This window comes from Pseudomonas sp. KB_15 (assembly GCF_052114525.1).
Lineage (GTDB): Bacteria > Pseudomonadota > Gammaproteobacteria > Pseudomonadales > Pseudomonadaceae > Aquipseudomonas.
Window position 1 is genome coordinate 1 of sequence record NZ_JBFREX010000032.1, and the last position, 51131, is coordinate 51131.

45 protein-coding genes are annotated in these 51131 nt (G+C 59.8%); 12 read left to right on the forward strand and 33 right to left on the reverse strand.

Annotated elements, in window-relative coordinates:
- Nucleotides 1-70: 70 nt before the first annotated feature.
- The 10 genes from ihfB to mtnA form a co-directional block, all read right to left on the reverse strand.
- Nucleotides 71-394 carry an integration host factor subunit beta gene (gene ihfB / locus AB4Z35_RS21445; protein ID WP_007999939.1) on the reverse strand — a complete coding sequence of 108 codons (324 nt, stop codon included), beginning with the start codon at nucleotides 392-394 and terminating at the stop codon, nucleotides 71-73.
- A gap of 151 nt (nucleotides 395-545) precedes the next feature.
- On the reverse strand, nucleotides 546-827 hold the full coding sequence (locus tag AB4Z35_RS21450) for a hypothetical protein (RefSeq protein WP_007999937.1): 282 nt from the start codon (nucleotides 825-827) through the stop codon (nucleotides 546-548).
- A 209-nt stretch (nucleotides 828-1036) separates the two neighbouring features.
- On the reverse strand, nucleotides 1037-2728 hold the full coding sequence (gene rpsA, locus AB4Z35_RS21455; protein WP_007973639.1) for a 30S ribosomal protein S1: 1692 nt from the start codon (nucleotides 2726-2728) through the stop codon (nucleotides 1037-1039).
- Between the two features lie 120 nt (nucleotides 2729-2848).
- Nucleotides 2849-3538: a (d)CMP kinase gene (gene cmk / locus AB4Z35_RS21460; protein ID WP_007973641.1), complete on the reverse strand. Its 690-nt coding sequence runs from the start codon at nucleotides 3536-3538 to the stop codon at nucleotides 2849-2851.
- Complete coding sequence (locus AB4Z35_RS21465) at nucleotides 3535-5742, reverse strand: bifunctional prephenate dehydrogenase/3-phosphoshikimate 1-carboxyvinyltransferase (protein WP_007999934.1); 2208 nt, start codon at nucleotides 5740-5742, stop codon at nucleotides 3535-3537. The genes cmk and AB4Z35_RS21465 overlap by 4 nt, the downstream gene beginning before the upstream one ends.
- Nucleotides 5743-5770: 28 nt before the next feature.
- Entirely contained in the window at nucleotides 5771-6883 is a 1113-nt protein-coding gene (hisC, locus tag AB4Z35_RS21470; RefSeq protein ID WP_007999933.1) for a histidinol-phosphate transaminase, read from the reverse strand.
- Nucleotides 6884-6896: 13 nt separating this feature from the next.
- The gene (gene pheA / locus AB4Z35_RS21475; protein ID WP_007999931.1) at nucleotides 6897-7991 is read right to left on the reverse strand and encodes a prephenate dehydratase; all 1095 of its coding nucleotides are present in this window, start codon (nucleotides 7989-7991) and stop codon (nucleotides 6897-6899) included.
- Nucleotides 7991-9076, reverse strand: a complete 1086-nt coding sequence (gene serC, locus AB4Z35_RS21480) for a 3-phosphoserine/phosphohydroxythreonine transaminase (protein ID WP_442099284.1) — start codon at nucleotides 9074-9076, stop codon at nucleotides 7991-7993. Before serC ends, pheA begins: the two co-directional genes overlap by 1 nt.
- 230 nt (nucleotides 9077-9306) lie before the next feature.
- The gene (gene gyrA, locus AB4Z35_RS21485; RefSeq protein ID WP_007999927.1) at nucleotides 9307-11961 is read right to left on the reverse strand and encodes a DNA gyrase subunit A; all 2655 of its coding nucleotides are present in this window, start codon (nucleotides 11959-11961) and stop codon (nucleotides 9307-9309) included.
- 416 nt (nucleotides 11962-12377) lie between these two features.
- Nucleotides 12378-13454 (reverse strand): S-methyl-5-thioribose-1-phosphate isomerase, encoded by a 1077-nt coding sequence (gene mtnA / locus AB4Z35_RS21490; RefSeq protein WP_277530691.1) that lies wholly within the window; start codon nucleotides 13452-13454, stop codon nucleotides 12378-12380.
- A 108-nt stretch (nucleotides 13455-13562) separates the two neighbouring features.
- Here mtnA and AB4Z35_RS21495 point away from each other — a divergent pair, with 108 nt between their 5' ends.
- The 5 genes from AB4Z35_RS21495 (at nucleotide 13563) to AB4Z35_RS21515 (ending at nucleotide 18548) form a co-directional block, all read left to right on the forward strand.
- Nucleotides 13563-14897 (forward strand): TRZ/ATZ family hydrolase, encoded by a 1335-nt coding sequence (locus AB4Z35_RS21495; protein ID WP_442099285.1) that lies wholly within the window; start codon nucleotides 13563-13565, stop codon nucleotides 14895-14897.
- A gap of 58 nt (nucleotides 14898-14955) precedes the next feature.
- Nucleotides 14956-15654, forward strand: a complete 699-nt coding sequence (gene ubiG, locus AB4Z35_RS21500; protein ID WP_007985381.1) for a bifunctional 2-polyprenyl-6-hydroxyphenol methylase/3-demethylubiquinol 3-O-methyltransferase UbiG — start codon at nucleotides 14956-14958, stop codon at nucleotides 15652-15654.
- 4 nt (nucleotides 15655-15658) lie between these two features.
- Complete coding sequence (mupP, locus tag AB4Z35_RS21505; protein WP_007999922.1) at nucleotides 15659-16330, forward strand: N-acetylmuramic acid 6-phosphate phosphatase MupP; 672 nt, start codon at nucleotides 15659-15661, stop codon at nucleotides 16328-16330.
- A gap of 174 nt (nucleotides 16331-16504) precedes the next feature.
- On the forward strand, nucleotides 16505-17245 hold the full coding sequence (locus tag AB4Z35_RS21510; RefSeq protein WP_442099287.1) for a YciK family oxidoreductase: 741 nt from the start codon (nucleotides 16505-16507) through the stop codon (nucleotides 17243-17245).
- Between the two features lie 376 nt (nucleotides 17246-17621).
- Nucleotides 17622-18548: a GGDEF domain-containing protein gene (locus AB4Z35_RS21515; protein WP_442099288.1), complete on the forward strand. Its 927-nt coding sequence runs from the start codon at nucleotides 17622-17624 to the stop codon at nucleotides 18546-18548.
- Nucleotides 18549-18683: 135 nt separating this feature from the next.
- Here AB4Z35_RS21515 and AB4Z35_RS21520 read toward each other — a convergent pair whose 3' ends face one another.
- The 7 genes from AB4Z35_RS21520 to AB4Z35_RS21550 all read right to left on the reverse strand — a co-directional run bounded on the left by AB4Z35_RS21520 (nucleotide 18684) and on the right by AB4Z35_RS21550 (nucleotide 26499).
- Nucleotides 18684-19445 (reverse strand): TenA family transcriptional regulator, encoded by a 762-nt coding sequence (locus AB4Z35_RS21520; RefSeq protein ID WP_442099289.1) that lies wholly within the window; start codon nucleotides 19443-19445, stop codon nucleotides 18684-18686.
- 76 nt (nucleotides 19446-19521) lie between these two features.
- The gene (locus AB4Z35_RS21525; protein ID WP_442099290.1) at nucleotides 19522-21981 is read right to left on the reverse strand and encodes an EAL domain-containing protein; all 2460 of its coding nucleotides are present in this window, start codon (nucleotides 21979-21981) and stop codon (nucleotides 19522-19524) included.
- 188 nt (nucleotides 21982-22169) lie between these two features.
- Nucleotides 22170-23987 carry an ABC transporter ATP-binding protein gene (locus tag AB4Z35_RS21530; RefSeq protein ID WP_442099291.1) on the reverse strand — a complete coding sequence of 606 codons (1818 nt, stop codon included), beginning with the start codon at nucleotides 23985-23987 and terminating at the stop codon, nucleotides 22170-22172.
- Nucleotides 23980-24615, reverse strand: a complete 636-nt coding sequence (locus AB4Z35_RS21535) for a DsbA family protein (protein ID WP_442099292.1) — start codon at nucleotides 24613-24615, stop codon at nucleotides 23980-23982. The genes AB4Z35_RS21530 and AB4Z35_RS21535 overlap by 8 nt, the downstream gene beginning before the upstream one ends.
- 3 nt (nucleotides 24616-24618) lie before the next feature.
- A complete protein-coding gene (gene trhO / locus AB4Z35_RS21540; protein WP_442099293.1) occupies nucleotides 24619-25560 on the reverse strand; it encodes an oxygen-dependent tRNA uridine(34) hydroxylase TrhO in 942 nt (313 codons plus the stop codon).
- A gap of 102 nt (nucleotides 25561-25662) precedes the next feature.
- Nucleotides 25663-25962: a BolA family protein gene (locus AB4Z35_RS21545; RefSeq protein ID WP_007973667.1), complete on the reverse strand. Its 300-nt coding sequence runs from the start codon at nucleotides 25960-25962 to the stop codon at nucleotides 25663-25665.
- A gap of 12 nt (nucleotides 25963-25974) precedes the next feature.
- A complete protein-coding gene (locus AB4Z35_RS21550; RefSeq protein ID WP_007997268.1) occupies nucleotides 25975-26499 on the reverse strand; it encodes a DUF2059 domain-containing protein in 525 nt (174 codons plus the stop codon).
- Between the two features lie 191 nt (nucleotides 26500-26690).
- Between AB4Z35_RS21550 and AB4Z35_RS21555 the strand changes: the two genes are divergently transcribed.
- On the forward strand, nucleotides 26691-28085 hold the full coding sequence (locus AB4Z35_RS21555) for a class II fumarate hydratase (protein WP_007997270.1): 1395 nt from the start codon (nucleotides 26691-26693) through the stop codon (nucleotides 28083-28085).
- Nucleotides 28086-28202: 117 nt separating this feature from the next.
- On the opposite strand, the gene AB4Z35_RS21560 is transcribed toward AB4Z35_RS21555, so the two are convergent.
- The 3 genes from AB4Z35_RS21560 to pap all read right to left on the reverse strand — a co-directional run bounded on the left by AB4Z35_RS21560 (nucleotide 28203) and on the right by pap (nucleotide 32220).
- Nucleotides 28203-29162 carry a DMT family transporter gene (locus tag AB4Z35_RS21560; RefSeq protein WP_442099294.1) on the reverse strand — a complete coding sequence of 320 codons (960 nt, stop codon included), beginning with the start codon at nucleotides 29160-29162 and terminating at the stop codon, nucleotides 28203-28205.
- A 247-nt stretch (nucleotides 29163-29409) separates the two neighbouring features.
- Nucleotides 29410-30594 carry a thiolase family protein gene (locus tag AB4Z35_RS21565; protein WP_007997274.1) on the reverse strand — a complete coding sequence of 395 codons (1185 nt, stop codon included), beginning with the start codon at nucleotides 30592-30594 and terminating at the stop codon, nucleotides 29410-29412.
- Nucleotides 30595-30696: 102 nt separating this feature from the next.
- Nucleotides 30697-32220, reverse strand: coding sequence for a polyphosphate:AMP phosphotransferase (gene pap / locus AB4Z35_RS21570; protein ID WP_442099296.1), 1524 nt, complete (start codon nucleotides 32218-32220; stop codon nucleotides 30697-30699).
- Between the two features lie 134 nt (nucleotides 32221-32354).
- Here pap and mnmC point away from each other — a divergent pair, with 134 nt between their 5' ends.
- The 5 genes from mnmC to AB4Z35_RS21595 all read left to right on the forward strand — a co-directional run bounded on the left by mnmC (nucleotide 32355) and on the right by AB4Z35_RS21595 (nucleotide 39754).
- Nucleotides 32355-34334 (forward strand): bifunctional tRNA (5-methylaminomethyl-2-thiouridine)(34)-methyltransferase MnmD/FAD-dependent 5-carboxymethylaminomethyl-2-thiouridine(34) oxidoreductase MnmC, encoded by a 1980-nt coding sequence (mnmC, locus tag AB4Z35_RS21575; RefSeq protein WP_442099297.1) that lies wholly within the window; start codon nucleotides 32355-32357, stop codon nucleotides 34332-34334.
- A 168-nt stretch (nucleotides 34335-34502) separates the two neighbouring features.
- Nucleotides 34503-36275 (forward strand): N-acetylglutaminylglutamine amidotransferase, encoded by a 1773-nt coding sequence (locus AB4Z35_RS21580; protein WP_442099298.1) that lies wholly within the window; start codon nucleotides 34503-34505, stop codon nucleotides 36273-36275.
- Nucleotides 36276-36278: 3 nt separating this feature from the next.
- Nucleotides 36279-38027 carry an N-acetylglutaminylglutamine synthetase gene (ngg, locus tag AB4Z35_RS21585; RefSeq protein WP_442099300.1) on the forward strand — a complete coding sequence of 583 codons (1749 nt, stop codon included), beginning with the start codon at nucleotides 36279-36281 and terminating at the stop codon, nucleotides 38025-38027.
- A gap of 125 nt (nucleotides 38028-38152) precedes the next feature.
- Nucleotides 38153-39343, forward strand: coding sequence for an osmoprotectant NAGGN system M42 family peptidase (locus AB4Z35_RS21590; protein ID WP_442099301.1), 1191 nt, complete (start codon nucleotides 38153-38155; stop codon nucleotides 39341-39343).
- A 183-nt stretch (nucleotides 39344-39526) separates the two neighbouring features.
- Complete coding sequence (locus tag AB4Z35_RS21595; protein ID WP_003199186.1) at nucleotides 39527-39754, forward strand: YheU family protein; 228 nt, start codon at nucleotides 39527-39529, stop codon at nucleotides 39752-39754.
- Nucleotides 39755-39759: 5 nt separating this feature from the next.
- Here the strand turns inward: AB4Z35_RS21595 and csrA are convergent, their stop codons facing one another.
- From csrA to AB4Z35_RS21610, 3 genes are all read right to left on the reverse strand, one after another.
- Complete coding sequence (csrA, locus tag AB4Z35_RS21600; RefSeq protein ID WP_008004347.1) at nucleotides 39760-39945, reverse strand: carbon storage regulator CsrA; 186 nt, start codon at nucleotides 39943-39945, stop codon at nucleotides 39760-39762.
- A 154-nt stretch (nucleotides 39946-40099) separates the two neighbouring features.
- Nucleotides 40100-40432, reverse strand: coding sequence for a YnfA family protein (locus AB4Z35_RS21605; RefSeq protein WP_008004345.1), 333 nt, complete (start codon nucleotides 40430-40432; stop codon nucleotides 40100-40102).
- Between the two features lie 64 nt (nucleotides 40433-40496).
- Nucleotides 40497-41312, reverse strand: a complete 816-nt coding sequence (locus AB4Z35_RS21610; protein ID WP_442099304.1) for an SDR family oxidoreductase — start codon at nucleotides 41310-41312, stop codon at nucleotides 40497-40499.
- 279 nt (nucleotides 41313-41591) lie between these two features.
- Between AB4Z35_RS21610 and AB4Z35_RS21615 the strand changes: the two genes are divergently transcribed.
- Nucleotides 41592-41750, forward strand: coding sequence for a DUF3309 family protein (locus tag AB4Z35_RS21615; RefSeq protein ID WP_442099317.1), 159 nt, complete (start codon nucleotides 41592-41594; stop codon nucleotides 41748-41750).
- A gap of 58 nt (nucleotides 41751-41808) precedes the next feature.
- On the opposite strand, the gene AB4Z35_RS21620 is transcribed toward AB4Z35_RS21615, so the two are convergent.
- From AB4Z35_RS21620 to AB4Z35_RS21665, 10 genes are all read right to left on the reverse strand, one after another.
- Nucleotides 41809-43902, reverse strand: a complete 2094-nt coding sequence (locus tag AB4Z35_RS21620) for an LTA synthase family protein (protein WP_442099306.1) — start codon at nucleotides 43900-43902, stop codon at nucleotides 41809-41811.
- A gap of 503 nt (nucleotides 43903-44405) precedes the next feature.
- Nucleotides 44406-45011, reverse strand: a complete 606-nt coding sequence (locus AB4Z35_RS21625; protein WP_277530731.1) for an START domain-containing protein — start codon at nucleotides 45009-45011, stop codon at nucleotides 44406-44408.
- Nucleotides 45012-45107: 96 nt separating this feature from the next.
- A complete protein-coding gene (locus tag AB4Z35_RS21630; protein ID WP_008004333.1) occupies nucleotides 45108-45362 on the reverse strand; it encodes a YkgJ family cysteine cluster protein in 255 nt (84 codons plus the stop codon).
- Between the two features lie 166 nt (nucleotides 45363-45528).
- On the reverse strand, nucleotides 45529-46008 hold the full coding sequence (locus tag AB4Z35_RS21635; protein WP_442099308.1) for a translation initiation factor 2: 480 nt from the start codon (nucleotides 46006-46008) through the stop codon (nucleotides 45529-45531).
- A gap of 80 nt (nucleotides 46009-46088) precedes the next feature.
- Nucleotides 46089-47528 (reverse strand): aminotransferase-like domain-containing protein, encoded by a 1440-nt coding sequence (locus AB4Z35_RS21640; protein ID WP_007973699.1) that lies wholly within the window; start codon nucleotides 47526-47528, stop codon nucleotides 46089-46091.
- A gap of 201 nt (nucleotides 47529-47729) precedes the next feature.
- Complete coding sequence (locus tag AB4Z35_RS21645) at nucleotides 47730-48542, reverse strand: OmpA family protein (RefSeq protein WP_008004329.1); 813 nt, start codon at nucleotides 48540-48542, stop codon at nucleotides 47730-47732.
- A complete protein-coding gene (locus AB4Z35_RS21650) occupies nucleotides 48539-48895 on the reverse strand; it encodes a DUF4398 domain-containing protein (protein ID WP_442099310.1) in 357 nt (118 codons plus the stop codon). Before AB4Z35_RS21650 ends, AB4Z35_RS21645 begins: the two co-directional genes overlap by 4 nt.
- 9 nt (nucleotides 48896-48904) lie before the next feature.
- Complete coding sequence (locus tag AB4Z35_RS21655) at nucleotides 48905-49741, reverse strand: substrate-binding periplasmic protein (RefSeq protein WP_442099311.1); 837 nt, start codon at nucleotides 49739-49741, stop codon at nucleotides 48905-48907.
- 119 nt (nucleotides 49742-49860) lie between these two features.
- Entirely contained in the window at nucleotides 49861-50790 is a 930-nt protein-coding gene (locus tag AB4Z35_RS21660) for an electron transfer flavoprotein subunit alpha/FixB family protein (RefSeq protein ID WP_442099313.1), read from the reverse strand.
- 2 nt (nucleotides 50791-50792) lie between these two features.
- The coding region (locus tag AB4Z35_RS21665; RefSeq protein WP_442099315.1) for an electron transfer flavoprotein subunit beta/FixA family protein at nucleotides 50793-51131 on the reverse strand (339 nt) is incomplete at its 5' end.

Consider the following 51131-nt stretch of genomic DNA (forward strand, 5'->3'; position numbering starts at 1 on the left):
TTCCAGAGTGAACAGAAGGATGAAGGCCAACAACGCCAACAGCAGCAGAACCCGCAACAGGCGACTGAATCTACGCACGCCCGTCACCCCGATGTTCGCTGTCAAACTCATCCTCTTCCTCATTCACCCGATCCCGCAGTTCTTTACCCGGCTTGAAATGCGGAACGAACTTGCCGTCGAGACTGACAGACTGACCGGTTTTCGGGTTACGGCCGACCCGTGGCGCGCGGTAGTGCAGAGAGAAGCTGCCAAACCCCCGGATCTCGATACGATCCCCGGTAGCCAGACATTGGGACATTTGCTCAAGCATGGTCTTGATAGCCAGCTCCACATCCTTGGATGAGAGCAGCCCTTGATGGGTGACAATTCGTTCGATCAACTCCGACTTCGTCATATTTTTCCCTTCTTTTTCAAGCAGCTAGGTAAGCGCTTCAAAGGTTTTAGCATGCCCGCACGATTTTGAACAGTCCGAGTTTTGCCATCTATCCCACCACCTCAAAATGCTCGATTCCTGGAAAGTGGAAGACCTCTGAGCAATCACGGCCTCATCGGCAGATCACCAACAGGGTGCGCGTCAGGAAGCCTGCCGGGTTGAATCCAAAGGGGAAGCCCTCCTCCTCTTCCTTGAGATCATCAGACCTCGTCAAAACTTTGTAACCAGCCCCCTTACACTCCTTAGCCGCGCGCTTGTAACACTTTTCCCATTTCGAACCGAGCCCGGAACAATCGACCTCAATACCGCTAACCCCATGCACTACGTGAGTTTTGGCGCTGGTGGTACAACCCGCTAGCGCCAGAACTGCTACTGCGACAATGAGCTTGTTCATTCACTTCCTTTCGCCAGAAAGCCTACCGGGCGATCATTTGTCTCAGGCTAAAGACTAGCTGTTAATAAGCGTTTGATCCGGCTAAACAATCAGACAATTTTTCAGCATTTTTGGTTCACGATTCAAGCGGGTAAAGCCGGCGCGACTCACCAAATTCCAGGTACAAAAAAGGGCGACCGAAGTCGCCCTTTTTTACAGAAAATCAGAACTTAGTTCTGTTTTTCCATTTGTGCACGCAGCAGGTCACCCAGAGTGGTGGCCACAGGAGCATCAGTAGCTACTGGCTTGTCGCGCAGGCTCTGGATTGCTTCTTTCTCGTCTTCAACGTCTTTCGACTTGATCGAGAGCTGAATTACACGGCTCTTGCGGTCAACGCTGATGATCTTGGCTTCTACTTCTTCGCCTTCTTTCAGAACGTTGCGCGCGTCTTCAACGCGGTCACGGCTGATTTCGGAGGCTTTCAGAGTCGCTTCGATATCGTCGGCCAGAGTGATGATGGCGCCTTTAGCGTCAACTTCCTTCACGATGCCTTTAACGATGGCGCCTTTGTCGTTCTCTTGAACGTACTCGGAGAACGGATCGCTTTCCAGTTGCTTGATACCCAGGGAGATGCGCTCGCGCTCTGGGTCAACCGACAGGATAACGGTGTCCAGCTCGTCGCCCTTCTTGAAGCGGCGAACGGCTTCTTCGCCCACTTCGTTCCAGGAGATGTCGGACAGGTGAACCAGACCGTCGATGCCGCCGTCCAGACCAATGAAGATACCGAAATCGGTGATCGACTTGATGGTGCCGGAGATTTTATCGCCCTTGTTGAACTGGCCAGAGAAATCTTCCCATGGGTTAGATTTGCACTGCTTGATGCCCAGGGAGATACGACGACGCTCTTCGTCGATGTCCAGAACCATAACTTCCACTTCGTCGCCGACTTGTACGACTTTCGAAGGGTGGATGTTCTTGTTGGTCCAGTCCATTTCGGAAACGTGTACCAGACCTTCAACGCCTTCTTCCAGCTCAGCGAAGCAGCCGTAGTCGGTCAGGTTGGTTACACGAGCGGTAACGCGAGTGCTTTCCGGGTAACGGGCTTTGATAGCAACCCATGGATCTTCGCCCAGTTGCTTCAGGCCCAGGGAAACACGATTGCGCTCGCGATCGTACTTCAGAACCTTGACATCGATCTCGTCGCCAACGTTGACGATTTCGGAAGGATGCTTGATACGCTTCCAAGCCATGTCGGTAATGTGCAGCAGGCCATCGACGCCACCCAGATCGACGAATGCGCCGTAATCGGTGAGGTTCTTGACGATACCTTTGACTTGTTGGCCTTCCTGCAGGGATTCCAGCAGAGCTTCGCGCTCGGCGGAGTTCTCGGCTTCCAGGACGCTGCGACGGGAAACGACAACGTTGTTGCGCTTCTGGTCCAGCTTGATGACCTTGAATTCCAGCTCTTTGCCTTCCAGGTGCGTGGTGTCGCGCACTGGACGGACGTCAACCAGAGAACCTGGCAGGAACGCACGGATGCCGTTAACGTCGACAGTGAAGCCGCCTTTAACCTTACCGTTGATAACGCCCTTGACCACTTCTTCGGCTGCGAAGGCTGCTTCCAGAACAATCCAGCATTCAGCGCGCTTGGCTTTTTCACGGGACAGCTTGGTTTCACCAAAGCCATCTTCAACCGAGTCCAGAGCAACGTGAACTTCGTCACCGACGTTGATGTTCAGTTCGCCAGCGTCGTTGTAGAACTGCTCAAGCGGGATGAGTGCTTCAGACTTCAGGCCAGCGTGAACGGTTACCCAGCGAGCCTGGTAATCGATATCAACGATAACACCGGTGATGATGGAGCCTGCCTGAAGGTTCAGGGTTTTTAGGCTTTCTTCAAAGAGTTCCGCAAAGCTTTCGCTCATTTTAATTCCTGTTGATGAGGGCGAAGAATACGCCCATCTCCACACCCCAGACGGTGTGGGTTAGTTTCATTTAAAAGAAGCCACCGCAGGACTATGACTGGTCCCCTGCGGCCTTCTTGGTCACCCGGCGATATCGCGAATGGCGATCTCGCTCATGATGCGTTCCAGCACCTGGTCGATGGATAATTCCGTGGAATCCAGCTGTATGGCGTCAGCCGCCGGTTTGAGCGGGGCTACCGCTCGCTGGGTATCACGCTCATCGCGCGCACGTATCTCATCTAGCAGACTCGACAGACTAACACCCTCGACCTTGCCCTTCAACTGCAAATATCGACGGCGTGCCCGCTCCTCGGCACTGGCGGTCAGAAAAATCTTCAGCGGCGCGTCAGGAAAAACCACGGTGCCCATGTCGCGACCATCCGCCACAAGGCCCGGCGCTTCCTGAAAAGCACGTTGGCGCTGCAACAGCGCCTCGCGTACAGCTGGCAGCGCAGCCACCTGGGAAGCGCCGGAACCGACGCTTTCGGTGCGAATGACATCGCTGACTTCGTCACCTTCCAGAATGATGCGTTGCAACTGACCGTCCGTCGCCGCGATGAATTGCACATCCAGATGAGCGGCAAGTTTCTTCAGCAGCTCTTCATTGGTCAGGTCGACACCATGGTTATGCGCAGCGAAGGCCAGCAATCGGTACAACGCACCGGAATCGAGCAGGTTCCAGCCCAGGCGCTTGGCCAGGATCCCGGCTACCGTGCCCTTGCCCGAGCCGCTTGGTCCATCGATGGTGATGACCGGTGCAATGTTGTTCACGACTGCGCCTCTTGTGCCACGCGAATACCGACCTGTGCGCACAGCGCCAGGAAGTTCGGGAACGACGTCGCGACGTTGGCGCAATCATGAATGCGGATCGGCGCACTGGCGCGCAGCGAAGCAACGCTGAACGCCATGGCGATACGGTGATCGCCGTGACCGTGCACTTCACCGCCGCCGATCTGGCCGCCGTCGATGATGATGCCATCCGGAGTTGGCTCGCACTTGACGCCCAGCGCCAGCAAACCATCAGCCATGACCTGGATACGGTCCGACTCCTTGACCCGCAGCTCTTCGGCACCCCGCAATACGGTGCGCCCTTCGGCACACGCGGCAGCCACGAACAGCACCGGGAACTCGTCGATCGCCAGTGGAACCAGCGCCTCGGGAATCTCGATACCTTTGAGTTTAGCTGCACGTACGCGCAGGTCTGCTACCGGTTCGCCACCCACTTCACGCTGGTTCTCCAGGGTGATGTCGGCGCCCATCAGGCGCAGGATGTCGATCACACCGGTACGGGTCGGGTTGATGCCGACGTGCTCCAGCACCAGTTCCGAACCTTCGGCGATCGACGCCGCCACCAGGAAGAACGCCGAGGACGAAATATCACCCGGGACTTCAATGTGGGTCGCGGTCAGCTTGTTACCGGACTCGACCGATGCGGTCGCACCGTTGACCGTTACCGGGTAGCCGAAGCCACGGAGCATACGCTCGGTATGGTCACGGGTCGGAGCAGGCTCGGTAACCGTGGTCTTGCCTTCGGCATACAGACCGGCCAACAGCAGGCAGGACTTAACCTGGGCACTGGCCATCGGCATGGTGTAGGTCAGCCCCTTGAGCTTGTGGCCACCACGAATGGTCATCGGCGGACGACCTTCAGCGGCGGTTTCGATCACCGCGCCCATTTCACGCAGCGGATTGGCCACGCGATTCATCGGGCGCTTGGACAGCGAAGCGTCGCCGGTCAGGGTGCTGTCAAAGTTCTGCGCAGCCAGCAAACCGGACAACAGACGCATCGAAGTACCGGAGTTGCCCAGATAGATCGGGCCCGGCGCCGGCTTCAGGCCATGCAGGCCGACACCGTGAATGGTCACGCGACCGTGGTGCGGGCCTTCGATCACGACGCCCATGTCACGGAATGCCTGCAAGGTCGCCAGGGCATCTTCGCCCTCGAGGAAGCCTTCGACTTCGGTGACACCTTCAGCCAGGGAACCGAGCATGATCGAACGGTGGGAAATCGATTTGTCACCCGGTACGCGAATCCGACCGGACAGGCGGCCACCAGGTTGAGCCAGGAAAATCAGATCGTTGGAATTCATAGCGTCCACATAGGCCCTGCGGGCCAGGATTTTACTGAAATGCTCGCGGGCAACCCGGGCGCGAGTGAAAACGCCCAACAATTGGTGCCCATCCCCTGCATCGACCGCGTCGCGCAAGGCGTCGAGGTCGCTGCGAAATGTATCGAGTGTGCGCAGGACAGCCTCACGGTTGGCGAGGAAGATGTCGTGCCACATGACCGGGTCGCTTCCGGCGATTCTTGTGAAATCGCGGAAACCGCCCGCAGCGTAACGGAAGATCTCAAGATTTTCATTGCGCTTGGCCAGTGAGTCGACCAAACCGAACGCCAGCAAGTGCGGCAGATGACTGGTCGCGGCCAGCACTTCGTCGTGACGTTCGACCTGCATGTGCTCGACATCGGCGCCCAGCTCGCGCCACAAACGGTCGACTACTGCCAAGGCTGCCGGATCAGTCTGATCCAGCGGAGTCAGGATCACTTTGTGGCGACGGAACAGCTCGGCGTTGGAGGCTTCCACCCCGCTTTGCTCGGAACCGGCAATGGGGTGCCCCGGCACGAAGCACGACGGCATACTGCCAAATGCCTCGGTGGCCGCACGCACCACATTACCCTTGGCACTGCCGACATCGGTCAGGATCGCTTGCCCCAGATCCATGCCGGCCAGGCGTGCGAGCACTTTCTCCATGGCCAGGATCGGCACCGCGAGCTGGATGACGTCGGCGCCCTGACAAGCGACGCCCAGGTCTTCCTCGCAGCGATCCACCACACCCAACTCGACCGCGAGTTTGCGCGATTGCGGATCGAGATCGACCCCGACCACTTCGCGGCACAGACCGCTTTCACGCAAACCCTTGGCAAACGAACCGCCGATCAACCCAAGACCGACCACCACCAGGCGACCGATCATAGGTTCAGCAGATTGCAGCGCAGTGACATCAACCACGAGCCAGAACCTTGGTCAGCGCTTCAAGGAAGCGGCTGTTCTCTGCCGGCAGGCCAATGGTGATGCGCAGGTGATTCGGCATGCCGTAATTGGCCACCGGACGCACGATCACGCCCTCACGAAGCAAGCCCTGGAACACCGGGGCCGCGACTTGACCGAGATCGACGCAGATGAAATTGCCTTTGGACGCAATCCAGCTCAGCCCCAGTTCACGGAAACCGGCTTCCAGTTGCTGCATGCCGGACTCGTTCAACTGGCGACTTTGCGCCAGATATTCTTCGTCCTTCAACGCCGCACAAGCAGCGGCCAGGGCCAGACTGTTGACGTTGAACGGCTGGCGTACACGGTTCAGCACGTCTGCGACCACCGCCGTGGACAAGCCATAACCCACGCGCAGCGCCGCCAGGCCGTAGGCCTTGGAGAAGGTGCGGGAAACCAGCAGGTTCGGATAAGCCGCCAGGAAGTCCAGGCCATCCGGCAGATCGCTGCCTTCGGCGTACTCGATGTAGGCCTCGTCCAGTACGACCAGCACATGCTCCGGAACATCCTGCAGGAATTCGTCCAGCGCCTCGGCGTCGAACCAGGTCCCGGTCGGGTTGTTCGGGTTGGCGATGAACACCACGCGGGTATTGGCATCGATCGCCGCCAGCATGGCAGGCAGGTCATGCCCCCAGTCTTTGGCCGGGATGACCTTGGCCTGTGCGCCGACTGCCTGAGTGGCAATCGGGTAGACCGCGAACGCATGCTCGCTGAACACGGCGTTCAGGCCCGGTGCCAGATAGGCACGTGCGACCAATTCAAGAATGTCGTTGGAGCCATTACCCAGCGTCACTTGATTCAGTTCGACACGGCACTGCTCGGCCAGCAGGGTCTTGAGCGCAAAACCGTTGCCGTCCGGATAGCGGGTCAGCTCGGCCAGCGCCTCGCGGATGGCCGCCAGCGCCTTGGGGCCAGGGCCCAGCGGGTTTTCGTTGCTCGCCAGTTTGACGATGCTGGCTGGATCGAGGTCCAGCTCACGCGCCAGTTCGTCCACGGGCTTGCCCGGAACGTAAGGCGAAAGTTGTTGCACGCCCGGCTGTGCCAGAGCGAGGAAATTGCCACTCATTTGCTACCGCCCCTTAGAGAACTGCTTTCGGGTAGGAGCCCAGCACTTTGAGTGCCACTGCTTCCTGACTGATCTTTTCCAGCACACCTTTGACCAGCGGGTCGCGATGATGGCCGACAAAATCGATGAAGAACACGTAGGTCCATTTACCGCTGCGCGACGGACGAGTCTCGATTCGCGTCAGGTCGATGCCATTGTCGTGGAACGGCACCAGCAACTCATGCAGCGCACCTGGCTTGTTGCTCATAGAGACGATGATAGAAGTCTTGTCGTCGCCGGTCGGCGGCACTTCCTGATTACCGATCATCAGGAAGCGCGTGGAGTTGTCCGGGCGATCCTCGATCTTCTCGGCCAAACGGGTCAAGCCGTACAGGCCGGCCGCCATGTCGCCGGCAATCGCCGCCGAGTTCCACTCGCCCTTGACCCGCTTGGCGGCTTCGGCGTTGCTGGACACCGCCACACGCTCGACATTCGGGTAGTGGGAGTCCAGCCACTTGCGGCACTGGGCCAGGGACTGGGCATGGGAGTAGATGCGGCTGATGCTGTCGGTCTTGGTGTTTTCACCGACCAACAGATGATGGTGGATACGCAGCTCGACTTCGCCGCAGATCACCATGTCATGTTCGAGGAAGCTGTCGAGGGTGTGGTTGACCGCACCTTCGGTAGAGTTTTCCACCGGCACCACGCCAAAATTCACCGCACCGGCCGCCACCTCACGGAACACTTCGTCGATCGCCGCCATCGGCTTGCTGATCACCGCGTGACCAAAGTGCTTCATGGCCGCTGCTTGAGTAAAGGTGCCTTCAGGGCCGAGATAAGCCACTTTCAGCGGCTGCTCGAGCGCCAGGCACGAAGACATGATTTCACGGAACAACCGCGCCATCTCTTCGTTGCCCAGCGGCCCCTGATTACGCTCCATGACACGCTTGAGCACTTGAGCTTCGCGCTCAGGACGATAGAACACCGGCACTTCGCCTTCGGCCAGCGAGGCCATCTTTACTCGCGCGACTTCCTGGGCGCAGCGCGCACGCTCACTGATCAGCTCCAGGACCTTTTCGTCCAGGGCATCAATGCGCAGACGCAGTGCCTTGAGTTCTTGCTCAGACATTAGCCGTGTTCCTTCTCGAACTCTGCCATGTACGAAACCAGCGCGTTGACGGCGTTGATGTCGACGGCGTTATAGATGGAGGCGCGCATACCGCCCACGGAACGGTGACCCTTGAGGTTCAACAGACCACGCTCGTCGGCACCGGCCAGGAACGGCTTGTCCAGACGATCGTCTGCCAGGCGGAATGGTACGTTCATCCACGAGCGGTCCGACTTGTTGATCGGGTTGCTGTACAGGCCGCTGGCATCGATGAAGCCATACAACGTGCGCTGCTTGACTTCATTGAGCTTGCCGATGGCTTCGACACCGCCCTGCTCTTTCAGCCACTCGAACACCAGGCCGGACAAGTACCAGGCCAGTGTCGGCGGGGTGTTGTACATCGAACCGTTATCGGCCGCGACCTTGTAGTTGAGCATGGTCGGGCAAATGGAGCGGGCGTTGCCCAACAGGTCTTCGCGAACGATGTTGACCACGATGCCGCTCGGACCGATGTTTTTCTGCGCGCCGGCGTAGATCATGCCGAAGCGCGAAACATCCACCGGACGCGACAGGATGTCGGAGGACATGTCAGCCACCAGCGGAACATCACCGGTTTCCGGAATCCATTGGAACTCCAGGCCGCCAATGGTTTCGTTCGGCGCATAATGAACGTAGGCCGCGTCTTTCGACAGCGTCCATTCGTTCTGGCCGGGAATGGCGAAATAGTCGTAGGGCTTGGCGGTGCCGGCAACGTTGACGTGGCCGTAGCGCGACGCTTCTTCGATGGCTTTCTGCGACCAGATACCGGTGTCGATATAGTCGGCCGAGCCGTTTTCCGGCAACAGGTTCAGCGGAATCTGAGCGAATTGCTGGCTGGCGCCACCTTGCAGGAACAGCACTTTATAGTTCGAGGGGATATTCAGCAGATCACGCAGATCCTGCTCGGCCTTGGTGGCAATGGACACGAACTCATCACTGCGATGGCTCATTTCCATGACCGACAGACCCTTGCCGTGCCAATCGAGGAGTTCACCCTGGGCGCGCTGCAGGACAGCTTCGGGAAGCGCCGCAGGACCGGCACAGAAGTTATAGGCTCTCTTGCTCACATCCAATCTCGCTCTGATTTGGTGGTATCACGCAGTAAATCGCAACATCAATCGACACTCTGTAGGAGCGAGCTTACTCGCGAAAAACCTGAGAACGCCGCGGGATGCCTGGCTTCCCGCGTCATCGTTAACGTCCATCGCGAGCAAGCTCGCTCCTACATGGGTGTTCTTAATTTCCAAAGGGACAAACAACGAGGGGGCGAATTCTCATCCGCCCCCTGCTTACCCGCTTATTCCTGTGGTTCTTCGTCAGCAGCGGCGTCGAGTTGCTGGTCTTCGGCAACGTCGTCAATTACGACCTCACCGACAAACCCGTCACCCTCTTCACCTTCGAGCTCTTCACCCTCGACTTCCGACGGCTCCTGAACCCGCTCCAGCCCAACCAGCGTTTCATCGTTGGCCAGTTTGATCAGGGTCACCCCCTGGGTGTTACGGCCCAGGCTGGAGACTTCGTCGACACGGGTACGGACCAGGGTGCCCTGGTCGGAAATCAACATGATTTCCTCGCCGTCGAGCACCTGTACCGCACCGACCAGACGGCCGTTACGCTCGTTGCTGACCATGGCGATAACGCCCTGACCGCCACGCTTGTACTCAGGGAACTCGGTGATCGCCGTGCGCTTGCCGAAACCACGCTCGGAAGCGGTGAGGATCTGGCTGCCTTCTTCCGGGATCAGCATGGAAATCAGCTTCTGGCCTTCCGGCAGACGCATGCCGCGCACGCCGCGGGCGGTACGGCCCATGGCGCGAACGTCGGACTCCTTGAAGCGGGTAACCTTACCGCCGTCGGAGAACAGCATGACTTCACGCTCGCCATCGGTGATGGCCGCGGAAATCAGCACGTCGCCTTCGTCCAGTTCCAGCGCGATCAGGCCGACGCTGCGTTGACGGCTGAAGGATTCCAGCGGGGTCTTCTTCACGGTGCCGTTGGCGGTGGCCATGAAGATGTAGTGACCTTCGGTGTACTCCTCGACCGGCAGCATGGTGGTGATGTACTCACCGTCGTCCAGCGGCAGCAGGTTGACCAGCGGACGACCACGGGCAGCGCGGGACGCCTCAGGGATTTCGTAGGTTTTCAGCCAGTACACCTTGCCCTTGCTGGAGAACAGCAGCAGCGTGGTGTGGCTGTTGGCAACCAGCAGGTGAGCAATGTAGTCCTCATCCTTGACGCCGGTTGCCGACTTGCCTTTACCGCCACGACGCTGGGCCTGGTACGCAGCCAGCGGCTGGGTCTTGGCATAGCCACCGTGGGAAATGGTCACGACGCGCTCTTCTTCCGGGATCATGTCACCCAGGGTCAGGTCGAGACGGGCATCGAGAATTTCAGTACGACGCACGTCGCCGTATTCGGCGCGAATCACTTCCAGCTCTTCGCGGATCACTTCCATCAGGCGCGTGGCGCTGTTGAGGATGCGGATCAGCTCGCCGATCTGGTTGAGAATCTCCTGATACTCGGCCAGCAGTTTTTCGTGTTCCAGACCGGTCAGGCGGTGCAGACGCAATTCCAGAATGGCTTGCGCCTGTTCCGGCGACAGGAAGTACTTGCCGTCGCGCAGACCGTATTGCGGATCGAGGTTTTCCGGACGGCACGAATCGGCGCCGGCACGTTCCACCATCGCCACCACAGCCGAGGACTCCCAAGGGGTGCTGACCAGCGCTTCCTTGGCTTCCGACGGCGTTGGCGAGGCCTTGATCAGGGCGATGACCGGATCGATGTTCGACAGGGCAACCGCTTGACCTTCAAGGATGTGACCACGCTCGCGCGCCTTGCGCAGTTCGAACACGGTACGACGGGTCACCACTTCGCGGCGGTGACGGACGAAGGCTTCCAGCAGGTCCTTGAGGTTCAGGATCCGCGGACGGCCATCGATCAGCGCAACGATGTTGATACCGAACACTGCTTGCAGCTGGGTCTGGGCGTAGAGGTTGTTGAGGATGACCTCAGGCACTTCGCCGCGACGCAGCTCGATCACCACGCGCATACCGTCCTTGTCGGACTCGTCGCGCAGTTCGGTGATGCCTTCGAGCTTCTTCTCTTTGACCAGCTCGGCGATCTTCTCGATCAGACGCGCCTTGTTCAGCTGGTAAGGGAGTTCGGTGATGACGATCTGCTGGCGGCCACCGACCTTGTCGATGTCTTCGATCATCGAGCGGGCACGCATGTAAATGCGGCCGCGGCCGGTGCGGTAGGCTTCGATGATACCGGCGCGACCATTGATGATCGCGGCGGTCGGGAAGTCCGGACCGGGGATGTATTGCATCAGTTCATCGACAGTCAGCTCGGGGTTGTCGATGAGCGCCAGGCAACCGTCGATGACTTCACCGAGGTTGTGCGGCGGAATGTTGGTCGCCATGCCCACGGCGATACCGCTGGAGCCGTTGACCAGCAGGTTGGGAATACGGGTCGGCATGACCGCCGGGATCATTTCGGTGCCGTCGTAGTTCGGCACCCAGTCCACGGTTTCTTTATGCAGGTCAGCCAGCAGCTCGTGCGCCAGCTTGGTCATGCGCACTTCGGTGTATCGCATGGCCGCGGCATTGTCGCCGTCCACCGAACCGAAGTTGCCCTGGCCGTCTACCAGCAGGTAGCGCAGGGAGAATGGCTGCGCCATCCGGACGATGGTGTCGTACACCGCAGTATCACCGTGCGGGTGATACTTACCGATCACGTCACCGACAACACGGGCAGATTTCTTGTACGGCTTGTTGAAGTCGTTGCCCAGCTCGCTCATCGCGAACAGCACACGCCGGTGCACGGGCTTCAAGCCATCGCGCGCATCCGGCAGTGCCCGCCCGACAATTACGCTCATCGCATAGTCGAGGTAGGACTGCTTCAGCTCGTCTTCGATATTGACCGGGAGGATTTCTTTGGCCAGTTCGCCCATGAGAAGCCTGATTCCTTTTTCTGGTGAAACTTCGTCAGGACCAACGAAGCTCGCCGATACAGGCTGAGTGCCATGTACCGACTTACGACAAATCAACGAGTTATGCCATGGATCTGCGCAGTAAAGGTCACCCCGCGGGGCAACCATGGAAACCGCCGAATGTTATCACAAGAGCCKCCACGCACCTATCCCCCAGATGCGCATGGAGAGTAGTTAGTTGACCGGTGACAGGCCTGAAGGGGACGAGAGAGGCTTAGAGCCGCTGCGAATGCTGAATTCGGGGCCGAATTACGGATGTTTATTGACTTTCAGACCTTAATCGCCAGCAGGCTGGCTCCCACATTGATCTGTGTCGATCACAAAACCTGTGGGAGCCAGCCTGCTGGCGATGGCGTCCTTTCGAACGCCACGGCCAATCAATGCAGACGCTTACGGCACATCAACTGCGCCATCTTCGCCGTATCCGGGCGTTCGACGATGCCTTTTTCGGTGACGATCGCATCGATCAGGTCCGCCGGCGTCACGTCGAACACAGGGTTGAAGGCATTGACGTCGGCCCCGACGCGCTTGCCACCGACCTCCAGCAACTCGCGACCATCACGCTCTTCAATCGGAATGTCATCACCGCTGGCCAGGTTCATGTCGATGGTCGAACTCGGCGCCACCACCATGAAGCGCACGCCGTGGTGCATGGCGTTGACGGCCAGTTGATAGGTGCCGATCTTGTTGGCCACATCGCCATTGGCGGTAATCCGGTCAGCACCGACGATGACCCAGGTAGGGCCTTTGGTCTTCATGATATGCGCCGCGGCGGAATCGACATTGAGGGTCACGGGAATGCCTTCATTGGCCAGTTCCCATGCGGTCAGTCGCGAGCCCTGCAGCCATGGGCGGGTTTCGTCGACATAGACCTGCTCGACCATCCCCTCGATGAATGCACCACGAATCACCCCCAGCGCCGTGCCAAAGCCGCCCGTGGCCAGCGCGCCGGTGTTGCAGTGGGTCAGGATCGCCTGAGCGTTGCCCTGATGCTTGCGGATCAGGTCGACACCCAGTTGCGCCATGGTCAGGTTGGCTTCGCGATCACTTTCGTGAATGGCGATGGCCTCGGCCTCCAGCACCTCCAGCGGATCGGCATTGTCTTTCAGGCGATCAAGCCGATCGTGCATGCGACCCAGCGCCCAGAACAGGTTGACCGCAGTAGGACGGGAATCGGCCAGGAGCATGAAATCCTCTTCCAGCGCAGCGTACCAGTCGCCACCTTCGGCAATCCGGGCGCGGGCCGCCAGTACGATGCCATAAGCGGCACTGATACCAATTGCCGGCGCACCGCGCACCACCATCGAGCGAATGGCCTCGGCCACGCCAGCGGCGCTGGTGTAGGCGATCCAGTTTTCCTCGAACGGCAAAATACGCTGATCCAGCAGATGGAGAGCGCCATCACGCCAATCGATGGCCTTTACCTTTTCCGCAGCCAACAGTCGATCGCGCATCCCTCACCCCGCACTCATGAACAAAAGCCGCCGATTATAGCGATCCCCCCGCGAAGACGCTCGGGTATACTTCGCCATCCTTTACAAAAGCACTGGAACCGACCCTCGATGCCGAACACTGCCGCTGCGCTCGACCTGTTATTGCTGCCGACCTGGCTGGTACCCGTCGAACCCGCTGGTGTTGTCCTCAAGGAACATGGCGTGGGYATCCGTGATGGACGCATCGTGTTTATCGGCCCACGTTCCGCCGCGCTGAAGCTTAACGCAACCGAAATCCGCGAATTGCCCGACATGTTGCTCAGCCCCGGGCTGATCAATGCCCACGGGCACGCAGCGATGACGCTGTTCCGTGGCCTGGCCGATGACCTGCCATTGATGACCTGGCTGGAAAACCACATCTGGCCCGCCGAAGCCAAGTGGGTCGACGAGGACTTCGTGCGCGACGGCACCGACCTTGCCATCGCCGAGCAAATCAAAGGCGGCATCACCTGTTTCTCTGACATGTACTTCTTCCCGAAGGTTGCCAGCGAGCGCGTGCACAACAGCGGTATTCGCGCGCAGATCGCGATTCCGATCCTCGATTTCCCTATTCCGGGCGCTGCTACGGCGGACGAAGCCATCCGTCAGGGCGTCGAATTGTTTGGCGATCTCAAGCACCACGAGCGCATCAAAATCACCTTCGGCCCCCATGCACCCTACACCGTAGGCGACGAAAACCTGGAAAAAATCCGGGTGATTGCCGAAGAACTGGACGCCTCGATCCACATGCACGTGCATGAAACGGCGTTCGAGGTGCAGCAATCGGTCGAGCAACGCGCAGAACGGCCACTGGCCCGCCTGGCTCGCCTGGGCTTGCTGGGACCGCGCTTCCAGGCGGTTCACATGACCCAGATCAGCGATGAAGACCTGGCACTGCTGGTAGAAAGCAACAGCAATGTGATTCATTGCCCGGAGTCGAACCTGAAGCTGGCCAGCGGMTTCTGCCCGGTCGAGCGYTTGTGGSAGGCYGGGGTCAATGTCGCGGTCGGCACCGATGGCGCGGCGAGCAACAATGACCTGGACCTGCTCGGCGAAACCCGCACCGCAGCCTTGCTGGCCAAGGCTGTCGCCGGCTCGGCCACCGCGCTGGATGCCCATCGCGCCTTGCGCATGGCCACCCTCAACGGCGCCCGGGCTCTGGGTATCGAGGCCGAAACCGGCTCGCTGGAAATCGGCAAGGCCGCGGACATGGTGGCTTTCGACCTCTCCGGCCTGGCCCAGCAGCCGGTCTATGACCCGGTTTCGCAACTTATATACGCCACCGGCCGGGACTGCGTGAAACACCTTTGGGTAGCCGGCAAGCAACTGCTCGACGACCGTCGCCTGACACGCCTGGATGAACAACAGCTTGGCGCTGTCGCGAAGGCCTGGGGCCAGCGCATCAGCGGCCGTATCGAATCGTAAGCCCCCCCGGAACACATCCGGGGCAACAGGATTTTTCAAGTTTTAGAGGACTTAGACCATGAGCAACGTCGACTACGCCGAAATCGCCAAATTCGAGGCCCTGGCCCATCGCTGGTGGGACCGCGAAAGCGAATTCAAACCGCTGCACGACATCAACCCCCTGCGGGTCAACTGGATTGACGAACGGGTCAACCTGGCCGGGAAAAAAGTCCTCGACGTCGGTTGCGGCGGCGGCATCCTCAGCGAAGCCATGGCCCAGCGCGGCGCGACCGTCATGGGTATCGACATGGGCGAAGCGCCGCTGGCGGTTGCCCAGTTGCATCAGTTGGAGTCGGGCGTCAACGTCGAATACCGGCAGATCACCGCCGAAGCCCTGGCCGAGGAGATGCCCGAGCAGTTCGACGTGGTCACCTGCCTGGAAATGCTTGAGCACGTACCGGACCCGTCTTCGGTGATCCGCGCCTGCTTCCGCATGGTCAAGCCCGGCGGCCAGGTGTTCTTCTCCACCATCAACCGCAATCCGAAGGCGTACCTGTTCGCCATCGTCGGCGCCGAATACATCATGAAGTTGCTGCCCCGCGGCACCCACGACTTCAAGAAATTCATCCGCCCTTCCGAACTCGGTGCCTGGAGCCGCATGGCCGGTCTGACCGTCAAGGACATCATCGGCCTGACGTACAACCCGCTGACCAAACACTACAAACTGGCGGCCGACGTGGACGTCAACTACATGATCCAGACCCTGCGCGAGGAATAAGCCGATGCCAATCAGAGCAGTTCTTTTCGACATGGACGGCACCCTGCTCGACACCGCGCCGGACTTCATTGCGATCTGTCAGGCGATGCGTGCCGACCGCGGCTTGCCACCGATGAACGACAAGCACATTCGCGACGAGATTTCCGGTGGCGCCAGGGCAATGGTCGCAGTGACCTTCGCCATGGACCCGGAATCGCCGGGTTTCGAAGAGTTGCGCCTGGAATTCCTGGAGCGCTACCTCGTGGGTTGTGCCGTTCACAGCAAGCTGTTCGACGGCATGGCCGAGCTGCTCGCCGACATCGAAAAAGCCAACCTGATCTGGGGTGTGGTCACCAACAAGCCATTGCGTTTCGCCGAACCGATCATGCAACAGCTGGGACTGGCCGAACGTTCGGCGCTGCTGATCTGCCCGGATCACGTGAAGAACAGCAAACCGGATCCGGAGCCATTGATCCTGGCCTGCAAGATGCTCGACCTGGACCCGGCCAGCGTGCTGTTCGTAGGCGACGACTTGCGCGACATCGAGTCGGGCCGCGATGCCGGCACCAAGACTGCTGCGGTGACCTTCGGCTATATCCACCCGGACGACAACCCGCGCCATTGGGGTGCGGATGTGGTGGTCGATCATCCGCTGGAGTTGCGCAAAGTGCTCGATAGCGCTTTGTGTAGCTGCTGAGATCCGGTTTCAGGCTCCAGGGAAGTGGCGTGATGTCTGACGCCTTCGCGGGCAAGCCCGCTCCCACAGGTTCCCCTGGTGGATACAAAATGTGTGAACACCCTCAGTCTTTGTGGGAGCGGGCTTGCCCGCGAATGGCCGCGCTGCGATCTGTCTTCTGTTTGTGAGGTTTTTATGTTTGATTATTCCGCCCGCCCCGAACTGCTCAAGGATCGGGTCATTCTGGTCACCGGCGCAGGTCGCGGCATTGGTGCCGCCGCGGCAAAAACCTACGCGGCCCACGGCGCAACCGTACTATTGCTGGGCAAGACCGAAGCCAATCTGACCCAGGTTTACGACGAAATCGAAGCTGCCGGCCATCCACAACCGGCGGTCATCCCGTTCAACCTCGAAACCGCCCTGCCCCATCAGTACGATGAGCTGGCCGCAATGATCGAGAGCGAATTCGGGCATCTCGACGGCCTGCTGCACAATGCTTCGATCATCGGCCCACGCACGCCGATCGAGCAACTTTCTGGCGAAAACTTCATGCGGGTCATGCAAGTCAACGTCAACGCCATGTTCATGCTCACCAGCACGCTGCTGCCGCTGCTCAAGCTGTCGCAGGATGCTTCGGTGGTGTTCACTTCCAGCAGCGTCGGCCGCAAGGGGCGTGCATATTGGGGCGCTTACGGCGTCTCCAAGTTCGCCACTGAAGGCCTGATGCAAACCCTGGCTGACGAAGTCGATACCGTGGCCCMGGTACGCTCCAACAGCATCAACCCGGGCGCCACCCGCACCAGCATGCGCGCCCAGGCTTACCCGGGTGAAAATCCACTGAACAACCCGACGCCCGAGGAGATAATGCCGGTCTACCTTTACCTGATGGGCCCGGACAGCACCGGTATCAATGGTCAGGCGTTCAACGCTCAGTAACGACCGTACGTCGCTTTCTGGTGCCGCGCCGGCTTCCCGTCGCGGCACTTGAAGGCTATCGAATTCGAGCCAGGCACCTGCCAAACAAATGTCACACCCAACGCTACATGTGTAGCAAAAAAATCCCAACCAATTGATTTAGCAAAGTTTTTATTCAGCTGAACCGAATGGCACGACTTTCGCTCTAAGTTTGCTCAGACACGCAACGTGAAAGCAGACGGGGTGAAGCGTGAGTGCAGAAGTTACTCATCTTCCACAAAGCAGATTAAACTTGTACGAAATGTCCTACGGGACTGACGGACCAGTACGACGCGCAGCCCTAAGCCGCTCTCACCCTGCTTGTAAGACAGCCTTACTGCTTAGGGGCGCACGCCTTATGAAACCACCTTCCCAGACCAACGCAATTGACTTCGATAGCGCCAAATTGCAGCGCCTGGGCTTTGGTCAGCAGCCGGCCCTTCTGGAAAGGCCCGTCAGTCTTGCGCAATTGCGCCAGCGACTGGGCCTGCAATTGCAAACCAGTCTTGAGCCGCAACGCATTCTTGGGACCTTCTATCGCGAGATTCAGCGATTGGTGCCGCTGGACGCCTTGTGCTACCAGCACAAGAGCACTGACCTGCGCCTGGAGTTCGGCCAACGCGGCCACCACTCCATCAGTTACAGCCTCAGCCACGAAGGCGAACACCTGGGTGAGCTGGTTTTCCGTCGCAATCAGCGTTTCAGCGAACAGGAACAAGGCAATCTCGAATCCCTGCTGGCCGCGCTGCTTTTCCCGATGCGCAACGCGCTGCTTTACCGTACCGCCACCCAAAGCGCACTGCGCGACCCTCTGACGGGTGCCGGTAACCGCATCGCCATGGACCAGACGCTGCAAAGGGAAATCGAGCTGTCCCGACGCCATCTGCAACCGCTGTCAGTGCTGATGCTGGACATCGATCATTTCAAGCAAKTCAATGACACTCATGGTCACAGCACTGGCGATGTCGTACTCAAGGCGGTCGCTGCCTTGATCAAAAACCAGCTGCGCAACGTGGACATGGTGTTCCGCTATGGCGGTGAAGAATTCCTGATCCTGCTGTCGAACACCAGCCGCGAGGCGGCGGCCATGGTCGGTGAGCGGTTGCGGTTTGCAGCGCAGTCTGAAGAGTATCAGGCCGATGGTCATACGATCGTGCTGACGGTCAGCCTCGGCTGTTCGACCCTGTTACCCGGCGAGTCTGCCGAAAGCCTGTTGCGACGGGCAGACAGCGCGTTGTATGTGGCCAAGCGCGAAGGTCGTAACCGGCTGGAGATGGCGGGCTGATATTCAGCCACAACACAAACCAATGTGGGAGCGGGYTTGCTCGCGAAGGCGGCGTATCAGCTGACATCTGAGCTGAATGACACTCCGCTTTCGCGAGCAAGCCCGCTCCCACAGTTGTTTCAAGCAGACATTGAATCAGCCTTCGGCCAGTGCCAACCGCTCACGAACGACCGGCGCTCTCTCTGCGTGCTCCAATTGCATGCAACGTTCGAGAAACAGGTACATATAGTCGTAGCTCTTGCAAACAGCCTGACGCAACTCCACCTGCAGGGTTTTGCTCGGGTTGGTGCCCGCCAATGTGCAGATGATTTCCAGGGCTTCCCATGGATGAGCATCGTCGTACTGGGCATGCATCTTCAGCCACTTCATCGCCCGCTTGCGATCTTCCTCGGGGAACGAGGCGGCATAGATACCGTTGGAGCACACTACCGCCGACCATTCCCCGGTCGCCCCTTCGATGGCGTAGTTGGTGGCGGCAATCCCGACGATCAGCGAGTCGGCTGAACTGGTGTGCCAGCACCAATGGCTCAAGGCGTGAAGCTCCGGTGCTACCTGCTGTGCCTGCAGGTCTTCCAGGCTGACACCGTGCGCGCGGCTCCAGTGCACCCAGTAGTCGGCGTGATTCAATTCGACACGGATATTGCGCATCAGCCAGCGACGGGCCATGTCTTCGCCGGGATGACGGGCAAAACGGGTCTTGGTCAGGTTTTGTGCCATATACAACGCGAACTGTTCGACCACCGGCCAGCCACCGATCAGGTATTGGCGCATGGTCTTCGCACTGAGCTTGTTGTCTCGCATGCGTTGGTACAGTTCGTGTTCGACAACCCGGCGCTTGCTCTCGCTGCAATCCTGGATCAGGCGCTGGGCCCAGGCAGGGTAACTTGCAGCTTCCATGAGCGGTCCGGTTCGGTTGAATGTGTCGATCACTGTCGAGCTCCTTTTGATTGTGATTGTAAGACCGACAGGAGTTTCAACGGAACGTGCCAGGCGCCTTGAGCAACAGCGGCTGGAGCCTGGCAGGACGACTTAGCAGACTATCGCTGGTAAACAGATGCGGGCGTTCAATCACATACCCTTGAGCATAATCCACCCCGATTTCCAGCAATGCCTGCTCGATCTGGGGCGTTTCGACAAACTCGGCAATCGTGCGCTTACCCATCACATGGCCGATGTGATTGATCACTTCGACCATGGCGCGGTTAATCGGGTCGTCCAGCATATCCTTTACAAAACTCCCGTCGATCTTCAGGAAGTCTACAGGCAAATGTTTCAGGTACGCGAATGAGGACATTCCGGCACAAAAGTCATCCAGTGAAAAATAGCATCCTAAGCCTTTGAGTTCATTAATGAATCGAATGGCGCTGCCAAGATTTGAAATAGCACTGGTTTCAGTAATTTCAAAACAAATCATTTCAGGCGGAATCGAATACGTCACAAACTGTTCGCGCAAAAAGTCCAGGAACGCTTCATCCCCGATCGTCGCGCCTGACAGATTGATCGCACACATGGCCAGCGGCCCGTGGCCTTGCTCGGCCCGGCATTGGGCAATGATCTTGAACACGTTCTGCACAACCCAGCGGTCCAGAGAACTCATCAGACCATAACGCTCGGCAGCCGGAATGAAGCTATCGGGCAAGATCATCCGCCCGGCTTCATCATGCAATCGCAGCAGAATTTCAATGTGCCCGCCACCCTGATCGACATGGCCCAAGGGGGTAATTTCCTGGGAGTACAGGCAGAAGCGGTCCTCCTCCAGCGCCATGTGCAAACGCTGCACCCAGGCCATTTCGCCAAAGCGCAGGGACAATTCCGAGTCATCCGGATGATAGACCTGGACCCGGTTCCGGCCTTTTTCCTTGGCCATGTAGCACGCCATGTCGGCAGCACGCAGCGAGGTTTCGAGCGTCGTCGGATTCTGCGCAACGTGGACCAGCCCGATACTGACAGTGGTCACGAAAGGCCGGCCCTTCCAGACAAAATGCAGGTTCTGCACGGTCTGACGCAGGCTCTCGGCAATTTTCTCCGCCGCTTCCGGTGCGCAGTTTTCCAGCAGGATGCCGAACTCGTCGCCACCAAGTCGCGCCAGGGTATCGCCTTCGCGCAGCCCGGATTGCAACAGCGCACAGATATGCCGCAACAGCTCATCGCCCGCTGCGTGGCCGCAGGTGTCGTTGACCAGTTTGAACTGATCCAGATCGAGGAACATCAGTGCATGGCGACCCGAGTAGCGGGTCAGGTTGTGCAGCGCCTGTTCCAGGCGATATTCGAATTCGCGGCGGTTGGCAAGGCCGGTCAAGGCGTCGTGGGTCGCCTGCCACGACAGATTGGCAATGTATTGCCGCTCCTGGGTCATGTCGTGCAGCACCAGCACCGTCCCGCTGACTTTACCGGCATTGCGGATTGGCGCGCCCACCAGCGTGACTGACACCGTGCTGCCGTCCAGGCGTTGAATCAGCTTGGAGTGCTCACTGCCGCCACTGAGTTGGCCGCTGAGAATATGCTCGATCAGGGTGAGACCATCGGTCTGGGCATCTTCGTCCAGCAGGTTGAACAGCGCCGCCAGCGGCAACCCCGTCGCCTGCTCGGCCTTCCAGTGGGTCAACGCCTCGGCCGCCGGATTCATGTAGGCAATCGCACCGGAAACATCCGTGGTGATCACGCCGTCGCCAATCGATTGCAGGGTGATCTGCGCCCGTTCTTTCTCCAACTGCAGCGCATCGGCGAAGGCATGGCGCTGCTTGAGCAGTTTATGGGTGCGCATCAAGGCCAATGCAATCAAGCCCAGCGCGGTGGCGAGGTTGGTCACCAGCAACAGTCGCAGGATCATCCGCGAGCCTTCGCCCAAGGCATCGCTGAAGGCCTTCGCCGCCGGTGTCACACTTTCGTTGATGACGAATATCTGATCCTTCCAGTGCTTGATATCGGCATCGGTGGCCTGCCTGGTGGTGATGCGCTGATGCATCTCCCGCGCAATGGCATCGAGTTGCACCAGATACGCGTCGCCCACCCTCCAAAGGTCGATGGCTTTCTGGTGGTAACTGAAGTGCCGGAAATTCAGGTACAGCCAGATCACACTGGTGATGTCATCCGGATGGTTGCCGCCCTTGAGGATCGCCACACGTGCCGCCTCGATATTCGGCGGTTGATGATCCAGCGCCACACGCAACTCATGCCCGCCCTGAGGCACGGAAATGGCGTTCTGGTATTTATGAAAAATCGCTTCGTCGCCGCTGTCGGCGTAGAGGTTGAGGTAATAGATGGCGTCTTTCTGGCCCTTGGACCACAGGCTTTCGCCGGCAACATAGCCGCGAACCGCCGACAGCACGTAAAGGCTAACGCCGCCCAACAAGGCTTGAAACACCACAACGGCAATAAATGGCCAGACGATGCCCAACAGCCGTGGCGTTCCGAGAGTCCGCGTTTGATTCATGAGGTCCCTTGCATTAGCACTGCTTGCTCGTCTTCCGGACGAAATCGCTGTAGCTAGACTAGGTTGCGATTCCGATCCCGGCAAGCGACAAGCTTTGCCCGGAGGGAGTATCGCGGCCGCTAAATCTGGTCGCGACGATGTTTTTTTATAGTATTGAAGTAGCGTCCTGCAACCTTGATGTCAGCTCGCTACAACCGCTGCAAATGACCATAAAGCTTGGCATACAGGCCACCGTCGGCAATCAGTTGCTGATGGTCGCCGTCCTCGGCAACTTGCCCGCCGTCGAACACAAGCACACGATCGGCCTGTTTTACCGCCGAAAGACGGTGGGCAATGATCAACGTGGTACGGTTGCTCAGAAACCGCGCCAGGGCTTGGTGCAGGTTGTATTCGGTGGCGGCGTCCAGCGCCGAGGTGGCTTCGTCGAGGATCACCACCTTGGGCTCGGCCAGTACCATCCGGGCGATGGCCAGGCGTTGACGCTGCCCGCCGGACAAACGCACGCCTGAGCGCCCGACGATGCTGTCCAGGCCATTGGGCAAGTCCCGGACCGTGCCGTGCAATTGGGCGATTTCCAGTGCCTGCCAGCAGGCCTCGTCACTACGTTCGCGGCCCATGGTCAGGTTGGCCCGGATGGTGTCGTTGAACAGCGCCGGATGTTGCAGGACCACGGCGACATTTTCCCGCACGGTTTCCAGACCGATCTCTTGCTGGCTCGAACCGCCGAAGCGAATGGTGCCGGCCAACGGCGTATACAAGCCCAGCAGCAGTTGCACCAGCGTGCTCTTGCCGCCGCCACTGGCACCGACGATCGCGACCTTTTCGCCGGGGGCGATGGACAGGTTCATCTGGTTCAAGACCAGTTCGTCACCGTAACCGAAGCTCAACCCTTGCACTTCCAGCCCGACCGTCTCGCGACCGTTGAACGGATCGACTCCGCCCGGGTATTCGGGCTCATCGGCGCGGGACAGCAGTTCGTTGATCCGCGACAGCGCACCGCCGGCAGCGTAGTAGGCATACTGCAGGTTCAGCAGTTGCTCCACCGGACCGATCATGAACCACAGGTAGCTGAATACCGCGAGCATCTGGCCGATTGAAAGGTCGGAAAACAGCACGGTGAGCATCGCCGCGGCCCGGAAAATATCGATGCCGAACTGGAACAGCAAACCGCTGGCCCGGTTCGACGCATCGGTTTTCCATTGTGAATTCACCGCGTAGTCACGCACGTCCCGGGCGCGTTGCCCCAGGCGACCGAGGAAAAACCCCTGGCGGTTGCCGGCGCGAACTTCCTGGATGGCATCCAGGGTTTCGGTCAGCGCCTGGGTAAAGCGCGAAGTGCTGTCGTTCTCGAGTTTCTTCAGGTGCTTGACCCGTTTGCCCAACTGCACCGTGGCGTAGATCACCAGCGGGTTGAACAGCAGGATCAGCAAGGCCAGTTTCCAGTGCATCCACATCAGAATGCCGGCAGTGCCGACCAGGGTCAGCATGGCCACGAGGAAACGGCTGAGTGTTTCGCCGACGAATTTGTCCAGTGTGTCCAGATCGGTGACCAGATGCGTGGTCACCGTGCCGCTGCCCAGGCTTTCATATTCACCCAGCGAGATGCGCTTGAGCCGTTCGATCAGGCGTATGCGAATGCGGTAGACGATGTCCTTGGCCAACCCGGCGAACAACTTCGCCTGCACCACGTTGAACAGCAACGCCGTACACCTCAGGGTCAAGGTCACCAGCAGCATCAGTCCGATATAGCCCGCAGCTTTTTGCCAGCCTTCGGGCAGCGCGTGGTTCATGACCTTCAGCGCGGCATCACCGTGCCCCAGCAACACCTCGTCCACCAGCAATGGCAGGAGCAACGGAATCGGCACGCTGCACAAGGTCGCCAGCACGGCCACGCCATTGGCGATCCACAGGGATTTCTTGTGATGCAGGGCCAGGCGACGGATTTCCGCCCAGCTCAGGCGGTCAACACGTTTAGCGGTAGCGACATCATCGGACAGGTCATGCACAGGCAGCACGCTCCAGCCAGCGGCCGAGCAGCGGGGACAGCACACTCAGAGGCTGGTAGCCGTTGGTCAGCAAGGCCAATTGACCGTTACGCTCAGCCAGCAGGGTAGGAAAACCGGCGATGCCCAGGTCCTGGACCCAGGTGAAATCGGCGGCGGTAGCTGCGTGCATATCGGCCCGGTCGAAAGCGCCGGCGAACTCGATACGTGGCAATCCGGCTTGTTCCGCCAACTCCACCAGCACACTGGCCTGTGTGACATCGCGACCTTCGGCATAAAACGCGTGCTGAATCAGCCCGAGCAGTATCCACGCGCAATCCGGTGCCAGGCTGCGCGCCGTCACCAATGCCCGACAGGCAGGTTCGGTGTCGTAGACAAAGCCTTCGGGCAACGCGCCTTCGAGCTTGAACGGCTGGCCAGTGGCCTCGGTGACCGCCTGCCAATGCTCGAAGATGTAACGCCGGGTGGTCGGTTCAAGTGCCGCACCGCTACCGGTGCGCAAGCCGCCCACAATCAAGTGCACATCCACGCCTGCGGCTTGCGCCTGCTCGACCAGTGCGTTGGCCACCGGGGCAAACCCCCAGCACCAGGAACACATCGGGTCCATCACATAGAGCAGGCGCGCAGACATGATTCAGGCCTCGGTGGATGCTTGCTTGTAGTTGTAGCCGATCGGGTGAGGCTGGTTACGAGCCTTGGCCAGTTCGATCTGCTTCTGCCGGTCGATGGCGCTGCGACGGGTCTTCTCGCTCAGCTTATCCCAGCAATGCGGGCAACTGATGCCGGCCACGTAATGCTCGGACGCGCGGTCTTCGATGCTGACCGGTGTGCGGCAGGCATGACATTGATCGTAGTCGCCTTCGCTCAGGTCGTGGCGCACGGTCACGCGGTTGTCGAACACGAAGCAGTCGCCCTGCCACTTGGTTTCTTCCTGCGGCACCTCTTCAAGGTACTTCAGGATGCCGCCCTTGAGGTGATAGACCTCATCGAAACCTTCGCTGAGCATGTAGCTCGACGCCTTCTCGCAGCGAATGCCGCCGGTGCAGAACATCGCGACCTTCTTGTGCACGGCCGGGTCGAAGTTGGCTTTGATATAGTCTGGAAATTCGCGAAAACTAGTGGTTTTCGGGTCAATGGCGCCTTCGAAGGTGCCAATCGAGACTTCGTAATCGTTACGGGTGTCGATCAACAGCACTTGCGGGTCGCTGATCAGCGCGTTCCAGTCCTGTGGATCGACGTAGGTGCCGACCTTTTTGTTCGGGTCCACGCCTTCCACACCGAGGGTGACGATTTCTTTCTTGAGTTTGACTTTGGTGCGGTAGAACGGCTGCTCATCGCAGTACGACTCTTTATGGTCGATGTCGTCCATGCGTGGGTCGTTCTTGAGCCAGGCCATCAGCCCGTCGATGCCTTCGCGGCTGCCGGACACGGTGCCGTTGATGCCTTCTTCGGCGATCAGCAGCGTGCCTTTGATGCCGTTGTCGACCATCGCTTGCAGCAGGGGCTCGCGCAGGGTGACGTAATCTTCCAGGGTGACGAACTTATACAGTGCCGCCACGACAATCTGTTGTGTCATGGGTAAATCTCCAGGTGGCTACCCTCGTAAGGGGTGAACCGGATGCGAAAAAAAACGCGCCGGGTGAGCGGCGCGTTGCGGATTCTAGCAAAAAACCGGTGTTTAGTGCTTGCTGCCGCCGGCACAGGTCGGCGAGGCCGGGGCCGCGTCGATCTGTGCCCATTCCTCGGGCGTGTAGGTATGCAGCGCCAACGCATGAAACTCGCCCATCAGCTCGCCGAGCGTGCCGTAGACCTTTTGGTGACGCTTGACCCGATTCAGGCCATCGAACTGCGCGCTGACCACCACCGCCTTGAAGTGGGTCTGCAATCCCCGGCTGTGCATATGGCTCTCATCCAGCACTTGCAGGTGCTCGGGCTGGAGCAGGGCCAGCGTCGATTCGATGCGTTGTTGCATGGTCATACCGGACTCCGCTTAAGGCTTTTTCTTGGCTGGAGCAGCCGCGTCTTTCGGCGTCAGCTCGGCCGTCATGTCGGCCAGCAGCTTGTTGACCACCGGCACCGCGCTTTCCAGCTTGGCCTGGGTCATCTGGGCCGATTGCTGGGTCAGCTGGGGCATTTTTTCCAGGACTTTCTTGCCCAGTGGCGACTGGTAGAACGCAACCAGGTCCTTGAGCTCGGATTCGGTGAAGTTGGTGGTGTAGAGCTTGACCATGTCCGGTTTCAGCTTGTTCCAGCCAATGGCCTGGTCCAGAGCGGCGTTGGCCTTGGCCTGGTAGGTTTCCAGCACGGCTTTTTTCGACTCTGGGGCTTTGGTCTGTTCGAAACGTTGGGCGAACATCTGCTGTACTTGCATGTACACCGGGGTGCCCAGTTTGTCAGCGTGCGCCATGGTCAGGAAAGCCTCGGCACTGGCGTTATGGCTGGCGGTGTCGGCAAGAACCTGGCCGCTGGCGCAGACCAAAGCAACGGCGGTACAGATGGCACGAAGACGAGTCATCGAGTTTCCTTTTCTAGCTGGCGAGGTAAGACCCCAAGGGCGTCCATTCTGCGCCTAAAAAAGTCTGTCGCTCAACCCCAAGCCTTGTCGCGCCTGATTTAGAGGGGTTGAATGGTCAAATACAGACTGATGGAACCACGGCCGTCGATCTCGGCCTAAACTGCGCAATCGGACCTACAGGAGTGAGCAAGATGAGCCGTATCGAAACCGACAGCCTCGGCCAGGTTGAAGTCCCGGATGAAGCCTACTGGGGCGCTCAGACGCAACGCTCGCTGATCAACTTCGCCATTGGCAACGAACGCATGCCGCTGGCCGTGTTGCATGCCCTGGCGCTGATCAAGAAAGCCGCGGCACGGGTCAATGATCGAAATGGCGACGTGCCCGCCGATATCGCCCGCTTGATCGAGCAGGCGGCCGACGAAGTGCTCGCCGGCGACCACGACGACCAGTTTCCGCTGGTGGTCTGGCAAACCGGCAGCGGCACCCAGAGCAACATGAACGTCAACGAAGTGATCGCCGGTCGCGCCAACGAGCTGGCCGGCAACCCCCGTGGCGGCAAGTCCCCGGTGCACCCCAACGATCACGTCAATCGTTCCCAGAGTTCCAACGACTGTTTTCCCACCGCCATGCACATCGCGGCCGCCCAGGCGGTGCAGCAGCACCTGCTGCCGGCGATCAGCGAACTGTCCGGCGGCCTGGCCGAGCTGTCCGCCCGCCATATGAAACTGGTCAAGACCGGCCGAACCCACATGATGGATGCGACACCGATCAGCTTCGGCCAGGAAATCTCGGCCTTCATCGCGCAACTCGATTACGCCGAGCGGGCGATCCGCAGCGCATTTCCCGCGGTCTGCGAGCTGGCCCAGGGCGGGACGGCCGTCGGCACAGGGCTGAATTCACCTCACGGGTTCGGTGAGGCCATCGCCGCAGAATTGGCCGCCCTCTCCGGTTTGCCGTTTATCACCGCGCCGAACAAGTTCGCCGCACTGGCCGGCCATGAGCCGCTGACCACGCTGTCCGGTGCGCTGAAAACCCTCGCCGTGACGCTGATGAAAATCGCCAATGATCTGCGCCTGCTGGGTTCCGGTCCGCGCGCCGGCTTCGCCGAAGTCAAGCTGCCGGCCAATGAACCAGGCAGTTCGATCATGCCGGGCAAGGTCAACCCGACCCAGTGCGAAGCGTTGTCGATGCTGGCCTGCCAGGTGTTGGGCAACGACGTCGCCATCGGCTTTGCGGCCAGTCAGGGCCACTTGCAGCTGAACGTGTTCAAACCGGTGATCATCCATAACCTGCTGCAATCGATCCGCTTGCTGGGCGATGGTTGCAGCAACTTCCAGCAGCACTGCGTGGCGGGCCTGGAGCCGGATGCGGAAAAAATGGCTGAACACCTGGAACGAGGCCTGATGCTGGTGACGGCGCTCAACCCGCACATTGGCTATGACAAATCGGCGGAGATCGCCAAGAAGGCCTACAGCGAAGGACTGACCTTGCGCGAGGCGGCGTTGCAGTTGGGGTATCTGACCGATGAGGAGTTCGATGCCTGGGTAAGGCCGGAGAATATGCTGGAGGCTGGGGCCAAGGGCTGAGCCTTTGCATAGCAGGTAGTCCGCCATCGCGAGCAGGCTCGCTCCTACAGGGATCTGATGTGCGACATAGATCCAATGTAGGAGCGAGCCTGCTCGCGATGGGCGCGATGAAGATTTTCAGCCAACGACCATTTTGGCCTTTCGTGCTTTCAATCCTGCAATCAACGAAGGCCCCAACGCCACCAGCGCCGACCCCAGCACCACCAGCACCGCGCCGCCATAACCCAAACCATTGATCGTCTCGGCATGCACATAGTCGGGCCACAGCCACGCAGCCATGGCAACTGCGGCAAAGGTCACCAGCGGCGTGATGGCCAGCGTCGCGCTGACCCGGGAGGCTTCCCAATGGGCCAGGGCCTCGGCAAACGCGCCATAGGCAATCAGGGTGTTGAGGCAGCATGCCAGCAGCAACCAACCCTGCAACGGGTTCAATTGCAGTACTTCAAGCGGATGCACCCACGGCGTCAACAGCAGCGCGCAAAACAGGTAGATCACCATCATCACTTGCAGCGAATTCCACACTGTCAGCAATTGCTTCTGCCCCAGGGCATAGAAGGTCCAGACCGTGGACGCCAGCAGCACCAGCAGCACGCCGGCGGTGTAGTCGGTCAGCGAGGTGAGCAATTCACTCAGGCGCTGGTTGAAAAACAGCGCAAAACCGACCAGCAGCACCAGCAGCCCGATCCCCTGCCCCAGGCTGAAACGCTCCTTGAACACAAACAGGCTGGCGATCAGCAGCATGATCGGCCCCATCTGCACCACCAGTTGCGCCGTGCCGGGGCTGAGCAGGTTCAGGCCCATCAAATACAACACATAGTTACCGACCAGGCCGAGCACCGCCATCAGCACCAGCCAGCCACCGCGCGGACCGAGCACTTTACGGCTGGGCAGACGCCTGGTGGCCGCCAGGTAAATGAACAGGCAACCGCCGGACACCATCAGGCGAAACCAGGTCACCGTCACCGGGTCCATCACCAGCAACACCTGCTTGAGCTTGATCGGCAGGATTCCCCACAACAACGCGGTCAGCAAGGCCAGGAACAGACCGTAAACCCAGCGACCCGATGAAATGTGCATGTGAACCCCAACGCCAACTGACAGGAGTCGTCATTCTAGGCGCAGAGCTGTGGCGTACACAGGCACAGTTGCCTTCTGGCCGCGATTGAAACTGTGCGGGTCGCAATGTGAAAGACCGCGGCGCCTGCATTCGCGAGCAAGTCGGATCGCCGCACCGCCGCTCCCACATTTGACCGCGTACACCGTTCAATGTGGGAGCGGGCTTGCTCGCGAAAGCTATATGGCAGTCAACACAAAGTGCGGAGACCTAGCGCACCGCCTCAAACAACCCCGTAGCCCCCATCCCGCCACCCACGCACATGGTGACGATGCCGTAACGCAGATTGCGTCGCTGCAATTCACGAACGAGATGCCCGACCTGGCGCGAACCGGTCATGCCGAACGGGTGGCCGATGGAAATCGAGCCACCGTTGACGTTGTACCGGGCGTTGTCGATTTCCAGCCGGTTGCGGCTGTACAGGCACTGCGAGGCAAACGCTTCGTTGAGTTCCCACAGGTCGATGTCGTCAATCCGCAAGCCTTTGGCCTTGAGCAGTTTCGGTACCGAAAACACCGGGCCGATGCCCATCTCGTCCGGCGCACAACCGGCCACGGTAAAACCGCGGAAGAACGCTTTCGGCTTGAGCCCCAGTTCCAGCGCTTTTTCCAGGCTCATCACCAGGGTCATGGACGCGCCGTCAGACAGCTGCGACGAGTTGCCCGCCGTGACCGAGCCATCTTCGGCGAATACCGGTTTCAATCCGGCCAGACTTTCCAGGGTGGTGTCCGGGCGGTTGCAGTCATCGCGGTCGACAATGCCGTCGAGGATCTGTGCTTGGCCTGTGGCCTTGTCTTCGACGCGGTACTTCACCGCCATCGGCACGATTTCATCATTGAACAGCCCGGCGGCCTGAGCCTCGGCGGTGCGCTGCTGGCTTTGCAGCGCATACAGGTCCTGCTCTTCGCGGCTGACGCTGTACCGACGCGCGACGATTTCAGCGGTCTGGCCCATCGGGAAGTAGATGCCCGGCACCTGCTCCTTGAGCAGCGGGTTGATCAGGTTGTCGGTATTGACACTTTTCATGGTCAGGCTGATGGACTCGACCCCGCCGGCGACGATGATGTCGCTGCAACCCGAAGCGATCTGGTTGGCGGCGATGGCGATCGCCTGCAAGCCCGAGGAACAGAAGCGGTTGAGGGTCATGCCGGCCGTGCCGGTGCCCAGGCGCGAGAGCACCGCGACGTTGCGCCCGATATTGAAACCCTGGGCGCCTTCATTGGAACCGGCACCGACGATGCAGTCCTCGACGCTCGCCGGATCAATACCGCTGCGCGCCAACAGCGCATCGACACAGTGTGCCGCCATGTCGTCCGGGCGGGTCATGTTGAATTTACCGCGAAAGGATTTGGCCAGGCCGGTCCGCACGCTGTCGACGATCACCACTTCACGCATGGCATACCTCATTGTTGTTATCGGTTGAGAGTGGACCGAGCATAAGTCCAGCGCTTCACCGACCGCGACAATCATTCACCTCGCGTATGCGTAACCATCGCTTCAATCCTTGTCCTTACGCTTCTTGCGCTCATGCCGGTCGGATTTTTCGAAAGCCTCCTCGAGTGCCCGGTTGATAGTGCGCAAGACTTTGACCCGTGCCCAGCGCTTGTCGTTGGCCTCCACCAGGGTCCATGGCGCGATCTCGGTGCTGGTACGGTCGACCATGTCGCCTACCGCCGCGCGATAGTCATCCCACTTTTCACGGTTGCGCCAGTCATCCTCAGTGATCTTGAAGCGTTTGAAGGGAGTCTGCTCGCGCTCCTGGAAGCGCTCCAGTTGCGTCTGTTTGTCGATGGACAGCCAGAACTTGACCACGATCACGCAGGCGTCAGTAACCTGTTCCTCGAAATCGTTGATCTCGCTGTAGGCACGCAGCCAGTCCGCCGGGCTGCAAAAACCTTCGATGCGCTCCACCAACACCCGGCCATACCAGGAGCGGTCGAACACGGTGAACTTGCCCCGGGCTGGAAGATGACGCCAGAAGCGCCACAAATACGGTTGCGCCCGTTCTTCTTCGGTGGGCGCGGCAATCGGCACGATGCTGTACTGACGTGGATCCAGTGCCGCCGCGACCCGGCGGATCGCCCCGCCCTTGCCGGCTGCGTCATTGCCCTCGAATACCGCCACCAGTGCGTGCCGGCGCATGCGTTTGTCACGCATCAACCCGGAAAACCGCGCCTGCTCGGTGATCAACTGTTCTTCGTAATCTTCTTTGTCCAGGTGCAGGGTCAGGTCCAGGCTGTCGAGCAGGTTCACTTGATCGACACTGGGGAATACGGGCGCGGCGCTGACCTTTTCCGGATGGATCGTCGGCCGCTGTAACGCGCCGCGCAGGCCCTCCAGCAGAATCCGCCCCACGGCCAGGTTCCGATAATGTGCATCCGCCCCGGCGATTACATGCCAGGGTGCATAGTCGCGACTGGTGCGGCGCAAGACCCGTTCACCGTACTTCACGAAGCGGTCGTAGGTTTGCGACTGCTGCCAGTCCAGCGGGCTGATGCGCCAGCTGTGCAGCGGGTCGTCGGCCAGTGCCTTGAGGCGTGCCTTCATTTGCTTTTTGGAGAGGTGAAACCAGAACTTGAAGATCAGCGCACCTTCGTCGCAGAGCATTTTTTCCAGGCGCTCGGCCCCGTTGATCGCCTGGTCGAGCCGTGGGTCCTTGAACTCGCCATGGACCCGTCCCTGCAGCATCTGGCTGTACCAGTTGCCGAAGAAAATCCCCATGCGGCCCTTGGCCGGAAGCATCCTCCAGTAACGCCAGGCCGGTGGCCGTGCCAGCTCTTCGTCGGTTTGCTGGTCGAACGTGCGGACCTCGATCAGGCGCGGGTCCATCCACTCGTTGAGTACCTTGATCGTCTCGCCCTTGCCGGCACCTTCGATGCCGTTGATCAAAATGATCACCGGAAAGCGGCGTTGCTGCTGCAATTCGAATTGCGCTTCGAGCAACGCTTCGCGCAGGGCCGGTACTTCGGCGTCATAGGTGTCTTTGTCGATGGCGTGATCGATTTCGGCAGATTCAAACATGAGCGGCTCCCTTCCAGATGTGAGCAAGACTAGCGGATTGAGCTGAAGGTCAGCGGATTTTCCCTAACGCCACAAAGAGCTTGACCATGCCGTCGATCGGCTAGAATGGCGACCTTGCCGTTGCCGAGCCTGCCATGAAACCTGTACTGCCCCACGCCCAACTCGACTGGGACGACCAAGGTCGTCCGTACTCGCGAGTGTTCGACGATGTGTACTTCTCCGATAAGTCGGGGCTGGATGAAACCCGCTATGTGTTCATCGAACAGAACCGTCTGGCGGAACGCTTTGCCGCCTTGCCCGAGGACGGGCGGCTGATCATCGGTGAAACGGGGTTCGGCACCGGGCTGAATTTTCTGTGTGCCTGGCAGGTGTTCGAGCAACACGCGGCGGCCAGTGCACGGCTGCATTTTGTCAGCGTCGAGAAGTACCCTTTTAGCCCGGCCGACTTGCAACGGGCCCTGGCGCTGTGGCCGGAACTCAAGGCGTTTGCCGATCAATTGCTGGCGCAGTACGTGGCGATCCATCAGGGTTTTCAGCGCCTGACGCTGGATAACGGCCGTGTCACCCTGACGTTGCTGATCGGCGACGCATTGGAACAACTGCCTCAACTCGATGCCCGGATCGACGCCTGGTTCCTCGACGGTTTCGCTCCGGCGAAAAACCCTGACATGTGGACCGCCGAACTGTTTGCCGAACTCGCACGCCTGGCCGCCCCCGGTGCTTCCATCAGCACCTTCACCAGCACCGGGTGGGTACGGCGCCTGCTCAACGCCGCCGGCTTCAAGATGAAACGCACCCCCGGCATCGGCCACAAATGGGAAATCCTGCGCGGCGAGTTCCTCGGCTGGCCCCGGGAAACGCCTGCCCCGGCCCTGGATAAACCCTGGTTTGCCCGCCCGGCACCGCTGACCGGCGAGCGTCAGGCACTGGTGATCGGCGCCGGCCTGGCCGGTTGTGCCAGCGCCGCCAGCCTCGCCGCGCGGGGCTGGCAAGTGACAATGCTGGAGCGCCACGACGACATCGCCCGGGAAGCTTCGGGCAACCCGCAGGGCGTGCTGTACCTGAAGTTATCGGCGCATGGCACGGCGCTGTCGCAAATGATCGTCAGCGGATTCGGCTACACCCGACGACTGCTCGAACACTTGCAACGGGGCCGCGACTGGGACGATTGCGGCGTGTTGCAACTGGCCTTCAACGCCAAGGAAGCCGAACGCCAATTGCAATTGGCGGCAGCGTTTGCGCCGGACTTGTTGCACCTGCTGGATCAACCCGAGGCACAGGCCGTGGCTGGTATCGGGCTGGCACACGGCGGCCTGTTCTATCCCGAAGGCGGCTGGGTCCACCCACCGGCGCTGTGCCAGTGGCAGGCTGCACATCCACAGATTCAATTGCTCACCCATCACGATGCGCTGCAACTGCGCAAGGTTGAGGGCCAGTGGCAGGCCTGGGACGGCGAACGCTTGCTCACCAGCGCGCCGGTGGTGGTGCTTGCCGGTGCTGCTGAAATCCAGCGTTTCCCCGAGAGCGCCGGGTTACCGCTCAAACGCATTCGCGGGCAAATCACGCGCCTGGCGCAAACCCCGCAAAGCCAGGCCCTGAGCACTGTAGTGTGTGCCGAAGGCTATGTCGCCCCTGCCCGTTTGGGCGAACACACCCTGGGAGCCAGTTTCGATTTCAAGAGTGATGATCTGACACCGACCACGGCAGAACACCTGGGCAACCTGGCCATGCTCGAAGAGATTTCCCACGATCTGGTCGAGCGTTTACGGGCCGATAAACTTGCTCCCGAAAGCCTCCAGGGTCGCGCTGCATTTCGTTGCACCAGCCCCGACTACTTGCCGATCGTCGGCCCCTTGGCCGACACCCGGGCGTTCACTCAGGCTTATGCAGCGCTGGGCAAGGACGCCCGGCAGGTGCCGGACGTCGAATGCCCTTGGCTTGACGGCTTGTACATCAACAGCGGTCACGGCTCGCGCGGCCTGATCACAGCGCCATTGTCCGGGGAACTGCTGGCAGCCTGGCTGGACAACGAACCCCTGCCGCTGCCCAGAAGCGTGGCAGAAGCCTGTCATCCCAACCGGTTTGCCTTGCGGCGATTGATCCGGGGCAAGTAGTCGATACAGCAGCCGAAGTCGCCCTCACGGGGGATTCGGCCGTGGTCTGTCGGCATATAACCCATCGATCTAAAACTCCCCTTACCGAGGAGGGTCACTTTCTGAGTACCTGCCGTTTTGGCGTGGTATCGAATGCCCCTCCCCAACGGAAAAACCGGTAAGGAATTTATGTGCGGATTAGCTGGCGAGTTACGTTTTGATCATCAACCTGCAGACCTTGCAGCCATTGAACGAATCACCCATCACCTGGCCCCTCGCGGCCCCGACGCCTGGGGTTTTCATAGCCAGGGACCGATTGCCCTGGGCCACCGGCGCCTGAAAATCATGGACCTGTCGGACGGCTCGGCGCAGCCGATGATCGACCCGCAATTGGGCTTGTCCCTGGCCTTCAACGGGGCGATCTACAACTTTCCGGAACTGCGCGCCGAGCTTGAAGGCCTGGGCTACGCCTTCTACTCCGATGGCGACACCGAAGTGCTGCTCAAGGGCTATCACGCCTGGGGCGAAGCGCTGTTGCCGAAACTCAACGGCATGTTTGCCTTTGCCATCTGGGAGCGCGATGCCCAACGTCTGTTCATGGCCCGCGACCGTCTCGGCGTGAAACCGCTGTACCTGTCGCGCACCGGTCAACGCCTGCGCTTTGCTTCGGCACTGCCGGCCTTGCTCAAGGGCGGCGATATCAATCCGCTCCTCGATCCCGTGGCGCTCAATCACTATCTGAATTTCCACGCCGTGGTCCCGGCACCGCGCACCTTGCTGACGGGTATTGAAAAACTGCCGCCCGCCACCTGGATGCGTATCGAAGCCGATGGCCGCACCGAGCAGAAAACCTGGTGGACCCTGCCCTACGGCCCTCACGCCGATGAGATGAATCTGACCCTCGAAGACTGGCGCGACCGTGTGCTTGACAGCACCCGCGAAGCGGTCGCCATCCGCCAACGTGCGGCAGTGGATGTCGGTGTGCTGCTGTCCGGTGGCGTCGACTCGAGTTTGCTGGTGGGCTTGTTGCGGGAAGTCGGCGTGGACAATCTGTCGACCTTCTCCATCGGGTTTCAGGATGCCGGTGGCGAGCGCGGTGACGAGTTCCAGTATTCCGACCTGATTGCCCAACACTACGGCACACAGCATCACCAGTTGCGCATCGATGAAAAAGAGATCATCGAACAACTGCCTGCCGCGTTCAGGGCCATGAGCGAGCCGATGGTCAGCCATGACTGCATTGCCTTCTACCTGTTGTCCCGGGAAGTGGCCAAACACTGCAAGGTAGTGCAAAGCGGCCAGGGTGCCGACGAACTGTTTGCCGGCTACCACTGGTATCCGCAAGTGGACGGTGCGAGCGATCCGTATGCCGCGTACCGCGAAGCATTTTTCGACCGCAGCTACGACGACTACGCCGCCACCGTGCAACCGAAATGGCTGACCGCCAATGACGCCGCCGGTGACTTCGTCAAAGCCCATTTCGCAAAACCCGGTGCCGATGCGGCGGTGGACAAGGCCTTGCGTCTGGACAGCACGGTGATGCTGGTGGACGACCCGGTCAAACGCGTCGACAACATGACCATGGCCTGGGGCCTGGAAGCGCGCACGCCGTTTCTCGACTACCGCCTGGTGGAGCTGTCGGCACGGATTCCGGGGCGTTTCAAACTGCCGGACGGCGGCAAGCAAGTCTTGAAAGAAGCCGCACGACAAGTGATTCCCAGTGAAGTGATCGACCGCAAGAAAGGTTACTTCCCGGTGCCGGGCCTCAAGCATTTGCAGGGCGATACGCTGGACTGGGTGCGCGAGTTACTGCTCGATCCCAGCCAGGATCGCGGCCTGTTCAAGCCTGCGATGCTCGACCGTCTGCTGACCGACCCACAGGGACAATTGACGCCGTTGCGCGGTTCGAAGCTGTGGCAACTGGCGGCCCTCAACCTGTGGCTCAGCGAACAAGGAATCTGACCGATGAAACCTCATGCCACGGCTTTCAGCCAACGCCTGTTGCGCGGCCAGTCGCCTTCCTACGAACGCTTGCAGGCACGTCTGGCCGAGGATGGCAGTGAACTCGGCGGGGCGCCGATCGCCGTGCATTGTGGCTGGGGCCGCTTGCTGATCGGCCACACCTTTGCCGATGCCGCGAGCCTCGCCGGGGAGTTGCTCAACGAGCAGCCCGGCGAACGGGACATTGCCCTGTACGTCGCCGCACCCCAGCAAGTGCTGGGTCTGGAGCCGACCCAGCTGTTCCTTGACCCGTCCGATACCTTGCGTCTGTGGTTCAGCGATTACCGCCAAGCGACCCGGGTGTTTCGTGGTTTTCGCATCCGACGCGCGCAAAGCGATACCGACTGGCAGGCTATCAACCAGCTGTATCAGGCGCGCGGCATGCTGCCGATCGATGCCACCCGGCTCACTGCGCGCCACCTGGGCGGCCCGGTGTACTGGCTGGCCGAAGACGAGGACAGCGGCGCGGTCATCGGCAGCGTCATGGGCCTCAATCATGCAAAAGCCTTCAACGATCCGGAACACGGCAGCAGCCTGTGGTGCCTGGCGGTCGACCCGCATTGTGCGCGGCCTGGTGTCGGAGAGGTGCTGGTGCGGCACTTGATCGAACACTTCATGAGTCGCGGTCTCGCGTACCTCGACCTGTCCGTACTGCACGACAACCGCCAGGCGAAAAGCCTTTACGCCAAGCTCGGTTTTCGCAACCTCTCGACCTTCGCCATCAAGCGCAAGAACGGTATCAATCAGCCGCTGTTTCTCGGGCCAGGCCCGGAAGCGGCGTTCAACCCATACGCGCGGATCATTGTCGAGGAAGCTCATCGTCGTGGCATCGATGTTCAGGTCGATGACGCTGACGCCGGGATGTTCACCCTCAGCCATGGCGGACGCCGGGTACGCTGCCGTGAATCCCTGAGCGACCTGACCAGCGCCATCAGCATGAGCCTGTGCCAGGACAAAAGCCTGACCCACAAAGTGCTCAAGGCTGCCGGACTGAACCTGCCGGCTCAGCAACTGGCTGGCAATGCCGATGACAATCTGGCGTTTCTCGATGAGCACCTGCGCGTGGTGGTCAAACCACTGGACGGTGAACAGGGCCAAGGCGTGGCGGTCGATTTGCGGACCATCGACGAGGTTCAGCAAGCCATCGAGACCGCTCGCCAATTTGACAGCCGCGTGCTACTGGAAAGCTTCCATGAAGGCCTCGACCTGCGAATTCTGGTGATCGGTTTTGAAGTGGTCGCGGCCGCGATTCGCCGGCCGGCCGAAGTGGTCGGCGACGGCCAGCATTCCATTGGCGTCTTGATCGAAGCCCAGAGCCGACGGCGACAAGCGGCCACGGGCGGCGAAAGCAAGATCCCGCAGGATCAGGAAACCCTGCGCACCTTGCGTGCCGCCGGGTACGACTACAGCAGCATTCTGCCGGCCGRCGAGCATCTGTTCGTACGGCGTACGGCGAACCTTCATACAGGAGGTGTTCTTGAGGACGTGACGACGATCCTGCATCCGACGCTGGTGGACGCCGCCGTGCGGGCAGCGCGGGCGCTGGACATTCCCATGGTCGGCCTTGACCTGATGGTGTCCGCCGCTGACCGGGCGGACTACGTGTTTATCGAAGCCAACGAGCGGGCCGGGCTGGCCAATCATGAACCGCAACCCACCGCGGAGCGGTTTGTGGATTTGCTGTTTCCGCACAGTCAGCCGGTGGTCTCTTAACCATGTGTTGTCTGGACTGATGCTATCGCGAGCAGGCTCGCTCCCACCTTTGATCGCGTTCCCCCTGTAGGAGCGAGCCTGCTCGCGAAGGCGGCCGTACAGGCGATAACCAATCAGGAGTTTCCATGACCAGCAAAATCCCCGAACCGGACCTCGGATACCTGCAAAAAGTCCTGCTGGAAATGCTCGCCATTCCCAGCCCCACCGGGTTCACCGATACCATCGTGCGCTATGTCGCCGAACGCCTTGAAGAACTCGGCATTCCCTTCGAAATGACCCGTCGCGGAACCATCCGCGCCACGCTCAAAGGCAAGAAAAACAGCCCCGACCGCGCCGTTTCCGCCCACCTGGACACCATCGGCGCGGCGGTGCGCGCGGTAAAGGACAACGGCCGCCTGAGCCTCGCGCCTGTCGGCTGCTGGTCCAGCCGTTTTGCCGAAGGCAGTCGGGTCAGCCTGTTTACCGACAATGGCGTGATCCGCGGCAGTGTCTTGCCGCTGATGGCATCCGGTCACGCATTCAATACCGCCGTGGATGAGATGCCGATCAGTTGGGATCACATCGAATTGCGTCTGGATGCCTATTGCGCCACCCGCGCCGACTGCGAGTCGTTGGGCATCAGCGTCGGCGATTTCGTCGCCTTCGATCCGTTGCCCGAGTTCACCGAAAGCGGCCACATCAGCGCCCGCCACCTCGACGACAAAGCCGGAGTGGCGGCACTGCTGGCGGCGCTCAAAGCCATCGTCGACAGTGGCGAATACCTGATGATCGACTGCCATCCGCTGTTCACCATCACCGAGGAAACCGGTAGTGGCGCGGCGGCGGCATTGCCCTGGGACGTCAGTGAGTTCGTCGGCATCGACATCGCACCGGTGGCGCCTGGCCAACACTCCAGCGAGCATACCGTGAGCATCGCGATGCAGGATTCCGGTGGGCCGTATGACTATCACCTGTCGCGCCACCTCCTGCGCCTGGCCAGCGACAACGAGTTGCCGGCACGCCGCGACCTGTTCCGTTACTACTTCAGCGACGCACATTCGGCGGTCACCGCCGGCCACGACATTCGCACCGCCCTGCTCGCCTTCGGCTGCGACGCCACCCACGGTTACGAGCGCACCCACATCGACAGCCTCGCCGCCCTGAGCCGCCTGCTCGGTGCGTACATCCTCAGTCCGCCGGTGTTTGCCAGCGATGCGCAACCGGCCAAGGGGTCACTGGACCGCTTCAGCCATCAACTTGAGCACGACACCCAGATGGAAAGCGACACGCGGGTGCCTTCGGTGGACAGCCTGGTGGGGCAGCGGTCGGAGAACTGACCTCAGAATTTTTGTTGAGCGGGTGATTGCCATCGCGAGCAGGCTCGCTCCTACAGGGGAATGCGACCTACTGTGGGAGCGAGCCTGCTCGCGATGGCGTCAGAGCAGCCAACATCAAACCCCAGGCTAGCCGATACCGGTCATTCGCCGTAGCATCGCGCCATTGATCCAACCGAGGTGCCTATGCTGATTCCCCACGACCAACTTGAAGTCGACACCCTCACCCGCCTGATCGAGGATTTCGTGACCCGCGACGGCACCGACAATGGTGACGATACACCGCTGGAAACCCGCGTATTGCGCGTGCGCCAGGCCTTGACCAAGGGCCAGGCACTGATTGTCTTCGACCCGGAAAGCGAGCAATGCCAGTTGATGCTCAAGCATGACGTGCCCAAGCACCTGTTTGACTGAGGCCTTCAGCGCCCCTTGGTTTTCGCCGGTTTGTTCTGGATGCGTTGGTAGATTTCGCAGCGGTGCACATTAACGTCCTGAGGCGCTTCGACGCCAAAGCGCACGTTGCTTCCGTTGATCGCGAGAACGCGCACGGAAATGTTGTCACCGATGGAAATCGTTTCGCCCACAAGGCGAGTGAGTACGAGCATGAGGAGTGTCCTTCAGGGGTTACTGGCCCTTGAAGATGCCCGGCCCGTGGTACGCCTACAATGCTCCGACAGCAAACCGGACTGGACTGACAGCCCCTGAGCCACCCCGCTGACGGAAACGTCTGACACGCCGGGTGATTGTAGGGACGACCTGTCAGGACGCGGAGAATCGCGGCCCGAAAAGAATGATGCTCGCGCCAATCACACACAGCGCCACGCCAAGCCAGTCCGAACCCAGCGGACGAATCCGCTCGACCACGGCCAACCAGCCGATTGACGCAATGATGTAGATGCCACCGTAAGCGGCGTAGGCGCGGCCGGCGTAGGTGGCTTCGATACGGGTCAGCAGCAGGGCGAACAGGGTCAGGCTGAGGAGCGCCGGCACCACCCACCACATGCTTTTACCCTGGCGCAGCCACATCCAGAAGGCAAAGCAACCGGCAATTTCGAACAGCGCAGCGAGGAAAAACCACAGGTAATTGAGCATGCAAGCGTCTCGCAAGGATGGCCGATGGCGGCCACCCTAACCACAGCGTTGCCTGCGGGCAAGATCAGCCTGCGGATTGCCTGGCCTTGGCGCGCATTTTATCGGCCATGACGGTCATTTCGCTGTAGAGCAACTGCGGGTTCTTCTGCTTGATTGCCCAGGCCATGCGGCCCTGTTCGTGGGGCAGGATCATGAACTCGCCGGCGGCGACCTGCTGATAGATGTAATCGGCGATGTCGGCGGCACTGATCGGCGAACTTTCCAGCAACTTGCCGACCTGGGCCTTCATGGCCGGGGTCGGGCCGCGGAAGGAGTCCAGCAGGTTGGTCTGGAAGAACGACGGACACACCACATGCACGCCGACTTCCTGATGCGCCAGCTCGATCAGCAGGCTTTCGGACAACGCCACCACACCCGCCTTGGCCACGTTGTAGTTGCTCATCGCCGGGCCTTGCATCAGCGCGGCCATGGACGCGATGTTGATGATCTTGCCTTTGCTTTTTTCCAGCAATGGCAGGAAAGCCTTGCAGCCCTTGACCACGCCCATCAGGTTGATCGCGATCTGCCAGTCCCAGTCCTCCAGGGACAACTCACTGAAGAACCCGCCAGACGCTACGCCAGCGTTGTTGACGATGACATCGATACCGCCGAGCTTGACTTCGCAGGCCTGGGCGAACGCCGTCAATTGGCTGTAATCGCGTACGTCACAGCGCTGGATAAAACCATCACCGCCGGCTTCACGGACCAGCTTCAGGGTTTCCTGCAAACCGGGCTCGCTGACGTCCGACAAAGCCAGTTGCCAGCCTTCACGCGCCCAGCGCAGCGCGATTTCGCGACCCAGGCCAGAGCCTGCACCAGTGATCATCATGCGATTTTGCATAGCAAACAGCCTTGTTGTTCTCGGAAGATGCACCGAGTGTAGCGAAGGAAATTGCCCGACCCACGCTCCATCAGATTGCTGAATGGCCCGAGCAAACCGCGGGAGCGCCTGAGGTAACCAAGGCCACCACAAAAGAAATAAGAACCCGTGCGAAATACTTCAAAAAAACTTGGAATTTTCCTGCAGGCGCAAGAGTCGGAATTTTTAAGCAGCTCGAATTTACTTCATTCCCGCTGACCTTGATTGGCATGGTCAATCCACTGCATTTTCGACAAGGAAATAGACATGGGCACAATACTTCTCGTCATTCTGATCCTGTTACTGATCGGTGGTTTGCCGGTCTTCCCGCACTCCAGAAGCTGGGGTTATGGCCCGTCCGGAATTATCGGCGTGGTGTTGGTGGTGTTGTTGATCCTGCTCTTGCTTGGCCGAATATAAAAATCCGCCTGGCAAAAAAAAAGGCCCTTGAAGGGCCTCTTTTCTGTTGCGTCACAACCTATTGCGGCGTGCCGTGAACTACACCGGCGGTGTTGTCCAGCAGGCTCTTGGTCGCTGTTTGCAAGAACGCTTCGAGCTTGAGTTTCAGCTCGGCGGTGCGCGGTGCATCCGCAATGATCTCGGCGTGCGGCGTAGCGCCCATTTCGTACTGGTACAACTTTGGCGCCATGTCCTTTTCCTTCGGCAACACAAGGATCCGGTCGTCGCTGAGGATGGCCGTGGTCTGCTCGTTACCCGAAGGTTTGATCACACCAAAACCCTTATCGCCTTCAGGCAGGTTGAGCAGGTCGCGGCCCCAGCATTGCTGGCGAGTCTCGCCGCCCAGGCGCCCCATGATGGTCGGCACGATGTCGATCTGGGTGCCCACGGTGTGGTCACGCTGGCCGAACTTCTCCTGGATGCCCGGTGCGATCATCAACATCGGCACGTTGAAGCGGCCCAGGTCCATTTCGGTGATCTGCTGTTCGTTGCCGAAACCATGGTCACCCACGATGACAAACAGGGTTTCCTTGAAGTACGGCTCCTTGCGGGCCTTTTCAAAGAACTGGCCCAGCGCCCAGTCCGCGTAACGCATGGCGGTCAAGTGTTCGTTCAGGTTGCCGCGATTGGTCACCGGCTCGACCGGCAATGGTGTCGGCAAGGCGTAGGGCGTGTGGTTGGACAGGGTTTGCAGCAAGGCATAGAACGGTTTGCCGTTTTCACGGGCCTTGAGCTCTTGCAGGCTGCGATCGAACATATCCTGGTCGGACACGCCCCAGGTCGGGTCGGAGAACACCGGGTTAACGAAGTCGTTACGGCCGATGAAGTTGGTCATGCCCTGGTTGCTGAAGAAACCCGACTGGTTGTCCCAGGCGAAATCACCGTTGTAGACATACACGTCGTCATAGTGACGGGCACTGAGCAACTGCGGCAGGCCAGACAGCTTGTGGCTGCCTTCCGGGGTCTGCATCAGGTATTCGAAACCCGGCAGGTTGGGGAAGCAACCCATGGTGGCGAACATGCCCTGGTGGGTATGGGTACCGTTGGAGAAGAAACGGTCGAACAGCAGGCCTTCCTTCGAAAGCTTGTCGAGGTACGGCGTGATGTTGCCCGGCCCACCCAAAGCACCTACCGAGTGTCCGGCCATGCTTTCCATCAGGATCACGACGACGTTCTTGATCGGCAGGGTCTTGTCGGCTGGCGGCGTGTAGTCACGACGTACGGCGGCGATGTCGGCCTCGACCAGTTTTTCGTCCGGCAGCACCAGCATGTCACGCACGATTTGCTGGGCTTGCTCTTGAGGCAAGGTGGCTTTCCAGATGTTGTCGCGCTCTTCGGATATCCGGCTCTTGGCGGCGGCCACTAATTGCAGGGTGCCGTTGAGGCCCAACTGGTTGGCGAAGTTCGAGTTGGTGGTGTAGACATCACCCCAGCGCAGCGGCGGGCCCTGGCGCAGAGTGCCACGCGCGGCTACCACGCAAACCAGCAAACAAACCACGAATACCGCAATTCGCGCATACCACGGCGCAATCTGGCGCGTGCCGATGCTGCCGCCACTGAACGGACCACGGGGACGGGTCGCACGGTCGGCGCCCTTGAATGCCAGGCTCAGGATCCAGGTACCCACGGCCCATGCCAGCAAGTAACGGACCACCGGAAAACCGTACCAGAGCATGCTCATCACGGTTTTCGGATCTTCCTTGACGTACTGGAAGACCAGGCCGTTGAGGCGCTGGTGGAACTCACGATAGAAGTCCATCTCCATCAGGCCCAGGAACAGCGCAATGCTGGAGACGATCGTCAGCCACAGACGGAACAGCCCGCGTGCCGCCATGGCCCGGGCGCTGAACAATGCCAGCAGCAACGGAATACTGAGATACACCACCAGACGCACGTCGAAACGCAGACCGTTGGCGAATGCCTCGAGGAAGGTCGAGGCCGGTGTGTCGAGGATCATCGAGCGGTTGTAAACCAGCAGCGCGACGCGCAGCAGGCTGAACATGACCATCATGACCAGGGCACACAACAGCGTGTAGGCCAGATGCGATTTGACGGTCGGTTGCAGCAGGCGACTAGAAGCTCGCTGCTGATTCAGGGCGTCCGGAATTGCCATGTCGTTTTAGGACCCATTGGAAGTTGAAGTTTCAAAAATACAGCTGCGCCTTGCCCTCTTTTTGGCCAGTACCAGACCCCGGGGATTGCGCGGTGCGCAAATGTTGCACGATCAACGGCAGCATTGCCATTGATTACTGTCCGCAATGTTGGCGCGGGCGAATTGTCTTGGACACTTTGTGAAAATTTCGTGCAACGCATATCCGGAAACACAATAAACCCCAAGCAAAACACGCTCTTTGTAGTAGCTGGCGAAGCCTGCGTTCGGCTGCGAAGCAGTCGTAAGATCAGCCGGCGCGGTTCTTCAGGAAGATCGGGGGCTCCGGGTTTTACGACTGCTGCGCAGCCGAACGCAGCCTCGCAGGCTCGGCAGCTGCTACAAGCCGAACGCAGGCTTCGCCAGCTGCTAGAGGTCGCGTGACGGCTTAACTGAGCGGCATTTTCCCTATTGCGCAAAGAAAAACGCCCCGAACAAGTCGGGGCGTTATCGAAAGAGCGGCGCGGTTACTTCTCGGCGCGTTCTTTCAGGGCTTTCAAGGTATTGAACGGGGCATCCACCACGAACTTGTTGGCCACCATCGACGGCACGCTGCCGCCCGGTTCGGTGTGCACCTGATAGGTCACTTCGATCTGGTCGCCCTTGGGTACGAACTTCCAGAAACCGTCGACCTTGGCGACCCGGACGAAACCTTTTTCTTCAGGAAGGTATTTCGGTACGCCTTCGAGCTTGCGAGTCAGGCTGCCATCGGCACCTTCGATAGTGGTGACGTGCAGCACCGAATCACGCGGAGTAACCGGCCACGGGGTGTTGAACTGAGTGTAGGTCCAGCTCTGGTTACCTTCGTGCTTGAGCAGCTTCTGGGTCTTGCATTCGTGAATCCAGGCGCAGGCTCCGGACACGTCGTCCTGCAACGCACGCAGCTTGGCTATGGTGGTTTTCATCAGCGTGACGCCCTGGTAGGCCTTGTAGTCGGAACCGGCCACTTCACTCAGGGAGATCTTGATGCCGTCTTCGTCTTTTTTGACTTTCCAGTCTTCGGCCTGGGCCGTCGAGGTAGCCAGCACAACCGTCAAACCACACAGCACAGCAATACGATGCAGCGAACCCATAGTCTTATTCCTTATTGTTGAAGTTCTGTTCGTTGGGCTTGCACCTCCGGTCACCTTCAGGTCTTTCGGAGGTGATCGGAGGTGCGAGCCCACACATCACGCCGCCGTCATTTGCTCCCACCAGCCAATCAACCGGATCGCATCTTCGCTGCTGCTTCCGCACACCTCGGGGTCGGCCTCGAAGGCAGAACACACCGCCGGCCGTTCCGGCTGGCCGAAAATATTGCACAGGTTATCGGAGGAAAGTTGCAGGCAACGCTCCCCCGCAGCTTTGCCATTGGGCATACCGGGAATCGGTGAACTGATGGACGGGGCAATGCAACAAGCGCCACAGCCCTCACGGCATTTCATGACGACAAGCTCCTCGCGACGAGCAATGTGTAATAGGACGGTGCACAGAGTACCCGCTAAAACAGTTGTTTTAAATTACCTGCGAGCGGGTTTTTCAGCGCAAACGAGCATGACCGGCCAGTCTCCGACAAAGCGTCTGGTCTGCGGCTCGCGGATCGGGATGAGGTTACTGCTTGAACTCGAAATCCAGTGCCGCGCCTTCGACCTCGCGGCGCTCTTCATTTCGCAGTTGCAGCTGCATTTCATTGCTGAGCAAGCGTCCGTTGAGCTGGAACGGACTGCTGCCGCTCTTTTCGCCAAACATCTGTGGCAATAACGGTTCGCGCTTGGGCAATGTCACCGTTCCCGGCGGTTTCAGCTCCTGAACCATGTCCCGAGGCAAGCTCAGATCCAGATTCGCAGACGGAAGCTCAGTCTTTGCCACCTCGCTGGCCGGTTTCGATTTGGAGGCAATGGGCGGACGCTTTTTCACGGGCGTCGCCGGTTTCCTGGTCGACGAGGCTTTTTTCACAGGTTCGGTTTTTATCGGTGCGACGTGGAAACTGCCGGTAGTCTGCTCCTGCTCGGTAGCCGCCACGACGGATGCCGGCTGAATACTTGTAAACAGGCAGACCAAAAGCCAGGCGGCAGGAAGAGTCGGTTTCATGTATCCAACGGTGGGTGCAAACGGCAGAGGTGCATATGCTCGCCTGTTGCAGCCCACAAGACAAGCGCAGTAGCAGCCTGTTACAAACCGCCGGCCATTTCCTGGCAGAGTTGGGTGGCCAGCATGCCCAAGGTCATCAATGCGCGCTCGGCTTCACGGTTCCACGGCGTGCCGCAATTGAGGCGAATGCAGTGATTGAACTGCTCGGTGTTACTGAAGATCAGACCCGGCGCAATGCTGATGCCTTGCTGCAATGCCCGCACGTGCAACTCTTGCGTGTTGACCCGCCCCGGCAGACTGACCCACAGAATGAAGCCACCGGTAGGCCGGGTCATCTGCGTGCCTTCCGGAAAATACTGCTGCACGGCCAGTTGGAAGGCACTGAGGTTCTTACGGTATTCCTGACGGATGAAGCGCAAATGCCGGTCGTACCCGCCATTTTCCAGATAAGCTGCGATGCCCATTTGGGTAACGCTGCACGCAGAATGCGTGCTGAAGGTCTGCAAACGCTGGATTTCCTGCTGATACTTGCCGGCAATCATCCAGCCGATCCGCACGCCAGGCGACAGGGTTTTAGAGAAGCTTGAGCAATAGATCACCCGGTCCAGCCGGTCATAAGCCTTGAGGGACTTGGTGCGCCCCTGCTCGAACATCAACTCGCCGTAGATATCGTCTTCGACAATCTGGATATCGAAGTCCGACGCCAGGCGCAGCAATTGTTTCTGCCGCTCCTCCGGCATGGTGCCGCCCAATGGATTACTCAGTCGGGTGGTCAGCACCAACGCCTTGATCGACCATTGGTTGGCCGCCAGTTGCAGGGCTTCCAGGCTCATGCCCGTGGCCGGATCGCTGGGGATCTCGATGACCTTGAGACCCAACAGATCGGCCAGTTGCAGCAACCCGTAATAGGTCGGCGACTCGGCCGCGATCAGATCGCCCGGACGGGTCAAGACGCGCAAGGACATCTGCAGCGCATCGACGCAGCCGTGAGTGATCACCACCTCCGACGGATCGACCACCACGCCGGCATCGCGCATGCGGATCGCCACCTGCCGGCGCAATGGCTCGAAACCGGGGCTGAACATGTAGCTGAAGGCCCGCGGGCTATGGAAACGGGTGACCTTGGCCAACTGCTGATGCAGTGCCCGCACCGGCAAATAGTCGACACTCGGCACGGCCGCGCCCAAAGGGAAGACACCTTCACGACGGGATTCGACCAGGACTTGTTGAATGATGCTGCTGCGGGTGACCAGCCCCGGGCGCTCGACCCGGGCGATATCCGGCGTCGGTGCGGTGAGTGCCGGTGTCTGGTGCACGTAGTAACCCGACTGCGGCCGGGCGCGGATCAGCCCCTGATCCTCGAGATTGGCATACGCCTGCAACACCGTTGCGTGGCTGACATTGAGCTGCGAGCTCATCTTGCGTACCGAAGGCACGCGCTCTCCCGGCTGATAGACCCCGCGGCGGATGTCTTCGGCCAGTTGTTGAGCAATACGTTGATAGAGCAAAAGATTGGTCATGACGCAGCACTCGATTTCACGGGCATTTTATTCTTGTGTAAAACAATACCGGAACAGTTTAGAAGTGTACTGGGACAGTTGCCACAATAGTCGACCATACAGTGCAGTGTCAGCAAAATCTGTACTGTTTTGTGCGGTATTCGGCGAACATAAAAAAACCCGGCGCTGCATGGCAGGCCGGGTTTTCCAGCGACGCAACCCTTAGCGGGCAGCGCCGAGCTGGCCTTTTTCGTCGGAAAACACAATTTCCACCCGACGGTTCTGCGCCCGGCCCCGTTCCGACGCATTCGCGTCCACCGGATACTCGTCGCCATAACCCTCGACCTGGATACGCTTGTCGTCGATGCCCAGGTCCATCAGCACGTCAGCCACCGATTGCGCACGGTCGCGGGACAGCTTGAGGTTTTCCTGCTTGCCCCCGGTACTGTCCGTATAACCTTCGATTCGCACCACACGCTTGGGGTTGAGTTGCAGGAACTGCACGATCTTCAATACCACACGGTTGGCCGATGGTTTCAATTCCGCTTCGCCCGTGTCGAACAGCATGTCGCCCAATGTCATCACCAGACCGCGGTCGGTCTGGGTTGTGGTTAATGCCAGAATCTGCTCTTCCAGCCATTTGCCTTGCTGCTGCACGCTGAACAGTTTGGATTCACGCAGTGCCAATTGCAGGCGCTGCCTCTCCAGTTCGAGCTTCGCCGCTTGCTCTTCGTTGAGCACCTGATTGGTGTGTTCCCGGGCAATGGCGCTATAGCGCTGACTCAGGTAGGCGTAATGCACCACGTCCGAACCGCTGCCCCAATAGCTGGACAGGCGATCGGCACGGGCCAGGGACTCACCGGCGCGAATCACGTCCTTGGGGGCGATTCGCAGCACATTGGAGTCTTCCTTGACCTTCTGAAAGTCGGCACCGGCCTGCTGCAACGCGGACTCGCTGTGCTGGCTGGCACAGCCAAAGAGACTCGCGCAGCCTGCCAGGATCAAACCGCCGAGGGCTTTAGTCTTGAGGCTCATTCGGCATCTCCCAGTTGCTTGCGCAGGCGGGTGATGCGGGTATCAAGCACGTTCAACTGTTCCTCGCTCTTGGCCGTCAATACCTTGGCTTCAGCCAGACGCGCATCGAGTTCGGCCTGTTCGGCCCGCATGCGTGCGTTTTTGAAGGATTGATCAGTCATGTTGCCCTTGGCGCGGTTGAACTTGTCTTCGGCCAGCTTCATTTCCGGCACATCGTCTGCCGTGGCGCCCACGGCCTTGGCCTGTTCGAGTGCCTGTTCGGTCAGGCGCATTTGTTCACTCGGCGCAGGATCGGTTGCACAACCCGCCAGGACCGCAAAGGCCACGGCAGCGAAAAGAGGTCGAATACTCACTAAATATCCCTACTGTTTTGGGGTACTGACGGGTTGTTGCGAGGGTTGCTGCGGTTGTGAGCGTTGTGCCTTCCAGCGCTCGATGTTGCGCATCAGCACGGCTTCCGTCAGTCCGGACGCGGGCAATTCTGTCATCTTTTTGGCCAACTGTCCGCGCAACCACGGATCGTTGCAAGCCGAGTCATGGGAAATCGCCAGGTACAGGCCAGACTTGTCGACCGGTTGCGAGCGCGCGACCAGATCACCGCCCATGCCCAGTGTCTGTGCGGTCGCCATGCCCGAGTAACGTCCCGCCAGTACAAACTCGACCTCGCCCAACAGCAGTTTTTGAAAGGCCTGGGTCAGGTTGGACGTGCGCGCGAGGGTCAGTTGCTGTGCGGCAAAGGTGCTGAATTGCGGGGTCAATCGGGCCTTTTCCGACACGGCACCGGGATGGCCGTGCAGGTCTTGTGCTTCGTTGTAGACCAGCGTCGAGTCCTTGCGAGTCCAGACCAGATAGTCGTTTACCAGCAAGGGTGGATGGATGTAATCCAGGGTTTCCAGTTCGCTGACCGTCAACGGTGCGTCCGCTAGCATGTCCATGCGTCCGCTGCGCACTTCGTCCAGGGCCTGGGCGCGTTTGCCGGCATAAAGCAGTTCGACCTTGAGCCCTGACTCCCCCGCCACTTGCTGCAGCAAATCGGCACTGGCACCGATCAGGTGTTTGGGATTCTGCGGGTCTTGCCACAGGTACGGTGGCGCGTCCGGGCTGCCGGTCACCACCAGGCGTTCGCATTTGCCTGCGGCGAAAGACAGCGCTGGCAATAGCGTCAATCCCAGCAAGCTCCACACACAGCGCAGATCCATGGCTTCACACTCCACTCATACCCGGTTATGCCCCCCCTGTAGGAGCGAGCTTGCTCCTACAGAAGAGCAAAAAAAAGCCCGACCAAAAGGCCGGGCTCTTTATAAGTGAAGCAGCCGGATTAGACCAGCTTCTCCAACTCAGGGATGGCTTCGAACAGGTCTGCCACCAGGCCGTAATCGGCCACCTGGAAGATCGGCGCTTCTTCGTCCTTGTTGATCGCAACGATCACTTTGGAGTCTTTCATGCCGGCCAGGTGCTGGATCGCGCCGGAGATACCGACCGCGATGTACAGCTGTGGCGCAACGATCTTGCCGGTCTGACCGACCTGCATGTCGTTCGGAACAAAACCTGCGTCGACCGCGGCGCGGGAAGCACCGACGGCAGCGCCCAGCTTGTCGGCCAGGGCGTACAGGTGTTTGAAGTTGTCGCCGTTCTGCATGCCGCGGCCGCCGGAAACGACGATCTTGGCAGCGGTCAGTTCCGGACGATCGGACTTGGCCAGTTCTTCGCCGACGAAGCTGGAGATACCAGCGTCGTGGGCAGCACCAACGGCTTCAACGGCAGCGGAACCACCAGCAGCTGCAACCGGGTCGAAACCGGTGGCACGCACGGTGATCACTTTGACCGCAGCGTTCGATTGAACGGTAGCGATGGCGTTACCGGCGTAGATCGGACGCTTGAAGGTGTCAGCGCTTTCTACCGAGATGATCTCGGAGATCTGGTCAACGTCCAGTGCAGCGGCAACGCGCGGCAGGATGTTTTTGCCGTTGGAAGTAGCGGCAGCCAGGATGTGGCTGTAGCCCTTGCCCAGCTCAGCTACCAGCGGAGCAACGTTTTCCGGCAGCTGGTGCGCGTAGGCAGCGTTGTCAGCTACCAACACTTTGCTCACGCCAGCGATTTTCGCAGCGGCTTCAGCCACGGCGCCAACACCCTGGCCAGTAACCAGAACGTGGATGTCGCCACCGATTTTGGCGGCAGCAGCAACGGTGTTCAGGGTGGCAGGAGCCACAACCTTGTTGTCGTGCTCAGCGATTACCAAGATAGTCATGATTAGATTACCTTCGCTTCGTTTTTCAGTTTCTCGACCAGTTCAGCCACCGACTTGACCTTGATACCCGCGCTGCGTGCAGCCGGCGCTTCGACTTTCACGGTCTTGTTGGTGGAGGCGGTGGAAACGCCCAAAGCGTCCGGAGTCAGCACTTCGAGAGGCTTCTTCTTGGCTTTCATGATGTTTGGCAGAGACGCGTAGCGCGGCTCGTTCAAACGCAGGTCGGTGGTGACGATGGCCGGCAGCTTCAGGGAAACGGTCTGCGCGCCGCCGTCGATTTCGCGGGTTACAGCTACGCTGTCGCCGCTGATTTCGACTTTCGAGGCGAACGTGCCCTGACC

Excerpts from the sequence above, each read along its gene's own strand:
- ihfB (WP_007999939.1), bottom strand. The coding sequence starts at position 394 with ATGACGAAGTCGGAGTTGATCGAACGAATTGTCACCCATCAAGGGCTG.
- AB4Z35_RS21450 (WP_007999937.1), bottom strand. The coding sequence starts at position 827 with ATGAACAAGCTCATTGTCGCAGTAGCAGTTCTGGCGCTAGCGGGTTGT.
- rpsA (WP_007973639.1), bottom strand. The coding sequence starts at position 2,728 with ATGAGCGAAAGCTTTGCGGAACTCTTTGAAGAAAGCCTAAAAACCCTG.
- AB4Z35_RS21465 (WP_007999934.1), bottom strand. The coding sequence starts at position 5,742 with ATGATCGGTCGCCTGGTGGTGGTCGGTCTTGGGTTGATCGGCGGTTCG.
- hisC (WP_007999933.1), bottom strand. The coding sequence starts at position 6,883 with ATGAGTGGCAATTTCCTCGCTCTGGCACAGCCGGGCGTGCAACAACTT.
- pheA (WP_007999931.1), bottom strand. The coding sequence starts at position 7,991 with ATGTCTGAGCAAGAACTCAAGGCACTGCGTCTGCGCATTGATGCCCTG.
- gyrA (WP_007999927.1), bottom strand. The coding sequence starts at position 11,961 with ATGGGCGAACTGGCCAAAGAAATCCTCCCGGTCAATATCGAAGACGAG.
- mtnA (WP_277530691.1), bottom strand. The coding sequence starts at position 13,454 with ATGCGCGATCGACTGTTGGCTGCGGAAAAGGTAAAGGCCATCGATTGG.
- ubiG (WP_007985381.1), top strand. The coding sequence starts at position 14,956 with ATGAGCAACGTCGACTACGCCGAAATCGCCAAATTCGAGGCCCTGGCC.
- mupP (WP_007999922.1), top strand. The coding sequence starts at position 15,659 with ATGCCAATCAGAGCAGTTCTTTTCGACATGGACGGCACCCTGCTCGAC.
- AB4Z35_RS21520 (WP_442099289.1), bottom strand. The coding sequence starts at position 19,445 with ATGGAAGCTGCAAGTTACCCTGCCTGGGCCCAGCGCCTGATCCAGGAT.
- AB4Z35_RS21525 (WP_442099290.1), bottom strand. The coding sequence starts at position 21,981 with ATGAATCAAACGCGGACTCTCGGAACGCCACGGCTGTTGGGCATCGTC.
- AB4Z35_RS21535 (WP_442099292.1), bottom strand. The coding sequence starts at position 24,615 with ATGTCTGCGCGCCTGCTCTATGTGATGGACCCGATGTGTTCCTGGTGC.
- trhO (WP_442099293.1), bottom strand. The coding sequence starts at position 25,560 with ATGACACAACAGATTGTCGTGGCGGCACTGTATAAGTTCGTCACCCTG.
- AB4Z35_RS21545 (WP_007973667.1), bottom strand. The coding sequence starts at position 25,962 with ATGACCATGCAACAACGCATCGAATCGACGCTGGCCCTGCTCCAGCCC.
- AB4Z35_RS21550 (WP_007997268.1), bottom strand. The coding sequence starts at position 26,499 with ATGACTCGTCTTCGTGCCATCTGTACCGCCGTTGCTTTGGTCTGCGCC.
- AB4Z35_RS21555 (WP_007997270.1), top strand. The coding sequence starts at position 26,691 with ATGAGCCGTATCGAAACCGACAGCCTCGGCCAGGTTGAAGTCCCGGAT.
- AB4Z35_RS21560 (WP_442099294.1), bottom strand. The coding sequence starts at position 29,162 with ATGCACATTTCATCGGGTCGCTGGGTTTACGGTCTGTTCCTGGCCTTG.
- AB4Z35_RS21565 (WP_007997274.1), bottom strand. The coding sequence starts at position 30,594 with ATGCGTGAAGTGGTGATCGTCGACAGCGTGCGGACCGGCCTGGCCAAA.
- pap (WP_442099296.1), bottom strand. The coding sequence starts at position 32,220 with ATGTTTGAATCTGCCGAAATCGATCACGCCATCGACAAAGACACCTAT.
- mnmC (WP_442099297.1), top strand. The coding sequence starts at position 32,355 with ATGAAACCTGTACTGCCCCACGCCCAACTCGACTGGGACGACCAAGGT.
- AB4Z35_RS21580 (WP_442099298.1), top strand. The coding sequence starts at position 34,503 with ATGTGCGGATTAGCTGGCGAGTTACGTTTTGATCATCAACCTGCAGAC.
- AB4Z35_RS21590 (WP_442099301.1), top strand. The coding sequence starts at position 38,153 with ATGACCAGCAAAATCCCCGAACCGGACCTCGGATACCTGCAAAAAGTC.
- AB4Z35_RS21595 (WP_003199186.1), top strand. The coding sequence starts at position 39,527 with ATGCTGATTCCCCACGACCAACTTGAAGTCGACACCCTCACCCGCCTG.
- csrA (WP_008004347.1), bottom strand. The coding sequence starts at position 39,945 with ATGCTCGTACTCACTCGCCTTGTGGGCGAAACGATTTCCATCGGTGAC.
- AB4Z35_RS21605 (WP_008004345.1), bottom strand. The coding sequence starts at position 40,432 with ATGCTCAATTACCTGTGGTTTTTCCTCGCTGCGCTGTTCGAAATTGCC.
- AB4Z35_RS21610 (WP_442099304.1), bottom strand. The coding sequence starts at position 41,312 with ATGCAAAATCGCATGATGATCACTGGTGCAGGCTCTGGCCTGGGTCGC.
- AB4Z35_RS21620 (WP_442099306.1), bottom strand. The coding sequence starts at position 43,902 with ATGGCAATTCCGGACGCCCTGAATCAGCAGCGAGCTTCTAGTCGCCTG.
- AB4Z35_RS21625 (WP_277530731.1), bottom strand. The coding sequence starts at position 45,011 with ATGGGTTCGCTGCATCGTATTGCTGTGCTGTGTGGTTTGACGGTTGTG.
- AB4Z35_RS21630 (WP_008004333.1), bottom strand. The coding sequence starts at position 45,362 with ATGAAATGCCGTGAGGGCTGTGGCGCTTGTTGCATTGCCCCGTCCATC.
- AB4Z35_RS21635 (WP_442099308.1), bottom strand. The coding sequence starts at position 46,008 with ATGAAACCGACTCTTCCTGCCGCCTGGCTTTTGGTCTGCCTGTTTACA.
- AB4Z35_RS21640 (WP_007973699.1), bottom strand. The coding sequence starts at position 47,528 with ATGACCAATCTTTTGCTCTATCAACGTATTGCTCAACAACTGGCCGAA.
- AB4Z35_RS21645 (WP_008004329.1), bottom strand. The coding sequence starts at position 48,542 with ATGAGCCTCAAGACTAAAGCCCTCGGCGGTTTGATCCTGGCAGGCTGC.
- AB4Z35_RS21655 (WP_442099311.1), bottom strand. The coding sequence starts at position 49,741 with ATGGATCTGCGCTGTGTGTGGAGCTTGCTGGGATTGACGCTATTGCCA.
- AB4Z35_RS21660 (WP_442099313.1), bottom strand. The coding sequence starts at position 50,790 with ATGACTATCTTGGTAATCGCTGAGCACGACAACAAGGTTGTGGCTCCT.